At 56.0% G+C, this 54682-nt stretch carries 63 protein-coding genes and 4 tRNA genes (1 of these 67 cut by a window edge); 55 read left to right on the forward strand and 12 right to left on the reverse strand.

The window, feature by feature from the left end; all coding sequences use genetic code 11:
* Positions 1–76: 76 nt before the first annotated feature.
* From birA to bfr, 50 genes are all read left to right on the forward strand, one after another.
* Positions 77–1036, forward strand: coding sequence for a bifunctional biotin--[acetyl-CoA-carboxylase] ligase/biotin operon repressor BirA (gene birA, locus JFU11_RS21080; RefSeq protein ID WP_201121363.1), 960 nt, complete (start codon positions 77–79; stop codon positions 1034–1036).
* On the forward strand, positions 1026–1775 hold the full coding sequence (locus JFU11_RS21085) for a pantothenate kinase (RefSeq protein WP_052967039.1): 750 nt from the start codon (positions 1026–1028) through the stop codon (positions 1773–1775). Before birA ends, JFU11_RS21085 begins: the two co-directional genes overlap by 11 nt.
* 7 nt (positions 1776–1782) lie before the next feature.
* A complete protein-coding gene (locus JFU11_RS21090) occupies positions 1783–2223 on the forward strand; it encodes a hypothetical protein (RefSeq protein WP_201062026.1) in 441 nt (146 codons plus the stop codon).
* A gap of 142 nt (positions 2224–2365) precedes the next feature.
* Positions 2366–2450 (forward strand) — tRNA-Tyr (locus JFU11_RS21095).
* Between the two features lie 24 nt (positions 2451–2474).
* Positions 2475–2548 (forward strand) — tRNA-Gly (locus JFU11_RS21100).
* Positions 2549–2574: 26 nt separating this feature from the next.
* Positions 2575–2650, forward strand: a tRNA-Thr gene (locus JFU11_RS21105).
* Between the two features lie 84 nt (positions 2651–2734).
* On the forward strand, positions 2735–3928 hold the full coding sequence (gene tuf, locus JFU11_RS21110) for an elongation factor Tu (protein WP_007896619.1): 1194 nt from the start codon (positions 2735–2737) through the stop codon (positions 3926–3928).
* Positions 3929–3981: 53 nt separating this feature from the next.
* A tRNA-Trp gene (locus tag JFU11_RS21115) sits at positions 3982–4057 on the forward strand.
* Between the two features lie 45 nt (positions 4058–4102).
* Entirely contained in the window at positions 4103–4471 is a 369-nt protein-coding gene (gene secE, locus JFU11_RS21120) for a preprotein translocase subunit SecE (RefSeq protein ID WP_007896620.1), read from the forward strand.
* A gap of 9 nt (positions 4472–4480) precedes the next feature.
* Entirely contained in the window at positions 4481–5014 is a 534-nt protein-coding gene (gene nusG, locus JFU11_RS21125) for a transcription termination/antitermination protein NusG (protein WP_007896622.1), read from the forward strand.
* Positions 5015–5131: 117 nt separating this feature from the next.
* Positions 5132–5563, forward strand: coding sequence for a 50S ribosomal protein L11 (gene rplK, locus JFU11_RS21130; RefSeq protein ID WP_008008888.1), 432 nt, complete (start codon positions 5132–5134; stop codon positions 5561–5563).
* Entirely contained in the window at positions 5563–6258 is a 696-nt protein-coding gene (gene rplA / locus JFU11_RS21135) for a 50S ribosomal protein L1 (RefSeq protein WP_007896626.1), read from the forward strand. Before rplK ends, rplA begins: the two co-directional genes overlap by 1 nt.
* A gap of 198 nt (positions 6259–6456) precedes the next feature.
* A complete protein-coding gene (gene rplJ, locus JFU11_RS21140) occupies positions 6457–6957 on the forward strand; it encodes a 50S ribosomal protein L10 (RefSeq protein ID WP_007896629.1) in 501 nt (166 codons plus the stop codon).
* An 80-nt stretch (positions 6958–7037) separates the two neighbouring features.
* Positions 7038–7403, forward strand: a complete 366-nt coding sequence (gene rplL, locus JFU11_RS21145; protein ID WP_008073881.1) for a 50S ribosomal protein L7/L12 — start codon at positions 7038–7040, stop codon at positions 7401–7403.
* A 220-nt stretch (positions 7404–7623) separates the two neighbouring features.
* The gene (gene rpoB, locus JFU11_RS21150) at positions 7624–11697 is read left to right on the forward strand and encodes a DNA-directed RNA polymerase subunit beta (RefSeq protein ID WP_007896631.1); all 4074 of its coding nucleotides are present in this window, start codon (positions 7624–7626) and stop codon (positions 11695–11697) included.
* Between the two features lie 64 nt (positions 11698–11761).
* Complete coding sequence (gene rpoC, locus JFU11_RS21155) at positions 11762–15961, forward strand: DNA-directed RNA polymerase subunit beta' (RefSeq protein WP_007896632.1); 4200 nt, start codon at positions 11762–11764, stop codon at positions 15959–15961.
* A 216-nt stretch (positions 15962–16177) separates the two neighbouring features.
* A complete protein-coding gene (rpsL, locus tag JFU11_RS21160) occupies positions 16178–16549 on the forward strand; it encodes a 30S ribosomal protein S12 (protein ID WP_002555494.1) in 372 nt (123 codons plus the stop codon).
* 118 nt (positions 16550–16667) lie between these two features.
* Complete coding sequence (gene rpsG, locus JFU11_RS21165; RefSeq protein ID WP_002555493.1) at positions 16668–17138, forward strand: 30S ribosomal protein S7; 471 nt, start codon at positions 16668–16670, stop codon at positions 17136–17138.
* Between the two features lie 30 nt (positions 17139–17168).
* The gene (gene fusA, locus JFU11_RS21170; RefSeq protein WP_038981309.1) at positions 17169–19274 is read left to right on the forward strand and encodes an elongation factor G; all 2106 of its coding nucleotides are present in this window, start codon (positions 17169–17171) and stop codon (positions 19272–19274) included.
* Positions 19275–19305: 31 nt separating this feature from the next.
* Positions 19306–20499: an elongation factor Tu gene (tuf, locus tag JFU11_RS21175; RefSeq protein WP_007896660.1), complete on the forward strand. Its 1194-nt coding sequence runs from the start codon at positions 19306–19308 to the stop codon at positions 20497–20499.
* A 157-nt stretch (positions 20500–20656) separates the two neighbouring features.
* The gene (gene rpsJ / locus JFU11_RS21180; protein WP_003186070.1) at positions 20657–20968 is read left to right on the forward strand and encodes a 30S ribosomal protein S10; all 312 of its coding nucleotides are present in this window, start codon (positions 20657–20659) and stop codon (positions 20966–20968) included.
* Positions 20969–21048: 80 nt separating this feature from the next.
* The gene (gene rplC, locus JFU11_RS21185) at positions 21049–21684 is read left to right on the forward strand and encodes a 50S ribosomal protein L3 (protein ID WP_003186059.1); all 636 of its coding nucleotides are present in this window, start codon (positions 21049–21051) and stop codon (positions 21682–21684) included.
* 12 nt (positions 21685–21696) lie between these two features.
* Positions 21697–22299 carry a 50S ribosomal protein L4 gene (gene rplD, locus JFU11_RS21190; protein ID WP_007896707.1) on the forward strand — a complete coding sequence of 201 codons (603 nt, stop codon included), beginning with the start codon at positions 21697–21699 and terminating at the stop codon, positions 22297–22299.
* The gene (rplW, locus tag JFU11_RS21195; protein ID WP_002555488.1) at positions 22296–22595 is read left to right on the forward strand and encodes a 50S ribosomal protein L23; all 300 of its coding nucleotides are present in this window, start codon (positions 22296–22298) and stop codon (positions 22593–22595) included. The genes rplD and rplW overlap by 4 nt, the downstream gene beginning before the upstream one ends.
* Before the next feature lie 14 nt (positions 22596–22609).
* Positions 22610–23434 (forward strand): 50S ribosomal protein L2, encoded by an 825-nt coding sequence (gene rplB, locus JFU11_RS21200; protein WP_003176423.1) that lies wholly within the window; start codon positions 22610–22612, stop codon positions 23432–23434.
* Between the two features lie 16 nt (positions 23435–23450).
* Complete coding sequence (gene rpsS / locus JFU11_RS21205; protein ID WP_002555486.1) at positions 23451–23726, forward strand: 30S ribosomal protein S19; 276 nt, start codon at positions 23451–23453, stop codon at positions 23724–23726.
* A 13-nt stretch (positions 23727–23739) separates the two neighbouring features.
* Positions 23740–24072 carry a 50S ribosomal protein L22 gene (gene rplV / locus JFU11_RS21210; protein WP_003103908.1) on the forward strand — a complete coding sequence of 111 codons (333 nt, stop codon included), beginning with the start codon at positions 23740–23742 and terminating at the stop codon, positions 24070–24072.
* A gap of 13 nt (positions 24073–24085) precedes the next feature.
* The gene (rpsC, locus tag JFU11_RS21215) at positions 24086–24772 is read left to right on the forward strand and encodes a 30S ribosomal protein S3 (RefSeq protein WP_003176422.1); all 687 of its coding nucleotides are present in this window, start codon (positions 24086–24088) and stop codon (positions 24770–24772) included.
* Positions 24773–24784: 12 nt separating this feature from the next.
* Positions 24785–25198 (forward strand): 50S ribosomal protein L16, encoded by a 414-nt coding sequence (rplP, locus tag JFU11_RS21220; protein WP_007896757.1) that lies wholly within the window; start codon positions 24785–24787, stop codon positions 25196–25198.
* Complete coding sequence (rpmC, locus tag JFU11_RS21225; RefSeq protein WP_002555481.1) at positions 25198–25389, forward strand: 50S ribosomal protein L29; 192 nt, start codon at positions 25198–25200, stop codon at positions 25387–25389. Before rplP ends, rpmC begins: the two co-directional genes overlap by 1 nt.
* A 2-nt stretch (positions 25390–25391) precedes the next feature.
* Positions 25392–25658 carry a 30S ribosomal protein S17 gene (gene rpsQ / locus JFU11_RS21230; RefSeq protein WP_003176419.1) on the forward strand — a complete coding sequence of 89 codons (267 nt, stop codon included), beginning with the start codon at positions 25392–25394 and terminating at the stop codon, positions 25656–25658.
* Between the two features lie 23 nt (positions 25659–25681).
* Positions 25682–26050, forward strand: a complete 369-nt coding sequence (gene rplN / locus JFU11_RS21235) for a 50S ribosomal protein L14 (protein WP_002555479.1) — start codon at positions 25682–25684, stop codon at positions 26048–26050.
* An 11-nt stretch (positions 26051–26061) separates the two neighbouring features.
* Positions 26062–26376 carry a 50S ribosomal protein L24 gene (gene rplX / locus JFU11_RS21240; RefSeq protein WP_003176416.1) on the forward strand — a complete coding sequence of 105 codons (315 nt, stop codon included), beginning with the start codon at positions 26062–26064 and terminating at the stop codon, positions 26374–26376.
* A gap of 20 nt (positions 26377–26396) precedes the next feature.
* Complete coding sequence (gene rplE / locus JFU11_RS21245) at positions 26397–26936, forward strand: 50S ribosomal protein L5 (protein ID WP_003176415.1); 540 nt, start codon at positions 26397–26399, stop codon at positions 26934–26936.
* Positions 26937–26949: 13 nt separating this feature from the next.
* A complete protein-coding gene (gene rpsN, locus JFU11_RS21250) occupies positions 26950–27255 on the forward strand; it encodes a 30S ribosomal protein S14 (protein ID WP_003176414.1) in 306 nt (101 codons plus the stop codon).
* A gap of 209 nt (positions 27256–27464) precedes the next feature.
* Complete coding sequence (gene rpsH, locus JFU11_RS21255) at positions 27465–27857, forward strand: 30S ribosomal protein S8 (protein WP_003186040.1); 393 nt, start codon at positions 27465–27467, stop codon at positions 27855–27857.
* Between the two features lie 12 nt (positions 27858–27869).
* Positions 27870–28403, forward strand: a complete 534-nt coding sequence (gene rplF, locus JFU11_RS21260; RefSeq protein ID WP_123720593.1) for a 50S ribosomal protein L6 — start codon at positions 27870–27872, stop codon at positions 28401–28403.
* Between the two features lie 10 nt (positions 28404–28413).
* Positions 28414–28764, forward strand: a complete 351-nt coding sequence (gene rplR / locus JFU11_RS21265) for a 50S ribosomal protein L18 (protein WP_003186037.1) — start codon at positions 28414–28416, stop codon at positions 28762–28764.
* Positions 28765–28767: 3 nt separating this feature from the next.
* Positions 28768–29268 (forward strand): 30S ribosomal protein S5, encoded by a 501-nt coding sequence (rpsE, locus tag JFU11_RS21270; RefSeq protein WP_003186035.1) that lies wholly within the window; start codon positions 28768–28770, stop codon positions 29266–29268.
* 2 nt (positions 29269–29270) lie between these two features.
* Positions 29271–29447: a 50S ribosomal protein L30 gene (rpmD, locus tag JFU11_RS21275; protein ID WP_003186033.1), complete on the forward strand. Its 177-nt coding sequence runs from the start codon at positions 29271–29273 to the stop codon at positions 29445–29447.
* A 3-nt stretch (positions 29448–29450) separates the two neighbouring features.
* Positions 29451–29888 (forward strand): 50S ribosomal protein L15, encoded by a 438-nt coding sequence (gene rplO / locus JFU11_RS21280; RefSeq protein WP_007896782.1) that lies wholly within the window; start codon positions 29451–29453, stop codon positions 29886–29888.
* Positions 29889–31217 carry a preprotein translocase subunit SecY gene (gene secY / locus JFU11_RS21285; protein WP_008073883.1) on the forward strand — a complete coding sequence of 443 codons (1329 nt, stop codon included), beginning with the start codon at positions 29889–29891 and terminating at the stop codon, positions 31215–31217.
* Between the two features lie 27 nt (positions 31218–31244).
* Positions 31245–31361, forward strand: a complete 117-nt coding sequence (rpmJ, locus tag JFU11_RS21290; RefSeq protein WP_002555468.1) for a 50S ribosomal protein L36 — start codon at positions 31245–31247, stop codon at positions 31359–31361.
* Between the two features lie 130 nt (positions 31362–31491).
* Positions 31492–31848 carry a 30S ribosomal protein S13 gene (rpsM, locus tag JFU11_RS21295; protein ID WP_003186020.1) on the forward strand — a complete coding sequence of 119 codons (357 nt, stop codon included), beginning with the start codon at positions 31492–31494 and terminating at the stop codon, positions 31846–31848.
* 30 nt (positions 31849–31878) lie between these two features.
* Positions 31879–32268, forward strand: coding sequence for a 30S ribosomal protein S11 (rpsK, locus tag JFU11_RS21300; RefSeq protein ID WP_002555466.1), 390 nt, complete (start codon positions 31879–31881; stop codon positions 32266–32268).
* An 18-nt stretch (positions 32269–32286) separates the two neighbouring features.
* Complete coding sequence (gene rpsD, locus JFU11_RS21305) at positions 32287–32907, forward strand: 30S ribosomal protein S4 (RefSeq protein ID WP_003176404.1); 621 nt, start codon at positions 32287–32289, stop codon at positions 32905–32907.
* Between the two features lie 22 nt (positions 32908–32929).
* Positions 32930–33931: a DNA-directed RNA polymerase subunit alpha gene (gene rpoA, locus JFU11_RS21310; protein WP_003186012.1), complete on the forward strand. Its 1002-nt coding sequence runs from the start codon at positions 32930–32932 to the stop codon at positions 33929–33931.
* 42 nt (positions 33932–33973) lie between these two features.
* Positions 33974–34360, forward strand: coding sequence for a 50S ribosomal protein L17 (gene rplQ, locus JFU11_RS21315; protein ID WP_007896790.1), 387 nt, complete (start codon positions 33974–33976; stop codon positions 34358–34360).
* A 239-nt stretch (positions 34361–34599) separates the two neighbouring features.
* Entirely contained in the window at positions 34600–36048 is a 1449-nt protein-coding gene (locus JFU11_RS21320; RefSeq protein ID WP_201062027.1) for a catalase, read from the forward strand.
* Between the two features lie 155 nt (positions 36049–36203).
* Entirely contained in the window at positions 36204–36668 is a 465-nt protein-coding gene (gene bfr / locus JFU11_RS21325) for a bacterioferritin (RefSeq protein WP_123359019.1), read from the forward strand.
* A 71-nt stretch (positions 36669–36739) separates the two neighbouring features.
* On the opposite strand, the gene uvrA is transcribed toward bfr, so the two are convergent.
* Positions 36740–39574, reverse strand: coding sequence for an excinuclease ABC subunit UvrA (uvrA, locus tag JFU11_RS21330; protein ID WP_201062028.1), 2835 nt, complete (start codon positions 39572–39574; stop codon positions 36740–36742).
* A gap of 191 nt (positions 39575–39765) precedes the next feature.
* Between uvrA and JFU11_RS21335 the strand changes: the two genes are divergently transcribed.
* Positions 39766–41163, forward strand: coding sequence for an MFS transporter (locus JFU11_RS21335; protein ID WP_052967046.1), 1398 nt, complete (start codon positions 39766–39768; stop codon positions 41161–41163).
* Positions 41164–41172: 9 nt separating this feature from the next.
* Positions 41173–41697 carry a single-stranded DNA-binding protein gene (locus JFU11_RS21340; RefSeq protein WP_007896798.1) on the forward strand — a complete coding sequence of 175 codons (525 nt, stop codon included), beginning with the start codon at positions 41173–41175 and terminating at the stop codon, positions 41695–41697.
* Positions 41698–41767: 70 nt separating this feature from the next.
* Here JFU11_RS21340 and JFU11_RS21345 read toward each other — a convergent pair whose 3' ends face one another.
* The 10 genes from JFU11_RS21345 to JFU11_RS21390 all read right to left on the reverse strand — a co-directional run bounded on the left by JFU11_RS21345 (position 41768) and on the right by JFU11_RS21390 (position 51152).
* Positions 41768–43972, reverse strand: coding sequence for an OsmC domain/YcaO domain-containing protein (locus JFU11_RS21345; RefSeq protein WP_201062029.1), 2205 nt, complete (start codon positions 43970–43972; stop codon positions 41768–41770).
* A gap of 108 nt (positions 43973–44080) precedes the next feature.
* Entirely contained in the window at positions 44081–45238 is a 1158-nt protein-coding gene (locus JFU11_RS21350; RefSeq protein WP_201062030.1) for a glutathionylspermidine synthase family protein, read from the reverse strand.
* A 12-nt stretch (positions 45239–45250) separates the two neighbouring features.
* Positions 45251–45976, reverse strand: a complete 726-nt coding sequence (locus JFU11_RS21355; protein WP_201062031.1) for a DUF1190 domain-containing protein — start codon at positions 45974–45976, stop codon at positions 45251–45253.
* 19 nt (positions 45977–45995) lie between these two features.
* Positions 45996–46424, reverse strand: a complete 429-nt coding sequence (locus JFU11_RS21360) for a DUF350 domain-containing protein (protein ID WP_123720587.1) — start codon at positions 46422–46424, stop codon at positions 45996–45998.
* Positions 46425–46438: 14 nt separating this feature from the next.
* Positions 46439–47113, reverse strand: a complete 675-nt coding sequence (locus JFU11_RS21365) for a DUF2491 family protein (protein WP_123720586.1) — start codon at positions 47111–47113, stop codon at positions 46439–46441.
* Positions 47100–48134 (reverse strand): ion channel, encoded by a 1035-nt coding sequence (locus JFU11_RS21370; RefSeq protein ID WP_123720585.1) that lies wholly within the window; start codon positions 48132–48134, stop codon positions 47100–47102. The genes JFU11_RS21365 and JFU11_RS21370 overlap by 14 nt, the downstream gene beginning before the upstream one ends.
* 72 nt (positions 48135–48206) lie before the next feature.
* The gene (locus JFU11_RS21375) at positions 48207–48770 is read right to left on the reverse strand and encodes a rhomboid family intramembrane serine protease (protein WP_201062032.1); all 564 of its coding nucleotides are present in this window, start codon (positions 48768–48770) and stop codon (positions 48207–48209) included.
* Positions 48771–48934: 164 nt separating this feature from the next.
* Complete coding sequence (locus JFU11_RS21380) at positions 48935–49633, reverse strand: PspA/IM30 family protein (RefSeq protein ID WP_123720583.1); 699 nt, start codon at positions 49631–49633, stop codon at positions 48935–48937.
* Positions 49634–49657: 24 nt separating this feature from the next.
* A complete protein-coding gene (locus JFU11_RS21385) occupies positions 49658–50239 on the reverse strand; it encodes a YjfI family protein (RefSeq protein WP_030131197.1) in 582 nt (193 codons plus the stop codon).
* Between the two features lie 364 nt (positions 50240–50603).
* Positions 50604–51152: a cysteine hydrolase family protein gene (locus tag JFU11_RS21390; RefSeq protein ID WP_123720582.1), complete on the reverse strand. Its 549-nt coding sequence runs from the start codon at positions 51150–51152 to the stop codon at positions 50604–50606.
* Between the two features lie 102 nt (positions 51153–51254).
* On the opposite strand from JFU11_RS21390, the gene JFU11_RS21395 reads away from it, so the two are divergent.
* The 3 genes from JFU11_RS21395 to JFU11_RS21405 all read left to right on the forward strand — a co-directional run bounded on the left by JFU11_RS21395 (position 51255) and on the right by JFU11_RS21405 (position 54323).
* The gene (locus JFU11_RS21395) at positions 51255–52250 is read left to right on the forward strand and encodes a GlxA family transcriptional regulator (protein ID WP_123720581.1); all 996 of its coding nucleotides are present in this window, start codon (positions 51255–51257) and stop codon (positions 52248–52250) included.
* 215 nt (positions 52251–52465) lie between these two features.
* Entirely contained in the window at positions 52466–53575 is a 1110-nt protein-coding gene (locus tag JFU11_RS21400; protein WP_123720580.1) for a DUF3182 family protein, read from the forward strand.
* Entirely contained in the window at positions 53565–54323 is a 759-nt protein-coding gene (locus JFU11_RS21405; protein ID WP_123359045.1) for an alpha/beta fold hydrolase, read from the forward strand. Before JFU11_RS21400 ends, JFU11_RS21405 begins: the two co-directional genes overlap by 11 nt.
* Positions 54324–54452: 129 nt before the next feature.
* On the opposite strand, the gene JFU11_RS21410 is transcribed toward JFU11_RS21405, so the two are convergent.
* Positions 54453–54682, reverse strand: the final stretch of a protein-coding gene (locus JFU11_RS21410) for a lysylphosphatidylglycerol synthase domain-containing protein (RefSeq protein ID WP_123720579.1). 757 nt of this gene lie beyond the right edge of the window; the window shows 230 of its 987 coding nt (coding positions 758–987); the start codon falls outside the window, past its right edge — the gene reads right to left on this strand; it ends in the stop codon at positions 54453–54455.

Here is a 54682-nt window from a genome sequence, read left to right on the forward strand (position 1 = left end):
ATCTCGCTTCTAGGGTTTCTATGCAACAGCCCGGGGCATGGCTATCATGCGGGCCTCATTGTGAGGCGAGACTTGCATGCTGACGTTGTTAAAGCTTCTTAAGGATGGTCGATTCCATTCGGGCCAAGCCCTGGGTGCTGCCTTGGGCGTCAGTCGTAGCGCTGTATGGAAGCAGCTTCAGCACTTGGAAGCTGAGCTCGGGTTATCCATTCATAAAGTGCGCGGTCGCGGCTATCAACTAGCTGCGCCGTTGACACTGCTTGATCCTGCGGAAATAAGCGCGCGGGCGCCTTCTTGCGAGTGGCCCATTCTAGTCTTCGATTCAATTGACTCTACCAACGCTGAAGCCTTGCGAGCTATCGAGCGTGGCCAGCCTGCGCCATTTCTGGTGCTCGCTGAGCGGCAGACGGCTGGTCGTGGGCGGCGTGGACGCAAATGGGTGAGCCCGTTCGCGGAAAACATCTATTACAGTCTGGTACTGCGCATTGATGGTGGGATGCGGCAGCTGGAAGGCTTGAGTCTTGTTGTCGGGCTTGCCGTAATGCAAGCCTTGCGAGGGCTTGGTATTTCAGGTGTGGGGTTGAAGTGGCCGAATGATGTTCTGGTGGGTCAGCAAAAGATTGCAGGAATACTGCTCGAATTAGTGGGGGATCCTGCTGATGTGTGTCACGTGGTGATCGGTGTCGGAATAAATGTGAACATGCAGATGACTGATGAGGTTGATCAGCAGTGGACGTCCATGCGCCTCGAGTCGGGTAAGGCTGTTGATCGCAATCATCTGGTTGCGGAGTTAGGGTTGATGCTCCAGACCTATTTAAATCGCCACCAGGCCGGCGGATTTCCTGCTATCCAGGCGGAGTGGGAGCAAAATCATCTATGGCAGGGGCGGGCGGTATCGTTGATTGCCGGTGTTAGTCAGATAGATGGTGAGGTGCTGGGTATCGATGGCCAAGGTGCCTTGCGCTTGAAGGTGAATGGTGTGGAGAAGGTCTTTAGTGGTGGCGAGCTCAGTCTGAGGTTACGTGATGATTCTTGAGCTCGATTGTGGAAACAGTTTCATCAAGTGGCGTGTGCTCGGCGAGGATGTCAGGCGGGTGATTGGCGAGGGGGTCGTTGATTCAGATCTCGCGTTGCTGGAGAGCTTGAAAGGCCTCAAGGGGCTCGCTCTCATGCATTGTCGCTTGGTCAGTGTCAGAACCGCCGAAGAGACCAGTGCGCTGATTTCTCTGCTGACCGAGGCTTTTGGCGTTTCCGTAGTGTGCGCGACACCGGCTCGGGAGATGTCCGGGGTTCGAAATGGCTATGAGGAGTTCGAGCGGCTAGGGCTTGATCGCTGGCTTGCAATGCTCGGAGGATTTCATCTGGCTTCGGGTGCTTGTCTGGTGCTCGACTTTGGTACGGCGGTTACGGCTGACTTTATTGCAGGGGATGGTGAACATCTCGGAGGATTTATCTGTCCGGGGATGCCTTTGATGCGCAACCAGCTGCGTACCCATACCCGTAGAATTCGCTATGGAGATCTTGCTGCCGAGCGCGCTTTGGAGAGTCTTGTTCCTGGGCGCACAACCGTCGAGGCGGTCGAGCGTGGTTGTTTGCTAATGTTGAGAGGGTTTGTCCTGACTCAGCTAGAGTTGGCGCGCAGCTATTGGGGAGATGATTTCGCAGTCTTTCTGACTGGCGGGGATGCTGATCTGGTCTCCGAGATTGTGCCCGAAGCCAGGGTGGTTCCAGACCTGGTATTTGTAGGTTTGGCGATGGCGTGTCCCTTGTCCTGAGGTTTTTATGCGTTGGTTGTTTCTGCTGCTGCTTGTTCTCAATGTGTTCTATTACATCTGGCACCAACAAGAGGCTCCTCTGCGCGCAAAGGATGTAACCCCTTTGAGTTTGTATCGGGGTTCGCAGCAGGACATTCGCTTGTTGAGTGAAACGACTGACGCGGCTCGTGATAAAGGAAAGCCTGCCCAGGCAGACGATGGATGCCTCTATCTTGGCGGTTTTACTCGTCAGGAAGCGGCTCAGGCGGTCGAGCGGCGATTGAGTGGCATGGAAATCAAGTTCGAGTCCTTGCTGAGGGCCCCCGCCGAGTCTGATGGTTACTGGGTGCGCATAGCCCCGGAAAGCCGGCGTTTGCTGAGTGACTCGCAGTTGCAAAACCTTTCTAAAGAATTCAATGAGTTAAAACATAAAATAATGCCGTGCGAGGGGGTTGCACCCGTCGAATAGTTTGCATAGAATGGCGCCCGCTTCGCAGTGAAGACCTTTAACGGTCAGCAGTGTGAAGCGAGGTCAACGCAGCTAACCTCAGGTTTTTAATGAGAAAATGCTTGACAGAAGGCTGGCATGATATAGAATGCCGGCTCGCTTAGGAGGGGTTCCCGAGCGGCCAAAGGGATCAGACTGTAAATCTGACGTCTACGACTTCGAAGGTTCGAATCCTTCCCCCTCCACCATTTTTAGCGAGAGCTGCAAGCTCCGCGGGTATAGTTTAGTGGTAGAACCTCAGCCTTCCAAGCTGATGATGCGGGTTCGATTCCCGCTACCCGCTCCAAGTTTGCAGGTCCTGCAAAGTGTTACGCTCTTGTAGCTCAGTTGGTAGAGCACACCCTTGGTAAGGGTGAGGTCAGCGGTTCAAATCCGCTCAAGAGCTCCATATAACAAGGCAGATATGAAAATATCTGCCTTTGTTTTAATGGCTGATAGTACTTGCTTAATTCTTCTGCTAGGGGTGATTTCGATGGCTAAGGAAAAGTTCGAACGTAACAAGCCGCACGTCAACGTTGGAACCATTGGTCACGTAGACCATGGCAAGACAACTCTGACCGCCGCTTTGACCCGCGTCTGCTCCGAAGTGTTCGGTTCGGCAAAGGTTGACTTCGACAAGATCGATAGCGCCCCAGAAGAAAAAGCTCGTGGTATCACCATTAACACTGCTCACGTTGAGTACGATTCGGCTGTGCGTCACTACGCGCACGTTGACTGTCCAGGTCACGCCGACTACGTAAAAAACATGATTACCGGTGCTGCGCAGATGGATGGTGCGATTCTGGTTTGCTCGGCCGCTGATGGTCCGATGCCGCAAACCCGTGAGCACATCCTGTTGTCCCGTCAGGTTGGCGTTCCGTACATCGTTGTCTTCCTGAATAAGGCTGACATGGTTGACGATGCTGAGCTGCTGGAGCTGGTTGAGATGGAAGTGCGCGATCTGCTGAGCACTTACGATTTCCCAGGTGATGATACGCCGATCATCATTGGTTCGGCGCTGATGGCGCTGAATGGTCAAGACGACAACGAGATGGGTACTACCGCCGTCAAGAAGTTGGTCGAGACTCTGGATAGCTATATTCCGCAGCCTGAGCGTGCTATCGATAAGCCGTTCCTGATGCCGATCGAGGATGTGTTCTCGATCTCCGGTCGCGGTACTGTTGTGACTGGTCGTGTTGAGCGTGGCATTGTCCGCATTCAGGAAGAAGTTGAGATTGTTGGTCTTCGTGACACTGTCAAAACTACTTGCACTGGTGTTGAAATGTTCCGCAAGCTGCTCGACGAAGGTCGTGCAGGTGAGAACTGTGGTGTTCTGCTGCGTGGTACCAAGCGTGATGATGTTGAGCGTGGCCAGGTTCTGGTCAAGCCCGGCACTGTCAAGCCGCATACCAAGTTCACTGCTGAGGTTTACGTTCTGAGCAAGGAAGAGGGTGGTCGTCATACGCCATTCTTCAAGGGCTACCGTCCGCAGTTCTACTTCCGTACAACTGACGTGACTGGTAACTGTGAGCTGCCAGAAGGTGTTGAAATGGTGATGCCAGGTGACAACGTTCAAATGACCGTTACCCTGATCAAAACCATCGCGATGGAAGATGGTCTGCGTTTCGCTATCCGTGAGGGCGGTCGTACCGTCGGCGCTGGTGTCGTAGCAAAAGTCATCGAGTAAGTTGTTGTAATGTCTTTTTCGGGCCGGCATAATGGTCGGCCTGATTTTGTTTTAGGTCAGTAGCTCAATTGGCAGAGCGACGGTCTCCAAAACCGTAGGTTGGGGGTTCGATTCCCTCCTGACCTGCCAGATTCACTTGGTGTGTCTGGCTTTCTTTTCACAGGATCTTCATAGATGACTCCTAAAGCTGAAGCTCAAGGCTCTCGCTTCGATCTGCTCAAGTGGCTAGTAGTAGTCGCTTTGGTGGTTGTTGGCGTTGTTGGCAATCAGTATTACTCTGCTTCGCCGATCCTGTACCGCGTACTCGCTTTGCTTGTCATTGCTGCTGTAGCTGCCTTTGTAGGCCTGCAGACAGTCAAGGGCAAGTCTTTCTTTGTACTGGTTAAGGAAGCTCGCACCGAGATTCGTAAAGTCGTATGGCCAACTCGCCAAGAAACCACGCAGACCACGCTGATTGTTGTGGCTGTTGTTCTGGTTATGGCGTTGCTGTTGTGGGGGCTTGATTCCCTGCTCGGCTGGCTTGTTTCCTTGATTGTCGGCTAAGGGTGTCCCGTGGCTAAGCGTTGGTACGTTGTGCATGCTTACTCCGGTTACGAGAAGCATGTCATGCGCTCGTTGGTAGAGCGCGTAAAGCTGGCTGGCATGGAAGATGGCTTTGGCGAAATTCTGGTTCCCACTGAAGAAGTGGTTGAGATGCGTAATGGCCAGAAACGCAAAAGCGAGCGCAAGTTCTTCCCAGGTTATGTGCTGGTCCAGATGGACATGAACGAGGGTACTTGGCACTTGGTCAAGGATACTCCTCGGGTGATGGGTTTCATCGGCGGTACTGCTGACAAGCCTGCACCGATCACTGATAAAGAGGCAGAAGCAATTCTGCGTCGCGTTGCTGATGGTAGCGACAAGCCGAAGCCGAAGACGTTGTTCGAGCCAGGCGAGTCGGTACGTGTCAATGACGGACCGTTTGCTGATTTTACTGGCACGGTTGAAGAAGTTAACTACGAGAAGAGCCGGATCCAAGTGGCAGTGCTCATTTTCGGTCGCTCTACTCCGGTAGAGCTAGAGTTCAGCCAGGTCGAAAAGGTCTAGTTGAGCAAGCATCCCAACCCCGCAGCCCTAGGCTGTGGGGTTTTGTCGTCACTGGGATAAACGCGCAAGTAACCGGGGAGCCTTTCGAGGCGTTCGAACCCGTAATTGGAGTGCCTCATGGCCAAGAAGATTACCGCTTACATCAAGCTGCAAGTGAAGGCCGCTCAGGCTAACCCAAGCCCACCTGTTGGTCCTGCTTTGGGTCAGCACGGCGTGAACATCATGGAATTCTGCAAGGCTTTCAACGCCCGTACTCAGGGTATTGAGCCAGGTCTGCCGACTCCAGTGATCATCACTGTCTACAGCGACCGTAGCTTCACTTTCGAAACCAAATCCACACCTGCTTCGGTTCTGCTGAAGAAGGCTGCTGGTCTGACTAGCGGTTCTGCTCGTCCGAACACCGTTAAGGTTGGCACCGTGACCCGTGCTCAGCTGGAAGAAATCGCGAAAACCAAAAACGCGGATCTGACTGCAGCTGATATGGAAGCAGCCGTGCGTACTATCGCCGGTTCTGCTCGTAGCATGGGCCTTAACGTGGAGGGTGTGTAATGGCTAAGTTGACCAAGCGTCAAAAGGCTATCGCCGGCAAAATCGAAGCAGGCAAGTCCTACAACTTTGTAGACGCTGCTGCTCTGCTGGCTGAGCTGTCGACTGTCAAGTTCAGCGAGTCGTTCGACGTTGCTGTGAACCTGGGTGTTGACCCGCGTAAATCCGACCAGGTCGTTCGTAGCGCTACCGTGCTGCCACACGGCACTGGCAAGACTGTTCGCGTTGCTGTGTTCACCCAGGGTCCAGCTGCCGAGGCTGCTCTGGCTGCCGGCGCTGACCGTGTAGGTATGGACGACCTGGCTGCGGAAATGAAAGGCGGCGACCTGAACTATGACGTAGTTATCGCATCCCCGGATGCTATGCGCGTTGTTGGTCAGTTGGGTCAGATCCTGGGCCCACGCGGCCTGATGCCTAACCCTAAAGTCGGCACTGTAACTCCAGACGTAGCTACCGCGGTTAAAAACGCCAAGGCTGGTCAGGTTCGTTATCGCACCGACAAAAACGGCATCATCCACACCTCCGTTGGCAAAGTCGGCTTCGATGCCGTCAAGCTGAAGGAAAACGTTGAAGCCCTGATCGCTGATCTGAAGCGTATCAAGCCAGCTTCCTCGAAAGGTATTTACGTCAAGCGCGTTACCCTGAGCACCACCATGGGTCCAGGTCTGGTCATCGACCAAGGCTCGCTCGACGCGTAAGACACAGGTTGGCGCAAGCGATTGCGCCAATTGAAAGATTGGGGTCCCTGCCTGGCGGGGGCTATCCAAGACCGTAGGCGACGCAAGTCTTAAACCTCAAGCCTACGCAGATGGTGCTCCCGGTTCCTTACCGAATCAGACACCAAAACGACATCCGGCTTCGGTTGGATGAAACGGTAACAAGCAGGAGTTAAACCCGTGGCAATTAAACTCGAAGACAAGAAGGCCATCGTCGCTGAAGTCAACGAGGCTGCCAATGTTGCCCTGTCTGCTGTTGTGGCTGATGCCCGCGGCGTGACAGTTGGCGCTATGACCGGACTCCGTAAAGAGGCTCGTGAAGCTGGCGTTTACGTACGTGTTGTACGTAACACCCTGCTCAAGCGCGCCGTTGCTGGCACTCAATATGACGTGCTCAACGACGTGTTCACCGGCCCGACCTTGATTGCATTTTCGAAAGAACATCCGGGCGCTGCTGCTCGTATCTTCAAAGAATTCGCAAAAGGTCAGGATAAGTTCGAGATCAAGGCAGCTGCGTTCGAGGGCAAGTTCCTCGCAGCTAATCAGATCGACGTACTGGCAAGTCTGCCGACCCGTGACGAAGCAATTTCTCAGCTGATGAGCGTGATTCAAGGCGCAACCAGCAAATTGGCTCGTACTCTGGCGGCCCTTCGCGACCAGAAAGAAGCTGCCGCAGCCTAAGGCTGAGCGACTCCTTTCAGCGTTTATTGTTTATTTCGATGGCCGCGTAGGCTGTCACCCCAATACAGGAATTTATAGTCATGTCTCTGACTAACGACCAAATCATCGAAGCAATCGGCGAAAAATCCGTTCTGGAAATCGTTGAGCTGATCAAGGCCATGGAAGAGAAGTTCGGCGTTTCCGCTGCCGCTGCTTCCGCTGGTCCAGCTGCTGTTGCTGCCGTTGTTGAAGAACAAACTGAATTCAACGTCATGCTGACCGAAGCTGGCGAGAAGAAAGTTAACGTGATCAAGGCAGTACGTGAACTGACCGGTCTGGGCCTGAAAGAAGCCAAGGCTGTAGTTGACGGCGCTCCTGCCATGGTTCTGGAAGCTGTTTCGAAAGACGCAGCTGACAAAGCCAAAGCTACTCTGGAAGAAGCAGGCGCTAAAGTCGAGCTGAAGTAAGCATCGACTTTGCACCTCCAGCCCGAGCGTTAAGCGAAAGGCTGATGGCTGGTGGCTCTTGCCACCGGCCTTTTTCCGTTATTGGCAGCCGACTGGGTCGGTGCTGGTAACGAGCTGTAACCACCCGATGCGGTGGCGCAAACCATGGGGTTTGCACGATTTTCTGGCTGCTCCCGTCGGGAGGGGCCAAACAAGCAGGTGACCAAGCTGGGGAACGCTGATGGCTTACTCATATACTGAGAAAAAACGTATCCGCAAGGACTTTAGCAAGTTGCCGGACGTCATGGATGTGCCGTACCTCCTGGCCATCCAGCTGGATTCGTATCGTGAATTCTTGCAAGCGGGAGCGACTAAAGATCAGTTCCGCGACGTGGGCCTGCATGCGGCCTTCAAATCCGTTTTCCCGATCATCAGCTACTCCGGCAATGCTGCGCTGGAGTACGTCGGTTATCGCCTGGGCGAACCGGCATTTGATGTCAAAGAATGCGTATTGCGCGGTGTAACTTACGCCGTACCTTTGCGGGTAAAAGTGCGCCTGATCATTTTCGACAAAGAATCGTCGAACAAAGCGATCAAGGACATCAAAGAGCAAGAAGTCTACATGGGTGAAATCCCCCTGATGACTGAAAACGGTACCTTCGTAATCAACGGTACCGAGCGTGTAATCGTTTCCCAGCTGCACCGTTCCCCGGGCGTGTTCTTCGACCACGACCGTGGCAAGACGCACAGCTCCGGCAAACTGCTGTACTCCGCGCGCATCATTCCTTACCGCGGTTCGTGGCTGGACTTCGAGTTCGACCCGAAAGACTGCGTGTTCGTGCGTATCGACCGTCGTCGCAAGCTGCCTGCATCGGTACTGCTGCGCGCGCTGGGCTATACCACTGAAGAAGTGCTGGACGCGTTCTACACCACCAACGTCTTCCACGTGCAAGGTGAAAACCTCAGCCTGGAACTGGTGCCTCAGCGCCTGCGTGGTGAAATTGCTGTCCTGGATATCCTGGATGACAAAGGCAAAGTTATTGTCGAGCAAGGTCGTCGTATCACTGCTCGCCACATCAACCAGCTGGAAAAAGCAGGGATCAAAGAGCTGCAAGTGCCTCTGGACTACGTCCTGGGTCGCACTACCGCCAAGGTCATCGTGCATCCGGCAACCGGCGAAATCCTGGCAGAGTGCAACACCGAGCTGAACACCGAAATCCTGGCAAAAATCGCCAAGGCTCAGGTTGTTCGCATCGAAACTCTGTACACCAACGATATCGACTGCGGTCCGTTCGTCTCCGACACTCTGAAGATCGACTCCACCAGCAACCAATTGGAAGCGCTGGTCGAGATCTATCGCATGATGCGTCCTGGCGAGCCGCCAACCAAAGACGCTGCCGAGACTCTGTTCAACAACCTGTTCTTCAGCCCTGAGCGCTATGACCTGTCTGCGGTCGGCCGGATGAAGTTCAACCGTCGTATCGGTCGTACCGAGATCGAAGGTTCGGGCGTGTTGTGCAAAGAAGACATCGTCGCGGTACTGAAGACTCTGGTCGACATCCGTAACGGTAAAGGCATCGTCGATGACATCGACCACCTGGGTAACCGTCGTGTTCGCTGCGTAGGCGAAATGGCCGAGAACCAGTTCCGCGTTGGCCTGGTACGTGTTGAGCGTGCGGTCAAAGAGCGTCTGTCGATGGCTGAAAGCGAAGGCCTGATGCCGCAAGACCTGATCAACGCCAAGCCAGTGGCTGCGGCGGTGAAAGAGTTCTTCGGTTCCAGCCAGCTCTCCCAGTTCATGGACCAGAACAACCCGCTGTCCGAGATCACCCACAAGCGTCGTGTCTCTGCACTCGGCCCTGGCGGTTTGACTCGTGAGCGTGCTGGCTTTGAAGTGCGTGACGTACACCCGACTCACTACGGTCGTGTATGCCCGATTGAAACGCCGGAAGGTCCGAACATCGGTCTGATCAACTCCTTGGCTGCCTATGCGCGCACCAACCAGTACGGCTTCCTCGAGAGCCCGTACCGTGTGGTGAAAGACGCTCTGGTCACCGACGAGATCGTGTTCCTGTCCGCCATCGAAGAAGCTGATCACGTGATCGCTCAGGCCTCGGCCACGATGAACGACAAGAAAGTCCTGATCGACGAGCTGGTAGCTGTTCGTCACTTGAACGAGTTCACCGTCAAGGCGCCGGAAGACGTCACCTTGATGGACGTATCGCCGAAGCAGGTAGTTTCGGTTGCAGCGTCGCTGATCCCGTTCCTCGAGCACGACGACGCCAACCGTGCGTTGATGGGTTCGAACATGCAGCGTCAAGCTGTACCAACCCTGCGCGCTGACAAGCCGCTGGTCGGTACCGGCATGGAGCGTAACGTAGCCCGTGACTCCGGCGTTTGCGTCGTGGCTCGTCGTGGTGGCGTGATCGACTCCGTCGACGCCAGCCGTATTGTGGTTCGTGTTGCTGATGATGAAGTTGAAACCGGTGAAGCTGGTGTCGACATCTACAACCTGACCAAGTACACCCGCTCCAACCAGAACACCTGCATCAACCAGCGTCCGCTGGTGAGCAAGGGTGATCGGGTTCAGCGCAGCGACATCATGGCCGACGGTCCGTCCACCGATATGGGGGAGCTGGCTCTGGGTCAGAACATGCGCATCGCGTTCATGGCATGGAACGGCTTCAACTTCGAAGACTCCATCTGCCTGTCCGAGCGTGTTGTTCAGGAAGACCGTTTCACCACGATCCACATTCAGGAACTGACCTGTGTGGCACGTGACACCAAGCTTGGGCCAGAGGAAATCACTGCAGACATCCCGAACGTGGGTGAAGCTGCACTGAACAAGCTGGACGAAGCCGGTATCGTTTACGTAGGTGCTGAAGTTGGCGCAGGCGACATCCTGGTTGGTAAGGTCACTCCGAAAGGCGAGACCCAACTGACTCCGGAAGAAAAACTGCTGCGTGCCATCTTCGGTGAAAAAGCCAGCGACGTTAAAGACACTTCCCTGCGTGTGCCTACCGGCACCAAGGGTACTGTCATCGACGTACAGGTCTTCACCCGTGACGGCGTTGAGCGTGATGCTCGTGCACTGTCGATCGAGAAGACTCAACTCGACGAGATCCGCAAGGATCTGAACGAAGAGTTCCGTATCGTTGAAGGCGCCACTTTCGAACGTCTGCGTTCCGCTCTGGTCGGCCACAAAGCCGAAGGCGGCGCCGGTCTGAAGAAAGGTCAGGAAATCACCGACGAAGTTCTCGACGGTCTTGAGCATGGTCAGTGGTTCAAACTGCGCATGGCTGAAGATGCTCTGAACGAGCAACTCGAGAAGGCTCAGGCCTACATCGTTGATCGCCGCCGTCTGCTGGACGACAAGTTCGAAGACAAGAAGCGCAAACTGCAGCAGGGCGATGACCTGGCTCCAGGCGTGCTGAAAATCGTCAAGGTTTACCTGGCAATCCGTCGTCGCATCCAGCCGGGCGACAAGATGGCCGGTCGTCACGGTAACAAAGGTGTGGTCTCCGTGATCATGCCGGTTGAAGACATGCCGCACGATGCCAATGGCACCCCGGTCGACGTCGTCCTCAACCCGTTGGGCGTACCTTCGCGTATGAACGTTGGTCAGATCCTTGAAACCCACCTGGGCCTCGCGGCCAAAGGTCTGGGCGAGAAGATCAACCGGATGGTCGAAGAGCAGCGTAAAGTTGCTGAACTTCGCACCTTCCTGGACGAGATCTACAACCAGATCGGCGGTCGTAACGAAGATCTGGATAGCTTCTCCGACCAGGAAATCCTGGATCTGGCGAAGAACCTGCGTGGCGGCGTACCAATGGCCACTCCAGTGTTCGACGGCGCCAAGGAAAGCGAAATCAAGGCCATGCTGAAACTGGCAGACCTGCCAGAAAGCGGCCAGATGCAGCTGACCGACGGCCGTACCGGCAACAAGTTCGAGCGCCCGGTTACTGTTGGCTACATGTACATGCTGAAGCTGAACCACTTGGTAGACGACAAGATGCACGCTCGTTCTACCGGTTCGTACAGCCTGGTTACCCAGCAGCCGCTGGGTGGTAAGGCACAGTTCGGTGGTCAGCGTTTCGGGGAGATGGAGGTCTGGGCACTGGAAGCATACGGTGCTGCTTACACTCTGCAAGAAATGCTCACAGTGAAGTCGGACGATGTGAACGGTCGGACCAAGATGTACAAAAACATCGTGGACGGCGATCACCGTATGGAGCCGGGCATGCCCGAGTCTTTCAACGTGTTGATCAAAGAAATTCGTTCCCTCGGCATCGATATCGATCTGGAAACCGAATAACACGTGACGCGAATCGAGAGCGGGGCAGGATTGCCCGCTCTCTGCTCCGCCAGGAGGAAAGGCCTTGAAAGACCTACTGAATTTGCTGAAAAACCAGGGTCAAGTCGAAGAGTTCGACGCCATCCGTATTGGATTGGCATCGCCTGAGATGATCCGTTCGTGGTCGTTCGGTGAAGTTAAAAAGCCGGAAACCATCAACTACCGTACGTTCAAACCTGAGCGTGACGGCCTGTTCTGCGCCAAGATCTTTGGCCCGGTAAAGGATTACGAGTGCCTGTGCGGTAAGTACAAGCGCTTGAAGCACCGTGGTGTGATCTGCGAGAAGTGCGGCGTTGAAGTCGCGCTGGCAAAAGTTCGTCGTGAGCGCATGGCGCACATCGAACTGGCCTCGCCAGTTGCCCACATCTGGTTCCTGAAATCGCTGCCGTCCCGTATCGGCTTGCTGATGGACATGACCCTGCGTGATATCGAACGCGTTCTCTACTTCGAGAGCTATGTCGTTATCGATCCAGGCATGACCACCCTTGAAAAGGGTCAGCTGCTCAACGACGAGCAGTACTTCGAAGCGCTGGAAGAGTTCGGCGACGATTTCGATGCCCGCATGGGTGCCGAAGCTGTCCGCGAACTGCTGCACGCTATCGACCTGGAACACGAGATTGGCCGCCTGCGTGAAGAAATTCCGCAAACCAACTCCGAAACCAAGATCAAGAAGCTGTCCAAGCGTCTGAAGTTGATGGAAGCCTTCCAGGGTTCCGGCAACCTGCCAGAGTGGATGGTGCTGACCGTTCTGCCGGTTCTGCCGCCAGATCTGCGTCCACTGGTCCCGCTGGACGGCGGTCGCTTCGCGACTTCCGACCTCAACGATCTGTATCGTCGAGTGATCAACCGTAACAACCGCTTGAAGCGTCTGCTCGATCTGTCCGCTCCGGACATCATCGTGCGCAACGAAAAGCGTATGTTGCAGGAAGCTGTCGATGCACTGCTCGACAACGGTCGTCGTGGTCGCGCTATCACCGGTTCCAACAAGCGTCCTCTGAAATCCCTGGCTGACATGATCAAGGGTAAGCAGGGTCGTTTCCGTCAGAACTTGCTCGGTAAGCGTGTTGACTACTCCGGTCGTTCGGTAATTACCGTTGGCCCGACCCTGCGTCTGCACCAGTGCGGTCTGCCGAAGAAGATGGCTCTCGAGCTGTTCAAGCCGTTCATTTTCGGCAAGCTGGAAATGCGTGGTCTTGCTACCACCATCAAAGCTGCCAAGAAGATGGTTGAGCGCGAGCTGCCAGAGGTTTGGGACGTTCTTGCTGAAGTGATTCGCGAACACCCGGTTCTCCTCAACCGTGCACCGACCCTTCACCGTCTGGGTATCCAGGCGTTTGAACCGGTACTGATCGAAGGTAAGGCTATCCAGCTGCACCCTCTGGTCTGTGCTGCGTACAACGCCGACTTCGACGGCGACCAAATGGCCGTGCACGTACCGCTGACACTGGAAGCTCAGTTGGAAGCGCGTGCGTTGATGATGTCGACCAACAACATTCTGTCGCCAGCCAACGGTGAGCCAATCATCGTTCCGTCGCAGGACGTTGTATTGGGTCTGTACTACATGACTCGTGAAGCGATCAACGCCAAGGGCGAAGGTCGTGTGTTCGCGGATCTGCAGGAAGTTGACCGTGTGTTCCGTGCCGGCGAAGCCGCACTGCACGCCAAGGTCAAAGTGCGGATCAACGAAACCGTCAACGATCGTGATGGTGGCAGCGTCAAGAACACCCGTATTGTCGACACCACTGTCGGCCGTGCGCTGTTGTTCCAGGTTGTTCCACCTGGCCTGTCGTACGACGTCGTCAACCAGCCGATGAAGAAAAAGGCGATCTCCAAGCTGATCAACCAGTGCTATCGCGTGGTTGGTTTGAAAGAGACCGTGATCTTCGCTGACCAGTTGATGTACACCGGTTTTGCATATTCGACCATCTCCGGCGTTTCCATCGGTGTTAACGACTTCGTTATCCCGGATGAAAAAGCCCGCATCATCGGTGCAGCCACCGACGAAGTGAAAGAGATCGAAAGTCAGTACGCCTCCGGCCTGGTAACCCAGGGCGAGAAGTACAACAAAGTGATCGACCTTTGGTCCAAGGCGAACGACGAAGTTTCCAAGGCGATGATGGCCAACCTCTCGAAAGAGAAAGTCATCGACCGTCATGGCGTCGAAGTCGACCAAGAGTCTTTCAACTCGATGTACATGATGGCCGACTCGGGCGCACGGGGTTCTGCTGCGCAGATCCGTCAGCTCGCCGGTATGCGTGGCCTGATGGCCAAACCGGACGGTTCCATCATCGAAACGCCGATTACTGCGAACTTCCGTGAAGGTTTGAGCGTACTTCAGTACTTCATCTCCACTCACGGTGCTCGTAAAGGTTTGGCGGATACCGCGTTGAAAACTGCGAACTCCGGTTACCTGACTCGTCGTCTGGTAGACGTGGCGCAGGATCTGGTTGTGACCGAGATCGATTGCGGCACCGAGCATGGCCTGGTAATGACTCCGCACATTGAAGGCGGTGACGTTGTTGAGCCGTTGGGTGAGCGCGTATTGGGTCGTGTCATTGCCCGTGACGTATTCAAGCCAGGTACCGAGGAAATCATCGTTCCTGCCGGCACTCTGGTAGACGAGAAGTGGGTCGAGTTCATCGAGCTGAACAGCATCGACGAAGTGATCGTGCGTTCGCCGATCAGCTGCGAAACCCGCTACGGCATTTGCGCCAAGTGCTACGGCCGTGACTTGGCTCGTGGTCACCAGGTGAACATCGGTGAAGCGGTCGGCGTTATCGCTGCCCAGTCCATCGGTGAGCCGGGTACCCAGCTGACCATGCGTACGTTCCACATCGGTGGTGCGGCAAGCCGGACCTCCGCAGCCGACAGCGTTCAGGTGAAGAATGGCGGTACCGTCCGTCTGCATAACCTGAAGCACGTTGAGCGAGTGGATGGTTGCCTGGTTGCTGTGTCCCGTTCCGGTGAGCTGGCGATCGCTGATGACTTCGGTCGTGAGCGCGAGCGTTACAAGCTGCCGTACGGTGCTGTGATTTCGGTTAAAGAAGGTGACAAGGTCGACGCTGGCGCAATCGTGGCCAAGTGGGATCCGCACACTCACCCAATCGTTACCGAAATGAAAGGTACCGTGACCTACGTGGGCATGGAAGAAGGCATCACGATCAAGCGTCAGACTGACGAATTGACCGGTATGACCAACATTGAAGTACTCGACGCCAAAGACCGTCCAGCTGCCGGTAAAGATATCCGTCCTGCTGTGAAGATGGTTGATGACAACGGCAAGGATCTCTTGCTGCCGGGTACCGACGTAATTGCTCAGTACTTCCTGCCTGCTAACGCCCTGGTTGGTGTAGCGGACGGTGCGAAAATCGCGATCGGTGATGTTATCGCTCGTATTCCGCAAGAGACTTCGAAGACCCGTGACATCACCGGTGGTCTGCCGCGCGTTGCCGACTTGTTCGAAGCCCGTCGTCCGAAAGAAGCCTCGATTCTGGCTGAAGTCAGCGGCACCATCGCGTTCGGTAAAGAGACCAAAGGCAAGCGCCGTCTGGTTATCACCCCGAACGACGGTAGCGATCCGTACGAAGAGCTGATTCCGAAGTGGCGTCACCTGAACGTCTTCGAAGGCGAACAGGTAAACCGCGGCGAAGTTATCTCCGACGGCCCGAGCGATCCACACGACATCCTGCGTCTGCTGGGTGTGAGTGCGCTGGCCAAGTACATCGTGAACGAGATCCAGGACGTTTACCGTCTGCAAGGCGTGAAGATCAACGATAAGCACATCGAGACCATCCTGCGTCAGATGCTGCGTAAAGTTGAAATCGCTGAATCCGGCGATTCCAGTTTCATCAAGGGCGACCAGATGGAATTGACTCACGTTCTGGTAGAGAACGAGCGTCTGGCTGGCGACGAGAAATTCGTTTCCAAGTTCACTCGCGTACTGCTGGGTATCACCAAGGCGTCGTTGTCCACCGAATCGTTCATCTCGGCGGCTTCCTTCCAGGAAACCACTCGCGTACTGACCGAAGCGGCGGTAACCGGCAAGCGCGATTACCTGCGCGGCCTGAAAGAAAACGTAGTCGTGGGTCGTTTGATCCCGGCGGGTACCGGTCTGGCTTACCACAGCGAGCGCAAGCGTCGCCGTGATGCTGACAAACCGTTGCGCGTAAGCGCCAGTGAAGTGGAAGCTGCACTGACCGAAGCGCTGAACTCAAGCGGTAACTGAGTTCTGCGATAAATGAGCGTAAGGCCCTGGCCGTTCCGTTCATCGAATCGAGACAATTTGTCGAGGTTGGATGAGCGGGGAGGTCGGGGCCTTGCCTTGACTGGGGGCAAGATCCTCTTTAGACTCTTGTACCCCTAAATTTGGCGGGAATTCGTTCCTGCCATTTTGCTTTTCTTGCAAGACAATAGCGTCGCAAGACAACAGTGGAGCTAGTAGATGGCAACTATCAACCAGCTGGTACGTCAGCCGCGTAAGCGTATCGTCGAGAAATCCGACGTGCCTGCGCTGCAGAACTGCCCGCAACGTCGTGGCGTATGCACCCGTGTGTATACCACCACGCCGAAAAAACCTAACTCGGCACTGCGTAAAGTATGCCGTGTGCGTCTGACCAACGGTTTCGAGGTTTCCTCGTACATCGGCGGTGAAGGCCACAACCTGCAAGAGCACAGCGTGGTACTGATCCGCGGCGGTCGTGTAAAAGACTTGCCAGGTGTTCGTTACCACACCGTACGCGGTTCTTTGGATACTTCCGGCGTTAAAGGTCGTAACCAGGGTCGTTCGAAGTACGGTACCAAGAAGCCTAAGTAGTAGTGGCTTTTTGTAAAAACTGATTTTCTATTTTTCTGAGTCGATAAGAGTAAGGTCGGAGGCGTCCCGAAAGGGCACCGATTCCGAGCGAACCTGAAGACCGTTTGAGGGCTTATCCATGCCAAGAAGACGCGTAGCAGCCAAGCGCGAAGTGCTTGACGATCCAAAATACGGCAGCCAGATCCTGGCCAAGTTCATGAACCACGTAATGGAAAGCGGCAAGAAAGCCGTTGCCGAGCGTATCGTTTATGGCGCGCTGGAAAAGGTTAAAGAACGCAAGAACAGCGATCCCCTGGAAATCTTCGAGAAAGCTCTCGACGCCATCGCTCCGCTGGTCGAAGTAAAGTCGCGCCGTGTAGGCGGTGCTACTTACCAGGTTCCGGTCGAAGTTCGTCCGTCCCGTCGTAACGCTCTGGCAATGCGCTGGTTGGTAGACTTCGCCCGTAAGCGCGGCGAGAAGTCTATGGCTCTGCGTTTGGCTGGCGAACTGTTGGACGCTGCCGAAGGCAAAGGTGCTGCAGTTAAGAAGCGTGAAGACGTGCACCGTATGGCTGAAGCCAACAAGGCTTTCTCGCACTACCGCTTCTAATTTTAGCGTCACTAATTTTGCGAGGGCTTTATGGCTCGTACTACACCGATTAACCGCTACCGTAACATTGGTATCGTTGCTCACGTGGATGCTGGTAAAACCACCACCACCGAGCGCGTCCTTTTTTACACTGGCAAAAGTCACAAAATGGGCGAGGTGCATGACGGCGCCGCGACCACAGACTGGATGGTGCAGGAGCAGGAGCGTGGTATTACCATTACTTCTGCTGCTATTACCGCCTTCTGGCAGGGTTCCGAGAAGCAGCACAAGGACCAATACCGCTTCAACGTCATCGACACCCCGGGCCACGTTGACTTCACTATTGAAGTTGAGCGTTCCCTGCGTGTTCTCGACGGCGCGGTCGTTGTGTTCTGCGGCACCTCGGGTGTTGAGCCTCAGTCGGAAACCGTATGGCGTCAAGCCAACAAGTACGGCGTTCCACGTCTTGTTTACGTAAACAAGATGGACCGTGCTGGTGCCAACTTCCTGCGCGTGATCGGTCAGATCAAGCAGCGTCTGGGTCACACTCCGGTGCCAATCCAGTTGGCCATCGGTTCCGAAGACAACTTCCAGGGTCAGATCGATCTGATGGCCATGGAAGCTGTTTACTGGAATGACTCTGACAAAGGCATGGTTCCAGTTCGTAAGCCTATCCCTGCTGAACTGCAGGAACTGGCTGACGAGTGGCGCGGCAACATGGTTGAGGCTGCGGCCGAAGCCAGCGAAGAGCTGATGAACAAGTACCTCGAAGGTGAAGAACTCACCAACGCGGAAATCAAGGCCGCTCTGCGTCAGCGTACTATCGCTGGTGAGATCGTTCTGGCTGTTTGCGGTTCTTCCTTCAAGAACAAGGGTGTTCCCCTGGTTCTCGACGCTGTTATCGACTACCTGCCTGCTCCTACCGACATTCCTGCCATCAAGGGTACTGACCCGGATGACGAGACCAAGGAAATGGAGCGTCACGCAGACGACAGCGAGCCGTTCTCGGCTCTGGCGTTCAAGATCGCTACCGACCCATTCGTGGGTACCTTGACCTTCGTTCGAGTTTACTCGGGCGTGTTGGCCTCCGGCGACGGCGTGATCAACTCGGTTAAGGGCAAGAAAGAGCGCGTGGGTCGTATGGTGCAAATGCACGCAAACGCCCGTGAAGAAATCAAGGAAGTACGCGCTGGTGACATCGCGGCCTTGATCGGCATGAAGGACGTCACCACTGGTGAAACTTTGTGCAACGCTGACAAGCCAATCATCCTGGTTCGCATGGACTTCCCGGAGCCGGTTATTTCGGTTGCTGTAGAGCCTAAGACCAAGGACGACCAGGAAAAAATGGGTATCGCTCTGGGCAAACTTGCTCAGGAAGATCCATCTTTCCGCGTCAAGACTGATGAAGAGACTGGTCAAACGATCATCTCCGGCATGGGCGAGTTGCACCTGGACATCCTGGTTGACCGGATGCGCCGTGAGTTCAACGTCGAAGCCAACATCGGTAAACCTCAGGTTTCCTATCGTGAGCGCATCACGAAGAACTGTGAAATCGAAGGTAAGTTCGTTCGTCAATCCGGCGGTCGTGGCCAGTTTGGTCACTGCTGGATTCGTTTTGCGCCGGCTGATGAAGGTCAGGAAGGTCTGCAATTCGTGAACGAAGTAGTGGGTGGTGTGGTTCCTAAGGAATACATCCCGGCTATCCAGAAGGGTATCGAAGAGCAGATGAAGAACGGCGTTGTTGCCGGCTATCCGCTGATCGGCCTGAAGGCTACCGTGTTTGATGGTTCCTACCACGACGTCGACTCCAACGAGATGGCGTTTAAAGTGGCTGCTTCCATGGCAACCAAGCAACTGGCCCAGAAGGGCGGTGGTGAGTTGCTTGAGCCGATCATGGCGGTAGAGGTTGTTACGCCTGAAGACTATATGGGTGACGTGATGGGCGACCTTAACCGTCGTCGCGGCATGATCCTGGGTATGGAAGACACGGTCTCCGGCAAAGTGATTCGCGCCGAAGTTCCGCTGGGTGAGATGTTCGGTTATGCGACCGACGTCCGTTCCATGTCCCAAGGTCGCGCAAGCTACTCTATGGAATTCAAAAAATACAATACAGCTCCGTCGCATATCGTCGAAACTGTTACCAAAAAACAAGGCTGATTCAGCCCCTTTAGGCTAGGAGTTAATTGTCGTGGCTAAAGAAAAATTTGACCGTACCCTCCCGCACGTCAACGTTGGCACCATCGGTCACGTCGACCACGGTAAAACCACGCTGACCGCTGCTCTGACTCGCGTCTGCTCCGAAGTTTTCGGTTCGGCCGTTGTTGCTTTCGACAAAATCGACAGCGCTCCGGAAGAAAAGGCTCGTGGTATCACCATCAACACCGCGCACGTTGAATACAACTCGCTGATCCGTCACTACGCTCACGTTGACTGCCCAGGTCACGCTGACTATGTGAAGAACATGATCACCGGTGCTGCTCAGATGGACGGCGCTATCCTGGTTTGCTCGGCCGCTGATGGTCCGATGCCACAAACCCGTGAGCACATCCTGCTGTCCCGTCAGGTTGGCGTTCCGTACATCGTTGTCTTCCTGAACAAGGCTGACATGGTTGACGACGCTGAGCTGCTGGAACTGGTTGAGATGGAAGTGCGCGATCTGCTGAGCACTTACGACTTCCCAGGTGACGACACTCCGATCATCATCGGTTCGGCTCTGATGGCTCTGAACGGCCAAGACGACAACGAAATGGGCACCACTGCCGTTCGTAAACTGGTTGAGACTCTGGACAGCTACATTCCAGATCCAGTCCGTGTTATCGACAAGCCGTTCCTGATGCCAATCGAAGACGTATTCTCGATCTCCGGTCGCGGTACTGTTGTAACTGGCCGTATCGAGCGCGGTATCGTCAAGGTTCAGGATCCACTGGAAATCGTTGGTCTGCGTGACACTACCGTCACCACCTGCACCGGTGTTGAAATGTTCCGTAAGCTGCTCGACGAAGGTCGTGCTGGCGAGAACTGCGGCGTTTTGCTGCGTGGTACCAAGCGTGACGACGTTGAGCGTGGCCAGGTTCTGGTTAAGCCAGGTTCGGTTAAGCCGCACACCAAGTTCGAAGCTGAAGTCTACGTTCTGAGCAAAGAAGAAGGCGGTCGTCACACTCCGTTCTTCAAAGGCTACCGTCCACAGTTCTACTTCCGTACTACTGACGTGACTGGTAACTGCGAACTGCCGGAAGGCGTTGAAATGGTAATGCCAGGCGACAACATCAAAATGGTTGTCACCCTGATCAAGACCATCGCAATGGAAGACGGTCTGCGTTTCGCTATCCGTGAAGGCGGTCGTACCGTCGGCGCTGGCGTCGTAGCCAAAATCATCGAGTAAGCTCTTTTTTGAGTAAGCTTCGATGAGTTGAAAAAGCCCCCGCTTAGCGGGGGCTTTTTTATTGGGTTGACACCTATATGGGGCGTCTATAGAATTGCGCCTCCTTTTAACGGGCGTATTGCGCTCGGTGGGAATAGCAGCCGGAGTCTGAAATCCAATGCAAAATCAGCAAATCCGTATCAGGTTGAAGGCTTTTGACCATCGCCTGATCGACCAATCCACCCAGGAAATCGTGGAAACCGCGAAACGTACTGGTGCTCAAGTGCGTGGTCCAATTCCACTGCCTACCCGTAAAGAGCGGTTCACCGTTCTGGTCTCCCCGCACGTCAACAAAGACGCGCGTGACCAGTACGAGATCCGTACTCATAAGCGCGTTCTGGACATCGTCCAGCCAACGGATAAAACCGTTGATGCACTTATGAAGCTTGATCTTGCGGCCGGTGTGGAAGTGCAGATCAGCCTCGGCTAAGACTCGGTCTTAGTCGTGTAACGCTCTGAAATGGGCGGCCATAGCGGGTGAAAGCCCCGTACACTCATGAGGTTTACAACATGACTATTGGTGTAGTCGGTCGTAAATGCGGTATGACCCGTATTTTCACCGAAGAAGGTGTCTCCATTCCGGTCACGGTCATTGAGATCGAGCCGAATCGCGTCACCCAGTTCAAAACTGAAGAGACCGATGGCTATCGTGCAGTGCAAGTCACTGTAGGCGAGCGTCGTGCTTCGCGTGTTACAGCTGCTCAGGCTGGCCACTTCGCTAAAGCGAACGTTGCCGCTGGTCGTACCGTAATGGAATTCCGCCTTGAAGAAGGCGAGTACCAGGCCGGCGATCTGATCAACGCTGAAATCTTCGCTGCTGGTCAACTGGTTGATGTAACCGGTCAGTCCAAAGGTAAAGGCTTCCAGGGTACGATCAAGCGTTGGAACTTCCGCGGGCAAGATAATACCCACGGTAACTCCGTGTCCCACCGCGTTCCAGGCTCTATCGGCCAGTGCCAGACTCCTGGTCGTGTATTCAAGGGCAAAAAAATGTCCGGTCATATGGGCGCTGAGCGCGTGACCGTGCAGTCCCTCGAAGTAGTGCGCGTGGACGCTGAACGCAATCTGTTGTTGGTCAAGGGTGCTGTTCCTGGCGCTACTGGCGGCAACTTGGTTGTACGTCCAGCAGCCAAGGCTCGCGGTTAAGGGGAAGCTGACATGCAATTAAATGTAAATGACGCTCAAGCGATCGAAGTTTCCGAACTGACATTTGGCGGCGAATTCAACGAGACGCTGGTTCACCAAGCAGTCGTGGCCTACATGGCCGGCGGCCGTCAAGGTAGCAAGCAGCAAAAGACCCGTTCCGACGTTCGTGGTGGCGGTAAGCGCCCATGGCGTCAGAAAGGTACTGGCCGTGCTCGTGCCGGTACTATCCGTAGCCCAATCTGGCGTGGCGGCGGTACCACTTTCGCAGCTCGTCCTCAGGATCACACCCAGAAGCTGAACAAGAAGATGTATCGCGCAGCAATGCGTTCCATCCTTGCTGAGCTGGTGCGTACTGATCGTCTGGTTGTGGTTCAGGACTTCGCTGTTGATGCACCGAAGACCAAAGATCTGCTGAACAAACTGACCGGCATGGGCCTGACTGACGTCTTGATCGTGTCTGAAGTGGTTGATCAGAACCTGTACCTGGCTGCTCGCAACCTGCCACACGTTGATGTACGTGACGTGCAAGGTTCCGATCCAGTTAGTCTGATCGCATACGACAAGGTGTTGATCACCGTGTCGGCCGTGAAGAAATTCGAGGAGCTGCTGGGATGAACCAGGAACGCGTATTTAAAGTTCTGCTTGGCCCGCACGTTTCCGAGAAGGCTACGGTTCTGGCTGACAAGAAAGGCCAGTTCGTTTTCAAGGTTGCGACTGACGCAACCAAGCTGGAAATCAAGAAGGCCGTCGAAAGCCTGTTCAGCGTGAAAGTAGAGCGTGTTACTACCCTGAATGTTCTGGGTAAGAGCAAGCGCACTGCTCGCGGTCTGGGCAAGCGTAATGACTGGAAGAAGGCAGTTATCTCCCTTCAGCCAGGCCAAGATCTCGATTTCAGCAGCAGTGCTGAGTAAGGAAGGGGTGCATCATGGCAATCGTTAAATGCAAACCGACTTCCCCTGGCCGCCGTTTTGTGGTCAAGGTGGTCAACCAGGAGCTGCATAAAGGCGCTCCTCACGCACCGCTGCTCGAGAAAAAATCGAAGACTGGTGGTCGTAACAACAATGGTCGTATTACCACTCGTCACATCGGTGGTGGCCATAAGCAGCATTATCGTCTGGTCGATTTCCGTCGCAACGACAAAGATGGCATCTCTGCCACTGTCGAGCGTATTGAATACGATCCAAACCGTACTGCTCACATCGCTCTGCTGCTGTACGCAGATGGCGAGCGTCGCTACATCATCGCCCCTAAAGGCGTGAGTGCTGGTGACCAGCTGATCGCAGGTGCTTTGGCGCCGATCAAGCCGGGCAACGCTCTGCAACTGCGTAACATTCCAGTTGGTAGCACCGTACACGGCATCGAATTGAAGCCAGGTAAAGGCGCGCAAATCGCTCGTTCCGCTGGTGCTTCGGCTCAGCTGATCGCTCGTGAAGGTGTCTACGTGACCCTGCGTCTGCGTTCTGGTGAGATGCGTAAAGTGCTGGCTGAATGCCGCGCGACCCTGGGTGAAGTCTCGAACTCCGAGCACAGCCTGCGTTCGCTGGGTAAAGCTGGTGCCAAACGCTGGCGTGGCGTTCGCCCAACCGTTCGTGGTGTTGCCATGAACCCGGTTGACCACCCACATGGTGGTGGTGAAGGTCGTACCTCTGGTGGTCGTCATCCGGTATCGCCATGGGGCTTCCCGACTAAGGGCGCGAAGACTCGTGGTAATAAGCGTACCGACAAAATGATCGTCCGTCGTCGCAAGTAAATAGAGGGATACGACAGTGCCACGTTCTCTGAAAAAAGGTCCTTTTATTGATCTTCACCTACTGAAGAAGATCGAAGTGGCGGCGGAAAAGAACGATCGCAAACCAGTTAAAACCTGGTCGCGTCGTTCGATGATCCTGCCACAAATGGTCGGTCTGACCATTGCAGTGCATAACGGTCGTCAACATGTTCCAGTTCTCGTGAACGAAGACATGGTCGGCCACAAACTGGGCGAGTTTGCCGGTACCCGCACATATCGTGGGCACGTGGCAGACAAGAAAGCCAAGCGTTAAGGGGTAAGGAACGATGGAAGTAGCCGCTAAGTTGTCGGGCGCTCGAATCTCCGCCCAGAAAGCCCGCTTGGTCGCCGACCAGATCCGCGGGAAGAAGGTGGGCGAAGCGCTCAACCTGTTGGCTTTCAGCAGTAAGAAAGCCGCCGAGATCATGAAGAAAGTGCTGGAGTCGGCCGTAGCCAACGCCGAGCATAACGAAGGCGCAGACGTTGATGACCTGAAGGTCAGCACCGTTTTCGTCAACGAAGGGCGTTCGCTGAAGCGAATCATGCCACGTGCCAAAGGCCGTGCTGATCGCATCGTCAAGCGGTCTTGCCATATCACTGTCAAGGTTGCTGACAAGTAACGGAGTCGAAGAGATGGGTCAGAAAGTACATCCCATTGGCATTCGCCTGGGAATCGTCAAGGAGCACACCTCCGTCTGGTACGCAGACGGTCGGACTTATGCGGACTATTTGTTCGCTGATCTGAAGGTGCGTGAGTATCTCCAAGACAAACTAAAAAGCGCGTCCGTAAGCCGTATCGATATCCATCGTCCGGCTCAGACTGCACGTATCACCATCCACACCGCTCGTCCAGGTATCGTTATCGGGAAGAAAGGTGAAGATGTTGAGAAACTGCGTCAGGACCTGACCAAGCAAATGGGTGTGCCTGTGCACATCAATATCGAAGAGATCCGCAAGCCGGAGCTCGACGGTATGCTGGTTGCGCAGAGCGTAGCTCAGCAGCTGGAGCGTCGCGTAATGTTCCGTCGCGCTATGAAGCGCGCTGTTCAGAACGCCATGCGCATTGGTGCCAAAGGCATCAAAATCCAAGTGAGCGGTCGTCTCGGCGGTGCTGAAATCGCACGTACTGAATGGTATCGCGAAGGTCGTGTGCCACTGCACACCCTGCGTGCCGACATCGACTATGCCAACTACGAAGCTCACACCACTTACGGTGTGATCGGTGTAAAGGTTTGGATCTTCAAAGGCGAAGTAATTGGTGGTCGCCAAGAAGAACTGAAACCACAAGCACCAGCGCCTCGTAAAAAAGCTGCTAAGTAAGGGGTACGCCAAATGTTGCAACCAAAGCGTACGAAGTTCCGCAAGCAGATGACAGGCCACAACCGTGGTCTGGCTCAGCGCGGTAGCAAAGTCAGCTTCGGCGAGTTCGCGCTGAAGTCTGTAGCTCGTGGTCGTCTCACCGCTCGTCAGATCGAGTCAGCGCGTCGTGCTCTGACCCGTCACGTTAAACGTGGCGGCAAGATCTGGATCCGTGTATTCCCGGACAAGCCTATTTCCAAAAAACCACTCGAAGTTCGGATGGGTAAAGGTAAGGGTAGTGTGGAGTACTGGGTTGCCCAGATTCAGCCAGGCAAAGTCCTGTATGAAATCGAGGGTGTTTCTGAAGAGCTGGCGCGTGAGGCTTTTGCCCTGGCTGCTGCAAAGCTGCCGCTCGCCACCGCCTTTGTTAAACGGACGGTGATGTGATGAAAGCGAATGAACTTCGTGAAAAATCCGCACAGCAGCTGAACGAGCAACTGCTCGGCTTGCTGCGCGACCAGTTCAATCTGCGTATGCAGAAAGCAACTGGCCAGTTGGGGCAGTCTCATCTGCTCTCGCAAGTTAAGCGTGACATCGCTCGCGTGAAGACTGTGCTCAACCAGCAGGCAGGTAAGTAATCATGGCTGAAGCCGAAAAAACTGTCCGTACGCTGACTGGCCGTGTTGTCAGCGACAAGATGGACAAAACCATCACCGTTCTGATCGAGCGTCGCGTTAAGCACCCGATCTACGGTAAATACGTTAAGCGTTCGACTAAGCTGCACGCGCACGACGAAACCAATCAGTGCCACATCGGCGACAAAGTCACTATTCGTGAAACTCGTCCTTTGGCCAAGACCAAGTCTTGGGCGCTGGTTGATGTTCTCGAACGCGCTGTGGAAGTCTAAGGACTAGGGGTCGGAGAAATTATATGATTCAGACTCAATCCATGCTCGATGTGGCCGATAACAGCGGCGCTCGCCGTGTTATGTGCATCAAGGTGCTGGGTGGCTCCCATCGTCGTTACGCTGGTATCGGTGACATCATCAAAGTTACCGTGAAGGAAGCAATTCCTCGCGGTAAAGTGAAAAAAGGCCAAGTGATGACTGCTGTAGTAGTCCGCACTCGCCACGGCGTTCGCCGTGCTGATGGCTCCATTATCCGCTTTGATGGCAACGCTGCTGTTCTTCTGAACAACAAGCAAGAGCCGATCGGCACCCGTATCTTTGGGCCAGTGACCCGTGAACTTCGTACTGAGAAGTTCATGAAGATCGTCTCGCTCGCCCCAGAAGTGCTGTAAGGAGATCCGACATGCAAAAGATTCGTCGTGACGACGAGATCATCGTGATCGCCGGCAAAGACAAAGGTAAGCGCGGTAAGGTGCTTAAGGTTCTCGCTAACAACCGTTTGGTTATTGGCGGTCTGAACCTGGTTAAGCGTCATACCAAGCCTAACCCGATGTCGGGCGTGCAGGGCGGTATCGTCGAAAAAGAAGCTCCGCTGGATGCTTCTAACGTCGCCATTTTCAACGGCGAAACCAACAAGGCTGACCGCGTTGGTTTTAAAGTAGAAGACGGCAAGAAAATTCGTGTCTTCAAGTCGACCCAAAAAGCGGTTGATGCTTGAACACTGCTAGGTAGAAGACCATGGCACGACTAAAAGAGATTTACTGGAAGGAAATCGCACCGAAGCTTAAGGAAGAACTTAAGCTTTCGAACGTGATGGAAGTTCCACGCGTTACCAAAATCACCCTGAACATGGGTCTGGGCGAAGCGGTCGGTGACAAAAAAGTCATCGAGCACGCTGTTGCCGACCTGGAAAAGATCACCGGTCAGAAAGTCGTTGTGACTTACGCTCGGAAATCCATCGCTGGCTTTAAAGTCCGTGAAGGTTGGCCGATCGGCGTCAAAGTGACTCTGCGCCGTGAGCGTATGTATGAATTCCTGGATCGTCTGCTGTCGATCTCCCTGCCTCGGGTTCGCGACTTCCGCGGCCTGAATGCCAAGTCCTTCGATGGTCGTGGTAACTACAGCATGGGCGTTAAAGAGCAGATCATCTTCCCGGAAATCGACTACGACAAGATCGATGCTCTCCGCGGTCTGGACATTACCCTGACCACCACTGCCAAGAACGATGATGAAGGTCGCGCTCTGCTGCGCGCTTTCAAATTCCCGTTCCGCAACTGATTGGAGTAGGAAAATGGCCAAGATGAGCATGAAAAACCGCGAGCTGAAGCGTCAGCTCACGGTTGCCAAGTACGCCAAAAAGCGTGCAGCACTGAAAGCTATCATCGTTGATCTGAACGCAAGTCCAGAAGCGCGTTGGGAAGCTACAGTAGCTCTGCAGAAGCAGCCACGTGACGCAAGCGCTTCGCGCATGCGTAACCGCTGCCGCCTGACCGGTCGTCCACACGGCGTTTACCGCAAGTTCGGCCTCGGCCGTAACAAACTGCGTGAAGCTGCTATGCGTGGTGACGTACCTGGTCTGGTTAAAGCCAGCTGGTAAGCACTATCAAAGTCTCGGTGCTCGGGGTCGCAAGATCCTGACCATCGGTGACCTTGAACTTGAATCAAGCCCCTATTGGGGCTTGATTCATTTGTGGGGTGTGTCTAGAATACCCGGCTCGCCTGAGCCCGTGCTTTTTTTGCATGGATGTCCTCGGCGACAAGTAGTAGCCGCAAGGCTAATTTTTTTGTATTAGGAGCGTCTAGCCCATGAGTATGCAGGACCCGTTAGCGGACATGCTAACTCGAATCCGTAATGCCCAGATGGCTGAAAAGTCCGTCGTAAGCATGCCATCTTCTACTTTGAAGGTAGCTGTTGCCAAAGTCCTGAAGGACGAAGGTTACATTGCGGGTTATCAGATCAGCAGCGAAATCAAACCACTGCTGTCCATCGAGCTGAAGTACTTCGAAGGCCGTCCGGTCATCGAAGAAGTGAAGCGCGTTAGCCGTCCAGGCCTGCGTCAGTACAAGTCCGTCGATGATCTGCCAAAAGTTCGTGGCGGTCTCGGTGTGTCTATCGTCTCCACCAACAAAGGTGTGATGACGGATCGTGCTGCGCGCGCTGCCGGTGTCGGCGGCGAAGTTCTTTGCACTGTGTTCTAAGGGGGGATAAGCATGTCACGCGTCGCTAAGAACCCCGTTAAGCTGCCAGCCGGTGTCGAAGTCAAATTCGCAGGCCAACAGCTTTCGGTGAAGGGTGCCAAGGGTACTCTCGAACTGAACATCCATTCGTCCGTTGAGATTGTTGAAGAAGCTGGTGAGCTGCGTTTTGCTGCTCGCAATGGCGATCAACAGACTCGCGCAATGGCTGGTACCACTCGTGCGTTGGTTAACAACATGGTCCAAGGCGTAAGCCAAGGCTTCGAGCGCAAGCTCCAGCTGGTCGGTGTTGGTTACAAAGCGCAAGCAAAAGGCACAGTGCTGAACCTGGCTCTTGGCTTCTCGCACCCAGTGGATTATGAACTGCCGCAAGGCATCACCGCTGAGACTCCTAGCCAGACCGATATCCTGATCAAGGGCATCGATAAGCAGCTGGTAGGTCAAGTGGCCGCCGAGATCCGCGACTTCCGTCCACCAGAGCCGTACAAAGGCAAAGGTGTGCGCTACGCGGACGAAGTCGTCCGTCGTAAAGAAGCCAAGAAGAAGTAGGGCATAGCAAATGACCGACAAAAAAGTTACTCGACTGCGTCGCGCTCGCAAAGCACGCCTGAAAATGCACGAACTCGAAGTCGTGCGTCTCTGCGTGTTCCGCTCGTCGCAGCACATCTACGCCCAGGTCATTTCGGCCGACGGCAACAAAGTCCTGGCAAGTGCCTCGACTTTGGATAAAGAACTGCGTGATGGGGCCACTGGCAACATCGACGCGGCCACTAAGGTTGGCCAGCTGGTCGCTACGCGTGCTAAAGCCGCTGGCGTCTCGCAGGTGGCTTTCGACCGCTCTGGCTTCAAGTACCACGGCCGCGTCAAGGCGCTGGCTGATGCTGCTCGTGAAGCTGGGCTGGAGTTCTAAGTTATGTCAAATAACGACCAAAAGCGCGACGAAGGCTACATCGAGAAGCTGGTTCAAGTTAACCGCGTAGCCAAAACCGTTAAAGGCGGCCGTATCTTCACTTTCACCGCGTTGACCGTGGTTGGTGATGGTAAAGGGCGTGTTGGCTTCGGCCGTGGCAAGTCGCGTGAAGTGCCTGCTGCGATCCAGAAGGCAATGGAAGCTGCTCGCCGCAACATGATCCAAGTTGATCTGAACGGCACCACTCTGCAGTACGCAATGAAGTCCGCCCATGGCGCTTCGAAGGTGTACATGCAGCCTGCTTCTGAAGGTACCGGTATCATCGCTGGCGGCGCTATGCGTGCTGTCCTCGAAGTTGCTGGCGTTCAGAACGTTCTGGCCAAGTGCTACGGCTCGACTAACCCGGTAAACGTGGTTCACGCCACTTTCAAAGGTTTGAAAGCTATGCAGTCTCCTGAATCCATTGCCGCCAAGCGTGGCAAAAGCGTCAAGGAGATCTTCTGATCATGGCTACCGTTAAAGTTACGCTGATCAAAAGCATGACCGGCCGCATCCCTAACCACAAACTGTGCGTTAAGGGTCTGGGTCTGCGTCGCATCGGTCACACTGTAGAAGTACTTGATACTCCCGAGAATCGCGGGATGATCAACAAGGCTTACTACATGCTGCGTGTCGAGGGTTAATCGATGAAACTCAATGATCTGAGTCCAGCGCCGGGTTCCCGTCGCGAAAAGCATCGTCCGGGCCGTGGTATCGGTAGTGGTTTGGGCAAGACCGGTGGCCGTGGCCACAAAGGTCAGTCCTCCCGCTCCGGTGGCACCATTGCTCCAGGCTTTGAAGGCGGTCAACAGCCGCTGCATCGTCGCCTGCCGAAGTTCGGTTTCGTTTCCCTGAAAGCCATGGATCGCGCAGAAGTGCGTTTGTCCGAGCTGGCTAAAGTGGAAGGCGACATCGTCACCGTGCAGTCCCTGAAAGATGCCAACGTGATCAACGTCAACGTACAGCGTGTGAAAATCATGCTGTCCGGCGAAGTTACTCGCGCTGTTACCATCGGAAAGGGAATCGGCGCCACCAAAGGTGCGCGTGCGGCTATCGAAGCAGCTGGCGGCAAGTTCGAGGAATAAATGGCTAAGCAAGGTGCTCTCTCTGCGCTCGGCAAAGGCGGTATGTCTGAACTCTGGGCTCGTCTGCGTTTTCTATTCTTGGCGATTATCGTCTACCGAATAGGCGCACACATCCCGGTTCCAGGTATCAACCCGGACCGACTCGCGGACCTGTTTCGACAGAATGAGGGGACCATTCTTAGCTTGTTCAACATGTTTTCCGGCGGCGCGCTGGAACGGATGAGCATCTTTGCACTGGGGATCATGCCGTACATTTCGGCATCGATCATCATGCAGCTGATGACCGCCGTCAGCCCGCAGCTGGAACAGTTGAAGAAGGAAGGTGAAGCTGGGCGTCGCAAGATCGCTCAGTACACCCGCTACGGCACTGTCGTCCTCGCTCTCGTTCAGGCAATTGGCATGTCCATTGGTCTGGCGGGGCAGGGCGTTTCGTTCACTGGTGACTTTGGCTTCCATTTCGTCGCGGTATCCACTTTTGTGGCTGGTGCGATGTTCATGATGTGGCTGGGTGAGCAGATTACTGAGCGTGGTGTTGGCAACGGTATCTCGATGTTGATATTCGCAGGTATCGTCGCCGGTCTTCCGAGAGCGATCGGGCAGTCTTTCGAGTCTGCGCGTCAGGGTGATATCAACATTTTTGCCTTGGTTGCCATCGGTTTGCTGGCAGTAGCGATTATCGGTTTCGTGGTGTTCATTGAGCGTGGTCAGCGTCGTATTGCTGTTCATTACGCCAAGCGTCAGCAGGGCCGTAAGGTCTTTGCTGCGCAGACTAGCCACTTGCCGTTGAAGGTGAATATGGCCGGTGTTATTCCAGCCATTTTCGCGAGCAGCATTTTGCTGTTCCCGGCTTCGTTGGGTACCTGGTTTGGTCAGTCTGAAGGTATGGGCTGGCTGCAGGACATCTCGCAGTCGATCGCTCCTGGTCAGCCGTTGAATATTCTGCTGTTTAGTGCAGGGATTATTTTCTTCTGCTTCTTCTATACGGCGTTGATGTTCAATCCGAAAGACGTAGCGGAAAACCTGAAGAAGTCCGGTGCCTTTATTCCGGGCATCCGTCCAGGTGAGCAGTCTGCGCGCTACATTGATGGCGTTCTGACTCGTTTGACCCTGTTCGGTGCTCTATATATGACGGCCGTGTGCCTGTTGCCCCAGTTCCTGGTGGTTGCAGCAAACGTTCCGTTCTACCTTGGCGGGACCTCGTTGCTGATCGTGGTCGTGGTTGTGATGGACTTCATGTCTCAAGTACAATCGCACCTCGTTTCGCACCAGTACGAATCCCTGATGAAGAAAGCCAACCTGAAGGGTTACGGCAGCGGCATGTTGCGCTGAGTACCCATAAGGTTCGAGGAGTTGGTGATGAAAGTTCGTGCATCGGTGAAAAAGCTGTGCCGTAACTGCAAGATTATTCGCCGCGAAGGTGTTGTTCGAGTAATTTGCAGCGCGGAACCGCGTCACAAACAGCGCCAAGGCTGAGTGTGATTGTGCTTCAAGCCCGGCAGCTAGTGCGCTGCCGGGTTGATTATTTGTTATTACAGCGATATTATCTCGCGCCCTATTTCTTGGCTTCCGGGGCGTAGGTAGCTGTCAATTGGAGTCCCACTGAATGGCCCGTATTGCAGGCGTTAACATTCCAGATAACAAGCATACTGTTATCTCGCTGACCTACATCTATGGTGTTGGTCGCACTACTGCACAGAAAATTTGTGCAGTGACTGGGGTAAACCCAGCCGCAAAGATCAAAGATCTGAGCGACGAGCAGATTGAACAGCTGCGTGGCGAAGTGGCGAAGTTCACCACTGAAGGTGACCTGCGTCGCGAAATCAACATGAAAATCAAGCGTTTGATGGACCTCGGTTGCTATCGCGGTCTGCGTCATCGTCGTGGTCTTCCAGTGCGCGGTCAGCGTACCAAGACTAACGCGCGTACCCGTAAAGGTCCGCGTAAGCCGATCCGCAAGTAATCGCCCCAGCGAATCGACAGGAAATTAATCATGGCTAAACCTGCTGCTCGTCCTCGTAAAAAAGTTAAAAAGACAGTGGTTGATGGCATCGCCCACATCCATGCTTCTTTTAACAACACAATCGTGACCATCACCGACCGTCAAGGCAACGCTCTTTCCTGGGCTACCTCCGGTGGTTCGGGTTTCCGCGGTTCCCGCAAGTCCACCCCGTTTGCTGCTCAAGTAGCTGCTGAACGTGCTGGTCAAGCTGCGCTGGAATACGGCCTGAAAAACCTCGACGTTAACGTCAAAGGTCCAGGCCCAGGTCGTGAATCTGCAGTCCGCGCTTTGAACGGCTGTGGCTACAAGATCGCCAGCATCACCGACGTGACGCCAATCCCGCACAACGGGTGCCGTCCGCCGAAGAAGCGCCGCGTGTAATCCAGGAGATTGTAAAGAATGGCTCGTTACATTGGTCCAAAATGCAAACTCGCTCGTCGCGAAGGCACCGATCTCTTTCTGAAGAGCGGCGTGCGCGCGATCGAATCGAAGTGCAACATCGAAGCAGCACCTGGTATCCACGGCCAACGCCGCGGTCGCCAGTCCGATTACGGCACCCAACTGCGTGAAAAGCAGAAGGTCCGTCGTATCTACGGCGTTCTCGAGCGTCAATTCAGCGGCTACTACAAAGAAGCTGCTGGCAAGAAAGGCGCAACTGGCGAAAACCTGTTGCAGCTGCTCGAATGCCGTCTGGACAACGTTGTATACCGTATGGGTTTTGGCTCTACTCGTGCCGAATCCCGTCAGCTGGTATCGCACAAGTCGATCAGCGTTAACGGTCAGACCGTAAACGTTCCGTCTTACCAGGTTCGTGCTGGTGACGTGGTCGCAGTTCGCGAGAAAGCAAAGAACCAACTTCGCATTGTCCAAGCTCTCGATCTGTGTGCCCAACGTGGCCGCGTAGAATGGGTAGAAGTAGACACTGAGAAGAAGTCGGGCGTTTTCAAGAACGTTCCAGCTCGCAGTGATCTGTCCGCCGACATCAACGAAAGCCTGATTGTCGAGCTCTACTCCAAGTAAGGGCTAGAAAATAGGTGCATCCATGCAGATTTCGGTAAATGAGTTCCTGACACCCCGCCATATTGATGTGCAGGTTGTCAGTCCAACCCGCGCCAAGATCACTCTCGAGCCTCTCGAGCGTGGTTTCGGCCACACCCTGGGCAACGCGCTGCGCCGCATCCTGTTGTCCTCAATGCCCGGCTGTGCAGTAGTCGAGGCCGAGATTGACGGTGTGCTCCACGAGTACAGCGCCATCGAAGGTGTACAGGAAGACGTAATTGAAATCCTGTTGAACCTTAAAGGTCTGGCTATCAAGCTGCACGGTCGAGACGAAGTTACGCTGACCTTGTCGAAGAAGGGTTCGGGGGTGGTTACCGCTGCCGATATTCAGCTGGATCATGATGTCGAGATCGTTAACCCCGATCACGTAATCGCTAACCTGGCGTCTAACGGCGCCCTGAACATGAAGCTCACCGTAGCTCGTGGTCGTGGTTATGAACCGGCAGACTCGCGTCAGAGCGATGAAGACGAAAGCCGCAGCATCGGTCGCTTGCAGCTTGACTCTTCGTTCAGCCCGGTTCGCCGTATCGCATACGTGGTGGAAAACGCCCGTGTCGAACAGCGTACTAACCTGGACAAGCTGGTTATTGATCTGGAAACCAACGGTACCCTGGATCCTGAAGAGGCTATCCGCCGTGCTGCAACCATTCTGCAACAGCAGTTGGCTGCGTTCGTCGATCTCAAAGGTGACAGTGAGCCAGTGGTTGTCGAGCAGGAAGACGAGATCGATCCGATCCTGCTTCGCCCGGTTGACGATCTGGAACTGACTGTACGTTCGGCTAACTGCCTTAAGGCGGAAAACATCTACTACATCGGTGACCTGATTCAGCGTACCGAAGTAGAGCTGTTGAAGACTCCGAACCTTGGCAAGAAATCCTTGACTGAAATCAAGGACGTTCTGGCCTCCCGCGGTCTGTCCCTCGGCATGCGCCTCGACAACTGGCCGCCTGCAAGTCTTAAGAAGGACGACAAGGCGACTGCCTGATCGTCGTAATCACCGAACGTTGTGTTTGGTAAGGAATGAACCATGCGTCATCGTAAAAGTGGTCGTCACCTGAGCCGCACCAGCTCGCACCGCAAGGCCATGTTTCAAAACATGGCGGTGTCGCTGTTCGAGCACGAGCTGATCAAAACTACACTGCCAAAAGCCAAAGAACTGCGCCGCGTTGCTGAGCCGCTGATCACTTTGGCCAAGACAGACAGCCTGGCTAACCGCCGTCTGGCTTTCGACCGTACTCGTTCGAAAGCTATCGTTGGTAAGCTCTTCAACGACCTGGGCAAGCGTTACGCTACCCGTGAGGGTGGCTACCTGCGCATCCTCAAGTGCGGCTTCCGCACTGGCGACAACGCGCCTATGGCGTACGTCGAGTTGGTTGATCGTCCTGTCGGCGGTGAAGCTGTATCCGCTGAGTAAGACGTCAGTCTGAAACAAAGAACCGGGCCTAGTGCCCGGTTTTTTGTGCGTGTAAGAAACGCGCTGTTTGTACAAGCTTCCTTGCGGTTCACGCCGTCAGTATATGAGGGGGATTGTTGGTAGTATTTTTCTATTGATGTCTGCAAATTAATGAATTTGTAGGTGTCATGATTGATGGTCAATACTCCCTCCCACGCCGATTAGCCGGCAGTTACAAAACTGACAGAGGATGAGATCGCATGAGCCAAAACAGCACGCTTACGACCGCCAGTGGCGCTCCTGTCGCCGACAACCAGAATTCCCGCTCCGCCGGCCCTCGTGGCCCTTTGCTGCTCGACGATTTCCATCTGATCGAGAAGCTTGCTCATTTCAACCGTGAAAACATCCCTGAGCGTCGTGTGCACGCCAAAGGTTCGGGTGCCTACGGTACGTTCACCGTGACTCGCGACATCACTCAGTACACCAGTGCCAAGCTGTTTGAGTCCGTCGGCAAACAAACCCCGACATTCTTGCGGTTCTCTACTGTGGGCGGCGAACGCGGTTCGGCCGACACCGAGCGTGATCCACGCGGTTTTGCCCTGAAGTTCTACACAGAGGAAGGCAACTGGGACATCGTCGGTAACAACACGCCGGTGTTCTTCATCCGTGATCCGCTGAAATTCCCTGACTTTATTCATACCCAGAAGCGCCTGCCGCAAAGCAACTTGAAAAGCGCGCAGATGATGTGGGATTTCTGGTCGCACTCGCCTGAGGCGTTGCACCAGGTCACCATTCTGTTCTCGGACCGCGGCATCCCTGACGGCTATCGCCACATGCACGGCTTTGGTAGCCACACCTACAGCCTGATCAACGCCAATGGCGAGCGTCACTGGGTGAAGTGGCACTACAAAACCAAGCAAGGGATCAGGAACCTCGCTCCGGCAGAAGCCGCGCGCCTGGCGGGTACCGATCCGGACTACGCGCAACGTGACCTGTTTGGCGCCATTGAGCGCGGTGATTTCCCGAAATGGAGCGTCAATATCCAGATCATGACCGAGGCCCAAGCCGCGGCTCATTACGAGAACCCGTTTGACGTGACCAAGACCTGGTCGCAGAAAGAGTTCCCATTGATCGAGGTGGGTGAGCTTGAACTCAACCGCAATCCGCTGAACTACTTCGCTGAAGTCGAGCAGGCGGCGTTCGGTCCGAGCAACATGGTCCCGGGTGTCGGTCTGTCGCCTGACCGCATGCTGCAAGGTCGCGTGTTCGCCTACGCTGACGCTCACCGCTACCGTGTGGGCACCAATCACCAGCAACTGCCGGTGAACGCGCCTCGCAGCCCGGTCAACACTTACCAGCGCGACGGCTCCATGGCGTTTGGCGCCAATGGCGGCGCAGCGCCGAACTACGAGCCGAACAGTTACGTAGAATCACCGAAACAGGCACCGCGCTACGCGGAACCTGCTTTGGCCTTGAGCGGCGCGGCTGATCGTTACGATCATCGCGAAGACACCGACTACTACAGTCACGCCGGTGCGCTGTTCCGACTGATGAGTGATGAGCAGAAAAAACTGCTGATCAACAACATTGCCGGCGCAATGGCAGGAGTTTCCAGCGATGTGGTTGATCGCCAGTTGCAGCATTTCTTCAAGGCCGACCCATCGTATGGAGAAGCAATCGCAAATGCACTCAACGTACAGCTTAACTAAGTCTAAACGATAAGCAGAACCGCCCTCATTTGGGCGGTTTTTGCGTTATTTAAGCTGCTTTTCTAAGAATATCTTCGCTTTTATAGCGTCGGGCGAGTGACCTTCCGGTCGGGTTGGTTCAAACTACAGACTTTAAAGCAGGGAGATGTAGGGCGATGCAAGGTCACCCAGACGTAATCGATTACCTCAACACGTTGCTGACAGGCGAACTGGCAGCCCGTGATCAATATTTCATCCATTCGCGGATGTACGAGGACTGGGGTTTCACCGAGCTCTACGAACGTATCAATCACGAGATGGAAGAAGAGGCGCAACACGCTGACGCTCTGATGCGTCGGATCCTCATGCTCGAAGGTACTCCACGTATGCGTCCGGACGATCTGGATGTCGGCACCACCGTGCCTGACATGCTCGCCGCTGACCTGCGTCTGGAATACAAAGTTCGTGCAGCTCTCTGCAAAGGCATCGAGCTTTGCGAGCTGCACAAGGATTACGTCAGCCGCGAGATCCTGCGCATTCAGCTGGCCGATACCGAAGAAGACCACACCTACTGGCTCGAGAAGCAGCTGGGTCTGATCAAACTGATTGGCCTGGAAAATTACCTGCAATCGCAGTTCTGATGCTGTTGTAGGCGCGTACAAAAAAGCCCCTGTCACCGATGAAGTGACAGGGGCTTTTTCGTGGCCCTGATTCAGGCCCTGTCGCGAGCCAGCAATGGTTTGAGATAGAAGCCAGTGTGAGACTGCTTCATCTCCGACACTTCCTCCGGTGTACCGACGGCAATGATCTGGCCGCCTTTGGAGCCACCTTCCGGCCCCAGGTCCACCAACCAGTCGGCGGTCTTGATCACATCCAGGTTGTGCTCGATCACTACCACGGTATTGCCGTGGTCGCGCAGACGATGCAACACGTCGAGCAGTTGCTGGATATCCGCAAAGTGCAGTCCGGTGGTCGGCTCATCAAGGATGTATAGGGTCTTGCCGGTATCGCGCTTGGACAGCTCGCGAGACAGTTTCACCCGCTGGGCTTCACCGCCGGACAGCGTCGTCGCCGATTGCCCCAGCTTGATGTAGGAAAGACCTACGTCCATCAGCGTCTGAAGCTTGCGCGCCAAGGCTGGAACCGCGTCGAAGAACACCCGGGCTTCCTCGATGGTCATCTCGAGGGTTTCGTGGATGCTCTTGCCCTTGTACTTGATCTCCAGCGTTTCGCGGTTGTAACGCTTGCTCTTGCAGACGTCGCACGGGACATAGATGTCCGGCAGGAAGTGCATTTCCACCTTGATCAGGCCATCGCCCTGACAAGCTTCGCAGCGTCCGCCCTTCACGTTGAAGGAGAAACGCCCTGGTCCGTAACCGCGGGATCGGGATTCCGGCACGCCGGCGAACAACTCGCGAATCGGCGTGAACAGCCCGGTGTAGGTCGCCGGGTTGGAGCGCGGCGTACGACCGATCGGGCTCTGGTCAATGTCGACGACTTTATCCAGATGTTCCAGGCCTTTGATGCTCTCGTGAGCTGCAGCTTCCAGGGTTGTTGCCCCATTGAGTGCGGTAGCGCTCAAAGGAAACAGTGTGTTGTTGATCAGCGTCGATTTGCCTGAGCCGGACACACCGGTCACGCAGGTCAGCAGACCGATCGGAATCTCCAGATCGACATTGCGCAAATTGTTGCCGCGAGCGCCTTTGAGGGCCAACGACAACTTCTTGTTACGCGGTGTGCGTTTGGCTGGAACTGCGATCTTTACCCGGCCCGACAAGTACTTGCCGGTCAGCGAATCAGGGTGAGCCATGACCTCGGTCGGCGTACCTTCGGCGACGATATGCCCACCGTGCACACCCGCGCCCGGGCCGATATCCACCACATAATCGGCCAGACGAATCGCATCTTCGTCGTGCTCGACCACAATCACCGTGTTGCCGATGTCGCGCAGGTGCTTGAGGGTGCCCAGCAACCGGTCATTGTCCCGTTGATGCAGACCGATCGACGGCTCATCGAGGATGTACAGAACCCCCACCAGGCCGGCGCCAATCTGACTGGCCAGACGAATTCGCTGAGCTTCGCCACCGGACAGCGTGTCGGCACTGCGGTCGAGTGACAAATAGTCGAGGCCAACGTTGACCAGGAACTGCAGCCGCTCGCGGATTTCCTTGAGAATCTTGTCGGCGATCTCGCCACGGCGGCCGGTCAGTTTCAGCACGCCGAAATACTCACAGGCGTCGCCGATCGGCAGATTAGTCACCGCCGGCAAGGTCTTCTCGCCAACCCACACGTGCCGCGCCTCGCGACGCAGACGAGTGCCGCGGCAATCCGGGCAGGGCTGGGTGCTGAGGAATTTGGCCAGTTCTTCACGGACCGAAGCCGATTCGGTTTCGCGGTAGCGGCGTTCCAGGTTCGGCACGATGCCTTCGAACGGGTGCGAACGTTTGACGATGTCGCCACGGTCGTTCAGGTATTTGAAGTCGACGTTCTGCGAGCCACTGCCATGCAGGATGAATTTCTGCTGATCGGCCGGCAGGTCGTTGAACGGCACTTCAAGGCTGAACTTGTAGTGCGAGGCCAGCGAGCCAAGCATCTGGAAGTAATAGACGTTGCGCCGGTCCCAGCCGCGAATCGCACCTTCGGCCAGGGTCAGTTCACCGTTCACCAGTCGTTTGGTGTCGAAGAACTGTTTAACCCCCAGGCCATCGCAGGTCGGGCAGGCGCCGGCCGGGTTGTTGAAGGAAAACAGCTTGGGTTCCAGCTCGCTGATGGCGTGGCCGCAGATCGGGCAGGCGAAGCGCGCGGAGAAGATGATTTCTTCGCCAGGCTCGTCATCCATTGGTGCTACCAGCGCAATGCCGTCCGCCAGTTTCAACGCAGTCTCGAACGACTCAGCCAAACGCTGTTGCAGATCGGCGCGAACCTTGAAGCGGTCGACCACGACATCGATCGAGTGCTTCTTCTGTTTATCCAGCTTTGGCAACTCGTCCAGCTCGCAGAGCCTGCCGTTGACGCGGGCCCGTACAAAACCCTGGGCGCGCAGCTCTTCGAAGACCGAGAGGTGCTCGCCCTTACGCTCGCGGATCACTGGGGCCAGCAGCATCAGTTTGCTGCCCTCCGGTTGTGCCAGCACCAGGTCGACCATCTGGCTGACGGTCTGGGCTTCCAGCGGAATGTCGTGGTCCGGGCAGCGAGGAATACCGACGCGAGCGTAGAGCAGGCGCAGGTAATCGTAGATTTCGGTAATGGTGCCAACCGTCGAGCGCGGGTTGTGCGAGGTCGACTTCTGTTCGATGGAGATCGCTGGCGACAGACCTTCAATGGTGTCGACGTCAGGTTTTTCCATCATCGACAGGAACTGCCGGGCGTAGGCCGACAGCGATTCGACATAGCGGCGCTGGCCTTCGGCGTACAACGTGTCAAAGGCCAGGGACGACTTGCCGGATCCGGACAGGCCGGTGATAACGATCAGTTTGTCCCGTGGCAGGGTCAGGTCGATGTTCTTCAGGTTGTGGGTTCGGGCCCCACGAATCAGGATCTTGTCCAAAGTGGCCTCGCTCGGCGGGCGTCGAAAACGTAGGAGTATACGGCCAAATACTGGATGGATGCACACTATCAAATGCGGGGCGCGCAGCCTTGCATGAAGACTGCGTCATCTGTGCGCGTCATAGCGTCGCGATATACCCCGTCAATCGATGGGACTGGTAGAATCGCCGCCGGTTCACATGAGGTTTTTCCATGCACGATCCCCACAGCGAACGCATGAGTGGCAGTGAGACCCGCGCAGCAAGCGGTCTGGCCCTGGTGTTCGCCTTCCGTATGCTTGGCATGTTCATGGTGTTGCCGGTTCTGGCGACCTATGGGATGGATCTGGCAGGAGCGACCCCGGCCCTCATCGGGTTGGCGATTGGCGCTTACGGCCTGACCCAGGCGATCTTTCAGATTCCTTTTGGCTTCATTTCCGACCGCATCGGTCGTCGTCCGGTGATTTACCTGGGGCTGATCATCTTCGCCCTGGGGAGTGTGCTGGCGGCCAATGCCGATTCGATCTGGGGTGTCATCGCTGGACGCATCCTGCAAGGCGCTGGGGCGATTTCCGCAGCGGTCATGGCGTTGCTGTCGGACCTGACCCGGGAACAGCATCGGACCAAAGCCATGGCCATGATCGGCATGACGATTGGTCTGTCGTTCGCTGTCGCCATGGTTGTAGGACCGTTGCTGACCCGTGTCTTCGGCCTGTCCGGGTTGTTCTTCGCCACCGGTGGCATGGCGCTGGTCGGCATCGTTATCGTGATGTTCATGGTGCCGCGTGCAACCGGGCCGTTGCAGCACCGCGAGTCCGGCGTTGCGCGACAAGCACTGATACCGACACTCAAGCACCCGGACCTGCTGCGCCTGGACTTGGGTATTTTTGTGTTGCACGCGATGTTGATGTCGAGCTTCGTTGCATTGCCCCTGGCCCTGGTCGAAAAAGCCGGGCTGCCCAAAGAGCAGCACTGGTGGGTCTACCTGACCGCGCTGCTGATCTCCTTCTTCGCCATGATCCCGTTCATCATCTATGGCGAGAAGAAACGCAAAATGAAACGAGTTTTATTGGGCGCAGTGCTGACGCTGATGCTCACTGAGCTATTCTTCTGGCAGTTCGGCGATAGCTTGCGGGCTCTGGTGATTGGTACGGTGGTGTTCTTCACCGCGTTCAATCTGCTGGAAGCCTCCTTGCCATCGCTGATCAGCAAGGTTTCGCCGGCAGGCGGCAAGGGCACGGCGATGGGGGTTTATTCCACCAGCCAGTTCCTCGGTTCGGCGCTGGGCGGGATCCTCGGCGGCTGGATGTTCCAGCACGGCGGTTTGTCGGTTGTATTCCTCGGATGCGCCGGCCTGGCTGCCCTCTGGCTGGCCTTTGCTGTTACCATGCGCGAACCACCTTACGTCACGAGCCTGCGCTTGCCGTTGTCGCCCGAGGCGATCCGCGAAGCGGGTCTGGTCGAGCGCCTGAAGGCCGTCGTAGGGGTAACAGATGCAGTGATCGTCGAAGATGAAGCGGCGATTTACATCAAATTGGACACAGAACTATTGGATCGCACCACCCTTGAGCGCCTGGTGAACAACCCGGCCGGGGCAGCGTGCGTAGCCTAGGAGAACGTTATGGCCCGTGGGGTTAACAAAGTCATATTGGTCGGCACTTGCGGCCAGGATCCCGAAGTTCGCTACTTGCCTAACGGTAACGCCGTGACCAACCTGAGTCTGGCGACCAGCGAACAGTGGACCGACAAGCAAACCGGTCAGAAGGTCGAGAAGACCGAATGGCACCGTGTGTCGATGTTCGGCAAGGTTGCCGAAATTGCCGGCGAATACCTGCGCAAAGGTTCGCAGGTGTACATCGAAGGCAAGCTGCAGACCCGCGAGTGGGAAAAAGACGGTATCAAGCGTTACACCACTGAAATCGTGGTCGACATGCAAGGCACCATGCAACTGCTGGGCGGCCGTCCACAGCAGGGCGATCAACAAGGCGGGGGCAATAACTACCAGCAGTCCGCCCCGGCTCCACGCCAACAGGCTCCGCGTCCGCAGCAGTCGGCACCGCAACAGTCGCGCCCGGCTCCACAGCAGCAGGCCGCTCCTCAGCCGGCTCCGGATTTCGACAGCTTTGATGACGATATCCCGTTCTAAAAAGCTGCAATCCAGTAAGTAATAAAAAAAGCGAAGCCAGTGATCTGGCTTCGCTTTTTTGTGGGCGCTGTTAACTGAATAAAGTGGCTACATTGGCCCGCGCCGAGTGCAGTTTCTTGTAGCTGTCAATCAACCGCAGGTGCCTGTCGAGCCCCTCCAGTTTCATGCTGGTCGGCGTCAAGCCATGGAAGCGCACGCTGCCGTCCACCGATCCGATCGCTGCATCCGTCCGCTCGTTGCCAAACATCCGGCGGAAATTGGCCTCGTAGTCTTCCAGTTCCAGGTCTTCGTCCAGCTTCATCTCCAGCACCACATTGACGGCCTGGTAGAACAAGCCACGTTCAACCGTGTTGTCGTTGTACTGCAGGAACATTTCCACCGCCTCTTTCGCCTCTTCAAATTGTTGCAAGGCGAGATAAATCAGCAGCTTCAACTCCAGGATCGTCAGCTGACCCCAAGCCGTATTGTCGTCAAATTCGATGCCGATCAAGGAGGTGATGTCGGTGTAGTCGTCCAGCTCACTTTCCACCAGGCGCTCAACCAGCGCTTGCAGTTCGTCTTCGTCCAGGCGATGCAGGTTCAGGATGTCGGCACGGAAAAACAGCGCTTTGTTGGTGTTGTCCCAGATCAGATCGTCCGCGGGATAGATTTCCGAATAGTTCGGCACCAGGATGCGGCACGCCTTCGCGCCGATATGCTCGTAGACCGCCATGTACACTTCTTTGCCCATGCCTTCGAGAATGCCGAACAAGGTCGCGGCTTCCTCGGCATTCGAGTTTTCACCCTGGCCGGAGAAGTCCCACTCCACGAATTCGTAATCCGACTTGGAACTGAAGAAGCGCCATGAAACCACGCCGCTGGAGTCGATAAAGTGCTCGACGAAGTTATTCGGCTCGGTCACTGCGTGACCTTCAAAAGTCGGCTGGGGCAAGTCGTTGAGGCCTTCGAAGCTGCGACCCTGCAGCAATTCGGTCAGGCTGCGTTCCAGCGCCACTTCCAGGCTCGGATGCGCACCGAACGAGGCGAACACGCCGCCGGTACGCGGGTTCATCAACGTGACGCACATCACCGGGAATTCACCACCCAGGGATGCATCCTTCACCAACACGGGGAACCCTTGCTCTTCCAGCGCCTGAATACCGGCCAGTATCCCGGGGTACTTCGCCAGCACATCGGCCGGCACATCCGGCAGTGCAAATTCACCTTCGATGATTTCGCGTTTTACCGCGCGCTCGAAAATCTCCGACAAGCACTGCACCTGGGCTTCGGCCAGCGTGTTACCGGCACTCATGCCGTTGCTCAGGAACAGGTTTTCAATCAGGTTGGACGGGAAATACACCACCTCGCCATCCGACTGGCGCACGTACGGCAGCGAGCAAATGCCGCGCTCTTCATTGCCTGAGTTGGTATCGATCAGATGGGAACCACGCAGCTCGCCGTCGCGGTTGTAAATCTTCAGGCAGTACTCGTCGAGAATTTCAGTTGGCAGCTCATCTTTACGGCCAGGCTTGAACCAGCGTTCGTCCGGGTAGTGCACAAACGCTGCATTGGCGATGTCTTCGCCCCAGAACTGGTCGTTGTAGAAGAAGTTGCAGTTGAGTCGCTCGATAAACTCGCCCAATGCCGACGCCAACGCGCCTTCCTTGGTCGCACCCTTGCCGTTGGTAAAGCACATCGGCGAGTGCGCATCGCGGATATGCAGCGACCATACATTGGGCACGATATTGCGCCACGAGGCGATTTCAATCTTCATGCCCAGGTCAGCCAGAATGGCTGACATATTGGCGATGGTCTGCTCCAACGGCAGATCCTTGCCCGCGATATAGGTGCTCGCCGCTGAACTCGAAGCAGGCATCAACAACGCCTGGGCATCGGCGTCGAGGTTTTCCACCTCTTCGATCACAAATTCAGGCCCGGCTTGCACCACTTTTTTCACGGTGCAACGGTCGATGGAACGCAGGATGCCCTGGCGGTCCTTGTCGGAGATGTCCGCCGGCAACTCGACCTGGATCTTGAAAATCTGGTTGTAGCGGTTTTCCGGATCAACAATGTTGTTCTGCGACAGACGGATGTTATCCGTGGGGATATTGCGCGTGCTGCAGTACAACTTCACAAAATACGCCGCACACAACGCCGACGAAGCCAGGAAGTAGTCGAATGGACCAGGTGCCGAGCCATCGCCCTTATAGCGGATAGGTTGATCGGCCACCACCGTGAAGTCATCGAACTTGGCTTCAAGCCGAAGGTTGTCGAGAAAGTTGACCTTGATTTCCATGGGGGGATTACCAGAATAACGGGCTAGACGATTTGGCCGCCATTATCCGGTATTTCAGCCGTAAGTCTTGCGGGCATCGTACTTATGTCCACACCGGCGATGGATGGATCAGTCGAGTATCAGGTGCGGCAAAAACCGGCTTGAATCCTTGGTGATCAAACTGCTGTCTTCCCGCACGCCAATACCGGCCGCCTGATCGCCGATCACCCAAGAGCCAACCAGCGTAAAGCTCTCGCCAAACTTCGGCAGCGGGGCGAACTCCTGAAGGATAAACGGCGCGTCGGTGTAGGGACCGTCCTCTTTCACGATCAGACCATCAGCGGTTTGCAGCTCGATGTTGGCGCCTTCTCGAGAAAAAAACGGTTTGCGCACCCAACCTTTGGGTACCGCTTTGCCCGGGTCGGTATCCAGGTGCGCCGCGAGCAGATTCGGGTGACCTTTGTTGAACTCCCACAGCAGCGGCAGGATGCCCTTGTTGGAAATGATCGACTTCCAGGCCGGTTCGAAAAACTGTGTATCGCTCTGAGCAATCGCTCCACCAAAGGGTTCGTGGAAGATGAATTCCCAGGCATGCAGCTTGAACAGGTGAGGAATCCAGCGATCTTCTAAATCGACGAAACGTCCTTCATTGGTGAGGCCAATGTCTTCGAGGTCGATATGCCGTGATTCGATGCCGACCTTTTCCGCGATCAAGCGCAAGTAGTCAGTGGTGCCTTTGTCTTCGACCGAGTCTTTCATCGAGGCGAAATAGAAGGGCTGTTTGAGCTGCAGCTGGGCAAAAGCCTGATGCAGCTTGGTGTCGATGCTGTTGAACTGGTCGGCATGCTTGGGCAGCAAGCCGCGTTCGATGCATTGCTCCAGCCAGCCCCACTGAAACGCCGCGGCCTCATACAGGCTGGTCGGCGTGTCGTAGTTGAGTTCCAGCAACTTGGCCGGCCCGCTGCCGTTGTAGGAGAAATCCATGCGCCCATACAGGTGCGGGTGGCCTTCGAGCCATGAAGTGCGAACCATATCGAAGAATGGCGCTGGAATGCTCAGGCGCTCCAGCAGCTCCTCGCTCTGAACCACGCGGGCCACCAGGTCCATGCACATGTCATGAAGCTCGGTGGTCGGGTCTTCGAGATCGTTCTCGATCTGTTTAAGCGTGAACTGGTAATACGCGCTCTCGTCCCAATAAGGTTCGTCGTCGATGGTATGGAACAGAAAGCCGAGACTTTCGGCGGTCTGTTTCCAGTCATGACGCTCGGCGCAAAGGATTTTCTTCATGGCCCTGTTTCCTTAACTGCTCGAACCGCCAGAACTCTTGCTTGATCCACCCCAGCCACTGCGTGCACTGGCCTGGCTGCCGAAGCCGCCGCGAGAGGTGGCCGAGGCCACAGACGCCGCCTTGCTGCGGGTAATGGTGTCGCTGTAGCTGCTGGTGCCGTACCGCACCTGATTGGACCTGTTGAAGGTTGAACCTGACGATACCCGCTGACTGAGTGTCGAGGACGAGTAGCTGCCGCGATCATCGCGATAGCGGTAGACCGGTTCGGAGTAAAAACTGTTGCGGTTGTTGCTGAGCATGTTGCCGATCAGCAGTCCGGTCAGCAGGCTGCTACCGGAGAATCCCGAGCCGGCGGCAGCCGCTTCCGAAGCGGGCAATTGAGCTTTGGCGGCGTCCACCTGGGATTGCGTCACCTCACCATCGGCGTTCAGTTCGAAACCGCCGAGTTTGGGGATGAACTTGCCAGCGGAATCCTGCTGGCACCAGTCGGCAACAAAGTCGGCGTCGCAATCGGTCTTGTTGTCGTACACCGGCGCAATGCGGCGATGCTCGGCCATGGCCTTCATGTAGGCGTCAGAACAGATATCGACCGGGAGCTTTTCATCCGCGCACTGCTGAACGGACTGGAAGTTGTATTTTTTGTGTATCTCGTAGGTTTTTTCCGTTGGCCCGCAGCCTGAGATCGCCATGGCGACCGACGCGGCCAGGGAGAGCTGAACGTACTTGCTTCGTTTCATCGGGATCTCCGTGGCGCAATCAGTTCTGGGAAGGGGTCATGCACGCGGCGTTCAACATGCCGACGCTGATGGCCACTGCCGCGACATAGATGCCCGCGGCGATTTCGCCCTTTTTAATGCGTTCAGAGGCGCCTTTGAGCACCAGGCTGGTCATCAGGAACGCCAGCAGTTGTACGAAAGCGGCGATCACTGCCCAGACGACGAAATCCAGAAGGCTGATCGAGTAGGCAATCACATTGCTGGCCGGAATGGCGAAGCCGATGATGGCGCCACTCAGCGCGATCGCGGCCGCAACGTTACCCGAACGGATCAGTTCGAACTCTCTGTGCGGGGTGATTCGGGTGTAGATGAACTGGAACAGCGCGAACAGCACGGCGGCGCCGAGGATGTACGAAACAAACCCGAGCACGGCGGCTTTGTTCAGGGAGATGGAGAGCGCTTCAAGCATGGACTTCTTCCTTTTTAAAAAGTGTTCAGGTCAGTGGTGTACAGCGAAATGCCCAGCGAAGTGCTCAAACTGATGGTGCCTTCGGCGTCTTCTTCGACGGAAAACAGCAGGAATTCCCGGCGATCGGTCAGGCCGGTTTCGCGGGCGTACAGCATCGAACGGTGCTCGATGCGGTAGGACTCATCCGGGTTTTTCAGGTGTTCGCTCAGTGCCACCAGTTCTGTCTGGCCGCTCTCGGTGCCCCATTCGCGGGTGTATTCGACGCCGTTGTGGGTGTAGGTCGGCAGGCCGATCAGGCTTTGAGGACCGGCCAGTCGACGCAGCTCCGCTTCACTGTTGATGGTGACGTAACTGAGGTAATTGAACAGGATCACCGACTCGACCTGTCCGGCGATGTCGCCGGTGGTGTGCACTTGCAGCCAGTAGTCTTCGTCGTTCATGTAATAGCGTGACAGCCAGTTCGACTGCCCGAGATCAACAGTGCCAGCGCTCCAGATCTGTTGGGAGCCCGGGATGACCACGGTGGTGTTGCCGTCGAGCAACAATTTCAGGGTGGTGTCGAACATCACCTCTTTGCCCAATGCCAGGCCCAGCGGACCGATGGCGGGCAGGGTTTGGTTGGCTGTCCATTTCGATTCCGTAGTCGCTTTCGGGGCCTCAAGCCCCATCAACTGTTTAAACCATCCCATTGGTGATTTCCTTGAGGCGAGTGGAGGCGATGTAGAAGAGCTCGCCGCCCTCAACGCGAGTGGCGCCGGGCGGGTTGATCGAAGGCTGTCGGGCGCCTTTGGCGCGGTAGCCGATAAGGGTAGCGTTGTGGCGCTCTTTCATCTGTGCGTACAGATCGCCGAACGTTGCTTCAAAAGTCTCGGGCAGTCTCATCAGGTATTGGGTAGCGCCTTGACCCACGCACAACAGTTCATTGATGACCACTGATGAGCCCGGATCCTGAGAGGCGCGCACCAACATTTCGATGGCCATGCTTGAGGTGCATTCCAGGCTGGGCGCGTAGGCGCTGGCGAGCGCAGCGATTTCACTTTCATTGAAGTGGGCGACCACATGCCCGACAGGGCTCAGTTGATTGACCGCCAGCACGGTGGCCAGGGTCAGATCGTCTGAATGGGTTCGCACCAGGACGCGTTCGGCACCGGGAACGCCGGCCCGCAGCAAAAGCGCGGCAGAGGACAGGCTTTCGCCTTTGATAAAGTTCGCTTTGCCCGGCATGGGATTTTCTTCGAGGTCGCAATCGCAAATGACGATCAGGTTGTCATTGGAGGTTTCGTCCTGCAGTAACAATTCAATGACCCGCTCGCTGGATGCGCCTTCCCAGCCGATGAGAACGGTATGGCCGACCTTGCCGGTGAAATCGCCTTTGCCCTTCATGCCTTTTCTCCATACATCGATGACGCTGCTGGTGGTTTTGCCGATGGCTGCCGTCAGCAGCGCAATGCCCCCGAGCATGACCCAGGTAGCCACGAAAATTCGTCCCGCCGATGTCTGCGGCGCGAGATCGCCATAGCCGACGGTGAGCGTGGTGGTGAGATAGAAGTAGGTAAACGTGGCGGGGGCGATGAGGTGTTGTTCGCCCAGAAGCACCAGGCCGATATAGGCCGTGCTCAGGTGTATGCCCAACGCAATGGCCAGGCCTGCCCAGCCGAACCGATGGAAGAAGGACGAGGCGTACGTGCGCAATAAAAGGAAAATCGACATTACATCCCTGACTCCATGGGGGGCTCATTCCTGGCGACGTAATCGCTCTGGCGTCTAAGTGCTCAAATGCGGTTACCGGGCGGCATTAAACCTGCTGCGCGGCGTAGATAACAGTACCTTGGCTGCAATAAATCCGGCGATCGCACCAAAGATATGCCCTTCGAAGGACATGCCTTGGCGAGGAAAGAAGCCAAAAATCAGGCCGCCATAGAGCAGGACCACGACACTGGCCGTTATCAGGTTGCTCCAACTCCTCTGGAACCAGGCGCGAGACAGGAGGTACGCCCACAGCCCGAATACCCATCCGCTGGCGCCGATGTGCACGCCTGCAAAACCGAACAACCAGACCAGCGAACCGCCCAACAGAATAATGATGGCGCTGACGGCCATGAACCGGCTGAGCCCTTCGACAATGACCAGGGTACCGAGGATCAAAAACGCAATCAGGTTGGTGCTCAGATGCGCAAAGGACCCGTGCAAGAAAGGCGAGGTGATGATGCCGACCAGTCCCTGCAGTGTTCTCGGCACCAGGCCGAAGGCAATAAGGCTGTAGCCAGTCGTCACATTGAGCAGTTGCAACGCGACCATGAAGAGGGCCACGCCTGCGATTGTCTTGAACCCCTTCAGGGCATCCATCCGTGACCTCGACTCAACTCGACTCGACGAAAATTGAAACGCAACCCATTGTGGGAGCGAGCCTGCTCGCGAAGCGTTTTGTCAGGCAACATTGATGTCGACTGACACTCCCTCTTCGCGAGCAGGCTCGCTCCCACAGGTTATGCATCCGGCACTTGAGTCGATTACTCAGCCGATTTTTTCTTCAGGCGTTCCAGAATCGCATTGGCGCTGCCTTCGTTCGGCGTGATGCCGGCTTCGCGCAGCTTGCGCTCCAGGTCGGTGCCGGTCGACGCATCGGCCAGTTGGTCCTGGGCTTCCAGTTCAGCGGCGCGTTGTTGCTGCTTGGCTTGCAGGCGGTTCAGCGTACCGACGGCGGTTTCCAGCTTGCCGTTGGCGCCGCCACTGGCGATCGAAGCACTGACCTGGGCTTTCTGTACGCTTTCACGCGCCTTGGCCATGTCCACTTGCTGACGCAGGCTTTTGATGCGACTTTCAGCCTTGGTGATGTCTTTGCGCATGTTGTCCGCGTAACCGCCGAATTCGGTGGCCTGCTTTTGCTCGACATCCAGTTCGTTGGTCAGGGTAGAAATGGCTTCGGCCACTTCCAGTGCCAGGTCTTCGCGGTTGGCCTGGATCGCGGCCAGGGCCTTGGATTCCAGGTCCTTGATCTTGGCGTTGTGCTCGCTGACGCGATCAGCCGACAGTTTGTGCTTGGCCATGATGGTGACCAGCTCACGCTTGGCGTTGGCCAGCGCGCTGTCAGCATCACGAATTTCCTGGTCGAGGATGCGCAGGGCCTGTTGGTCGACGATCGATTCGCCGACTTCGTTGGCACCGCCACGCAGCGCGGTGAACAATTTGCTCCAGATGGACTGAGTCATTGGATATTTCCTGTTCCCGAAAAATTAGATGAAGAAACGTTCAAAGGCTTCGCTGGCGCGCTGGACGTTGTCGACGAGGGTTTTGACCTCGGTCACGACGTTGGTCAGGCTGGAGTCGGAGCTCAGTGCGCCGAACATGTTGTAAACGACCTGCCCGTTGGGCATCGACTCGATACCGATCGAGGACAGCGGGAACATTTCCCGGCTACGCAGAACGGCGTCATTGAATGCCGGTACGTCGTTGATGGACTCGACATCGACCAGAACGGTATCCACGATGACCTGATCGCCAACCACCGCGATGTAAATCGGCAAGCCACCGAAATCGTTCATTTCCAGCTTGATGCTGGACTCGGAGCCTTGAACGAGGGAGAGGGTGATGTCGTTCGAAACCACTTCGTCGAGGGCCTGAAGGGCGCTGTAGAGGCGATCGATATTCCAGTTATTACCTGCGCTCATGTAATTCTCCGACATGAATGAGCCAGCCAGAATCGGTTGGCGTAGCTGTTTCTCCATCTGCTTGAGCAGGCTTCGGTTTTCGGGAAGCACCCAAGTCTCGTGTTTCACATAACCGGCGGCACCCAGGCCCGCGCGCATCTGCTTCATGTAGAAGCTGGATGGTTTTTTTGCGGACGGTTTCGAGCGCTCTCCCTTTTGGCTCGCTGAATCGGTGACAGATCCGGTAGGCGGATCTGATGGAGAGCTGCTTTTCATGATGCTGACCCCGTTGTGAAAAACTCACGCGTGAGAAACACTACAGGCAATTTTTGCGGACCTCAATAGCTCACGCGTGAGATTTTTTCGACTGTTGCACAGGTGTATGACAAAAGAAGGTCAATCACTCAATGCCAGTCAGTTAAGCGCAATCCTGTGGGAGCGGGCTTGCCCGCGATAGCGATGTAACAGTCAACAAAGATGTTGGATGTGATGGCCTCATCGCGGGCAAGCCCGCTCCCACAGGTTCCTCATCTTAATCAGCCAGAAAATCGTCAGTGGACACCACGCTGGCATAAGCAAAACCCAAGGCCGACATAAAGGCGGCATGAACGTGGGCGGCCGGGACGGTGACGCCATTGAATTCCAGGTCACGGGTGGCGCAGGCATCGTGGACGACGGTAACGGTGTAACCCAAGTCGGCCGCGGCTCGGGTGATGCCGTCGATGCACATGTGACTCATGCTCCCGACCACCACCAAGTGCTCGATGCCTTGCTGGTCGAGGATGGCTTCCAGTTCGGTCTCGCGGAACGAGTTGACGAAATGTTTGAGCACCACCGACTCGTCAGCGCGGTTGAGGACTTTGGGGTGCAGCTTCGCGCCGTTGGAGCCCGGCGCGAAGAACGGTGCGGCGTCGGAGGTGAATTCGTGGCGGATGTGCACCACCTGATCGCCGGCCTCGCGAAACGCCTGAATCAACCGTGCGGCGTTGTCCGCTGCGGCGTCGGCGCCCACCAGCGGCCACTTGCCCTGAGGGAAGTAGTCGTTTTGGATATCGACTACGATGAGTGCTTGTTTGGCCATGGGTGTTTCCTCGAAGTGTGTATTGGGCGTGGCATCAAGTATTGGGTTTAGCGGGCGGCTCGAGGATTGGCCGCACCGACAATAGCAGGGGGAAAACTGACAATGGGTGTAGAAAGGGCAGTCGCCGAACTGGGAGTGCTGATCTATCCCGGTGCGCAGATGGCGGCGGTGCATGGGCTGACGGACCTGTTCGGCGTGGCCAACCGGATCGCCGCCGAGCATCAGGCGGCGCAGCTGCCGTTGCTGCGGGTCAGTCACTGGCAGGTCGATGGCGATCAAGTGCCCGAGCGGGTCTATGATTCTCATCCCGGCCCGGCCGGCGCATTGGTCGCCGTGTTGATCCCTCCCTCGATCGGAGGTTTTTCCGAGGGGCAGGCGCCCCAAGGGTTGATTCGCTGGCTTCGTCAGCAACATGCCAACGGTGCGACCCTCGGCGGGGTCTGCGTGGGTTCTATACTGTTGGCCGAAAGCGGCCTGCTCGATGGCCGTAGCGCGACTACCCACTGGACCTCGGCCAAGGCTTTCGCCGAGCGTTATCCGGCGATCAAGCTCAAGGCCGATACGCCCATTGTCGACGATGGCGACCTGATCACCACTGCCGGGTTGATGGCCTGGTCAGAGCTGGGGTTGCGATTGGTGAACCGCTTGCTCGGGCCGAGCATTGCCACCGGCACGGCGCGGTTTCTGGTGGTGGAACACAGCGACAGCGCGAGCGAGTGTGGCAGTAACTTTTCACCGATTCTCAACCATGGCGATGCGTCGATTCTCAAGGTCCAGCATTGGCTGCAAAGCACCGGGGCGACCGATGTCTCGTTGGCGGCGATGGCCGAGCGGGCGGGGCTGGAAGAGCGCACCTTCCTGCGGCGTTTTCGTGCGGCAACCGGGTTGAAACCCACCGAGTACTGCCAGCACCTGCGAGTCGGCAAGGCGCGGGAAATGCTCGAATTCACCAACGGCACCATTGATCACATTGCCTGGACCGTGGGTTACCAGGACCCGAGTGCGTTTCGGGCAACGTTCAAAAAGATTACCGGGCTGGCGCCGAGTGATTACCGTGGGCGGTTTGGTGTGTCTGCGACCGCGGCAGTGGCTCGGTAGCGAGCATTACCACAGATCTAAAAATGTGGGAGCAGGTTTTGAGTCGTGCAAAATGCCGGGAGCATTGAAAGGTGTCGTGCAGAATAAAACAGGCCTTGTGCTACCACCTATTTCGCAATTGGCTGATTTAAAAACTATTTTTCTCCAGCCGCCATTGGCCTGATCTCTGCACCTCCTTCAGCTACATTTATCAGACGTAGATTGAAGGGGAACGCATGACCCCAACCAACCGCAAGAAACTGGTACTCGCCCATTCAGTGCGACCCAGTGCCTCGCTACACGAAGTCGAAACCAATCGCGCGTTGGCCCGTTGGCTGGCGCAGGTCGTCGGGCTCGAATATGGCGGCAGTTACGACCCGCAGCTGCATAGCGGCCGGGATATTTATCTGTTGCCGACCCAAACGCTGGTGGGCGTTGCTGCCGCCCGGCAACTGGGCGTCAAAGGGCCGGAGGATTTGTGGGGCGGTTACGTCGACCACGATTTCATCTGCACCAAAGCCATCAGCCATGGGTTGTTGAATCGCTATGCGTTCGCGCCCGAAGGCTGGTCGTCGTTGTTTTCCGACCGGGTACGCAGCGTCGTGCTCGATGGCCTCAGCGTGTTCTCCCTGGAGGATGCTCGCCCGGCGGCGGAGCACCTGCTCTACAGCGGTCCGATCCGCATGAAACCTATTCATGCCTGCGCCGGACGCGGTCAGGAAGTAATCAAAAGCCTCGACCAGTTCGACGCCATCCTTGCTCGCCCCGATGCCAAAACATTGTTCACCGAAGGTGTGGTGCTGGAACAAGACTTGACCGAGGTGGTCACCCATAGTGTCGGTCAGAGTTTTATCGGCGACAAAGTGCTGAGTTATTGCGGTGATCAATACTTGACCGAAGACGGTCAGGGCGAGCAGGTTTATGGAGGGTCCAATCTGTTGGTGGTGCAGGGTTATTACGAGGACCTGCTGGCGCTGGAACTACCGGAAGACACGAGGCTGGCGATCCAGCAAGCGCAGGTATTCGACAGCGCGGCCGATGAAGCCTACCCCGGTTTCTACGCCTCGCGGCGCAACTACGACATCGCCCAAGGGCTGGATTGCGACGGCAAACAACGCAGCGGCGTGCTCGAACAATCCTGGCGCCTGGGCGGTGCCAGCAGTGCTGAAGTCGCGGCGCTGCAGAGCTTCGTCAACAACCCCGGCTTGCGTGCGATTCGCGTGTCGTCGGTCGAAACCTATACCGATCAACCGCTGCCGGCCAACGCCATTGAGGTCTACCGCGGGCCAGCGGAACACAGTGACTTTCTTCTCAAGTACGTAACGGTCAAATCCTATGACGGCTAGAAGCGAAACCATTCAGATCGACATCGACGATGAACAGATGAGCGGAACCTTCCTCAGCCCCAAATCGAAAGTCCCGGGTGTGCTTTTCGTTCATGGCTGGGGCGGTAGTCAGGAGCGCGACCTGGAACGCGCCAAAGGCATCGCCGGGTTGGGTTGCGTGTGCCTGACATTTGACTTGCGCGGCCATACTGGCGGGACCGGTATTCCGTTGTCCCGGGTAACCCGCGAAGACAACCTGCGTGACCTGCTGGCGGCCTACGATCGACTGCTCGCCCATCCGGCGCTCGACACATCGGCGATCGCCGTGGTCGGCACCAGTTATGGCGGTTATCTGGCGTCGATCCTGACGTCGTTGCGCCCGGTGCGCTGGCTGGCGCTGCGGGTGCCGGCGTTGTATCGCGACGACTTCTGGCACACACCCAAGCGTGAGCTGGACAAGCTCGATTTGCGCGATTACCGCAGCACGCGGGTCCGCGCCGACAGCAATCGTGCACTGCATGCCTGTTCGCAATTTACCGGGGATGTGTTGCTGGTGGAGTCCGAGACCGACGCCTATGTGCCCCACGCGACCATCATGAGTTACCGCGCGGCGTGTCAGCAGACCCACTCGCTGACTCACCGGATTATCGACGGTGCCGATCACGCCTTGAGCGAGCCTGTCTCACAACAGGCGTATACCAGCATTCTGGTGGGCTGGATCACGGAAATGGTGGTGGGCGAGCGGTTGAGCATTATTCAGTCGAGTTGAGATTTGCGGTGTTCTTGCGATCATTCGCGAGCAGGCTCGCTCCCACATTAGACCGCGTTCAGACAGGCAACGCGGATCAAATGCAGGAGCGAGGTTGCCCGCGAAGGCGTCATCCCCCAACGCCACACCTCACCCCGGTTTTTTCGAAATCCGCAACGACTTGGCCTTGGCCTCCACCACCAGGTACATCACCACGGTAATCAGCAGCGGCAGGAGGAAATAGATCGCCCGATAAGCGAGCAACCCCGCCACCAGACTTCCTCGTGAGGCCTCGTGTTGCAGCAACGCCACGAACACCGCCTCCAGCACGCCGAGCCCGGCCGGAATATGGGTAATAACTCCGGCAAAGGCGCTGATCA

This window comes from Pseudomonas sp. TH37, from assembly GCF_016650735.1.
GTDB lineage: Bacteria > Pseudomonadota > Gammaproteobacteria > Pseudomonadales > Pseudomonadaceae > Aquipseudomonas > Aquipseudomonas farris.

Excerpts from the sequence above, each read along its gene's own strand:
- rpoB (WP_007896631.1), top strand. The coding sequence starts at position 7,624 with ATGGCTTACTCATATACTGAGAAAAAACGTATCCGCAAGGACTTTAGC.
- secY (WP_008073883.1), top strand. The coding sequence starts at position 29,889 with ATGGCTAAGCAAGGTGCTCTCTCTGCGCTCGGCAAAGGCGGTATGTCT.
- birA (WP_201121363.1), top strand. The coding sequence starts at position 77 with ATGCTGACGTTGTTAAAGCTTCTTAAGGATGGTCGATTCCATTCGGGC.
- JFU11_RS21335 (WP_052967046.1), top strand. The coding sequence starts at position 39,766 with ATGCACGATCCCCACAGCGAACGCATGAGTGGCAGTGAGACCCGCGCA.
- rplP (WP_007896757.1), top strand. The coding sequence starts at position 24,785 with ATGTTGCAACCAAAGCGTACGAAGTTCCGCAAGCAGATGACAGGCCAC.
- rpsM (WP_003186020.1), top strand. The coding sequence starts at position 31,492 with ATGGCCCGTATTGCAGGCGTTAACATTCCAGATAACAAGCATACTGTT.
- rplE (WP_003176415.1), top strand. The coding sequence starts at position 26,397 with ATGGCACGACTAAAAGAGATTTACTGGAAGGAAATCGCACCGAAGCTT.
- rplQ (WP_007896790.1), top strand. The coding sequence starts at position 33,974 with ATGCGTCATCGTAAAAGTGGTCGTCACCTGAGCCGCACCAGCTCGCAC.
- rplK (WP_008008888.1), top strand. The coding sequence starts at position 5,132 with ATGGCCAAGAAGATTACCGCTTACATCAAGCTGCAAGTGAAGGCCGCT.
- rpsC (WP_003176422.1), top strand. The coding sequence starts at position 24,086 with ATGGGTCAGAAAGTACATCCCATTGGCATTCGCCTGGGAATCGTCAAG.
- rplX (WP_003176416.1), top strand. The coding sequence starts at position 26,062 with ATGCAAAAGATTCGTCGTGACGACGAGATCATCGTGATCGCCGGCAAA.
- JFU11_RS21320 (WP_201062027.1), top strand. The coding sequence starts at position 34,600 with ATGAGCCAAAACAGCACGCTTACGACCGCCAGTGGCGCTCCTGTCGCC.
- rpsL (WP_002555494.1), top strand. The coding sequence starts at position 16,178 with ATGGCAACTATCAACCAGCTGGTACGTCAGCCGCGTAAGCGTATCGTC.
- rplW (WP_002555488.1), top strand. The coding sequence starts at position 22,296 with ATGAACCAGGAACGCGTATTTAAAGTTCTGCTTGGCCCGCACGTTTCC.
- rpmD (WP_003186033.1), top strand. The coding sequence starts at position 29,271 with ATGGCTACCGTTAAAGTTACGCTGATCAAAAGCATGACCGGCCGCATC.
- rpmC (WP_002555481.1), top strand. The coding sequence starts at position 25,198 with ATGAAAGCGAATGAACTTCGTGAAAAATCCGCACAGCAGCTGAACGAG.
- JFU11_RS21365 (WP_123720586.1), bottom strand. The coding sequence starts at position 47,113 with ATGGGATGGTTTAAACAGTTGATGGGGCTTGAGGCCCCGAAAGCGACT.
- JFU11_RS21390 (WP_123720582.1), bottom strand. The coding sequence starts at position 51,152 with ATGGCCAAACAAGCACTCATCGTAGTCGATATCCAAAACGACTACTTC.
- rpsQ (WP_003176419.1), top strand. The coding sequence starts at position 25,392 with ATGGCTGAAGCCGAAAAAACTGTCCGTACGCTGACTGGCCGTGTTGTC.
- rpsK (WP_002555466.1), top strand. The coding sequence starts at position 31,879 with ATGGCTAAACCTGCTGCTCGTCCTCGTAAAAAAGTTAAAAAGACAGTG.
- rpsH (WP_003186040.1), top strand. The coding sequence starts at position 27,465 with ATGAGTATGCAGGACCCGTTAGCGGACATGCTAACTCGAATCCGTAAT.
- JFU11_RS21380 (WP_123720583.1), bottom strand. The coding sequence starts at position 49,633 with ATGACTCAGTCCATCTGGAGCAAATTGTTCACCGCGCTGCGTGGCGGT.
- JFU11_RS21350 (WP_201062030.1), bottom strand. The coding sequence starts at position 45,238 with ATGAAGAAAATCCTTTGCGCCGAGCGTCATGACTGGAAACAGACCGCC.
- rpsN (WP_003176414.1), top strand. The coding sequence starts at position 26,950 with ATGGCCAAGATGAGCATGAAAAACCGCGAGCTGAAGCGTCAGCTCACG.
- JFU11_RS21385 (WP_030131197.1), bottom strand. The coding sequence starts at position 50,239 with ATGAAGCAGATGCGCGCGGGCCTGGGTGCCGCCGGTTATGTGAAACAC.
- rplA (WP_007896626.1), top strand. The coding sequence starts at position 5,563 with ATGGCTAAGTTGACCAAGCGTCAAAAGGCTATCGCCGGCAAAATCGAA.
- JFU11_RS21370 (WP_123720585.1), bottom strand. The coding sequence starts at position 48,134 with ATGTCGATTTTCCTTTTATTGCGCACGTACGCCTCGTCCTTCTTCCAT.
- JFU11_RS21340 (WP_007896798.1), top strand. The coding sequence starts at position 41,173 with ATGGCCCGTGGGGTTAACAAAGTCATATTGGTCGGCACTTGCGGCCAG.
- JFU11_RS21090 (WP_201062026.1), top strand. The coding sequence starts at position 1,783 with ATGCGTTGGTTGTTTCTGCTGCTGCTTGTTCTCAATGTGTTCTATTAC.
- fusA (WP_038981309.1), top strand. The coding sequence starts at position 17,169 with ATGGCTCGTACTACACCGATTAACCGCTACCGTAACATTGGTATCGTT.
- rpmJ (WP_002555468.1), top strand. The coding sequence starts at position 31,245 with ATGAAAGTTCGTGCATCGGTGAAAAAGCTGTGCCGTAACTGCAAGATT.
- rpsD (WP_003176404.1), top strand. The coding sequence starts at position 32,287 with ATGGCTCGTTACATTGGTCCAAAATGCAAACTCGCTCGTCGCGAAGGC.
- JFU11_RS21400 (WP_123720580.1), top strand. The coding sequence starts at position 52,466 with ATGACCCCAACCAACCGCAAGAAACTGGTACTCGCCCATTCAGTGCGA.
- rplO (WP_007896782.1), top strand. The coding sequence starts at position 29,451 with ATGAAACTCAATGATCTGAGTCCAGCGCCGGGTTCCCGTCGCGAAAAG.
- tuf (WP_007896619.1), top strand. The coding sequence starts at position 2,735 with ATGGCTAAGGAAAAGTTCGAACGTAACAAGCCGCACGTCAACGTTGGA.
- JFU11_RS21345 (WP_201062029.1), bottom strand. The coding sequence starts at position 43,972 with ATGGAAATCAAGGTCAACTTTCTCGACAACCTTCGGCTTGAAGCCAAG.
- JFU11_RS21405 (WP_123359045.1), top strand. The coding sequence starts at position 53,565 with ATGACGGCTAGAAGCGAAACCATTCAGATCGACATCGACGATGAACAG.
- secE (WP_007896620.1), top strand. The coding sequence starts at position 4,103 with ATGACTCCTAAAGCTGAAGCTCAAGGCTCTCGCTTCGATCTGCTCAAG.
- rplL (WP_008073881.1), top strand. The coding sequence starts at position 7,038 with ATGTCTCTGACTAACGACCAAATCATCGAAGCAATCGGCGAAAAATCC.
- rpoA (WP_003186012.1), top strand. The coding sequence starts at position 32,930 with ATGCAGATTTCGGTAAATGAGTTCCTGACACCCCGCCATATTGATGTG.
- rplR (WP_003186037.1), top strand. The coding sequence starts at position 28,414 with ATGACCGACAAAAAAGTTACTCGACTGCGTCGCGCTCGCAAAGCACGC.
- rpsJ (WP_003186070.1), top strand. The coding sequence starts at position 20,657 with ATGCAAAATCAGCAAATCCGTATCAGGTTGAAGGCTTTTGACCATCGC.
- rpsG (WP_002555493.1), top strand. The coding sequence starts at position 16,668 with ATGCCAAGAAGACGCGTAGCAGCCAAGCGCGAAGTGCTTGACGATCCA.
- JFU11_RS21360 (WP_123720587.1), bottom strand. The coding sequence starts at position 46,424 with ATGCTTGAAGCGCTCTCCATCTCCCTGAACAAAGCCGCCGTGCTCGGG.
- JFU11_RS21085 (WP_052967039.1), top strand. The coding sequence starts at position 1,026 with ATGATTCTTGAGCTCGATTGTGGAAACAGTTTCATCAAGTGGCGTGTG.
- rplF (WP_123720593.1), top strand. The coding sequence starts at position 27,870 with ATGTCACGCGTCGCTAAGAACCCCGTTAAGCTGCCAGCCGGTGTCGAA.
- JFU11_RS21375 (WP_201062032.1), bottom strand. The coding sequence starts at position 48,770 with ATGGATGCCCTGAAGGGGTTCAAGACAATCGCAGGCGTGGCCCTCTTC.
- JFU11_RS21355 (WP_201062031.1), bottom strand. The coding sequence starts at position 45,976 with ATGAAACGAAGCAAGTACGTTCAGCTCTCCCTGGCCGCGTCGGTCGCC.
- rplC (WP_003186059.1), top strand. The coding sequence starts at position 21,049 with ATGACTATTGGTGTAGTCGGTCGTAAATGCGGTATGACCCGTATTTTC.
- rplN (WP_002555479.1), top strand. The coding sequence starts at position 25,682 with ATGATTCAGACTCAATCCATGCTCGATGTGGCCGATAACAGCGGCGCT.
- rplV (WP_003103908.1), top strand. The coding sequence starts at position 23,740 with ATGGAAGTAGCCGCTAAGTTGTCGGGCGCTCGAATCTCCGCCCAGAAA.
- JFU11_RS21395 (WP_123720581.1), top strand. The coding sequence starts at position 51,255 with ATGGGTGTAGAAAGGGCAGTCGCCGAACTGGGAGTGCTGATCTATCCC.
- rpsE (WP_003186035.1), top strand. The coding sequence starts at position 28,768 with ATGTCAAATAACGACCAAAAGCGCGACGAAGGCTACATCGAGAAGCTG.
- rplB (WP_003176423.1), top strand. The coding sequence starts at position 22,610 with ATGGCAATCGTTAAATGCAAACCGACTTCCCCTGGCCGCCGTTTTGTG.
- rplD (WP_007896707.1), top strand. The coding sequence starts at position 21,697 with ATGCAATTAAATGTAAATGACGCTCAAGCGATCGAAGTTTCCGAACTG.
- bfr (WP_123359019.1), top strand. The coding sequence starts at position 36,204 with ATGCAAGGTCACCCAGACGTAATCGATTACCTCAACACGTTGCTGACA.